Below are 57,671 nucleotides of genomic sequence, written 5' to 3' on the forward strand. Positions count from 1 at the left end.
CTCCGCGCGCGGGAAGGTGCTCACGCGCTACGTGCCCAAGGGGCTGAACCTGACCGGCGCGGACTATCCGGTGGTGGAGGCTCTGCCGTCGGTCCTGCTGCACCGGAAGATCAACCGCGGCTTCGAAGGGCTTGCCCTGTTGCCCTGCGGCGACCTGGTGATGGCGCTGCAGAGCCCGCTCTCCCTGCCGGACGGCGCCGCGGGAGACGCCTCGCGCACCACCCGGCTGGTGCGCTTCTCCCCCAAGAAGCGTGCCGTCACCGCCGAGTACGCCTACCGCTTCGACCCCGTGAACGTGGTCGACCCGAGCGAGGACGACACCTCGGAGCTCAAGATCTCCTCCGTGGTGGCCGTCGGAGGCGATCGGCTGCTCGTCGAGGAGCGCACCGACAAGGCCGCGCGTCTGCACCTGGTGAAGCTGTCGCGGCACGCGGACATTCTCGGCGGCCCGTGGGACGACGACACGACGTCGCCCTCCCTGGAGCAGCTCGACGACCCCGCCGCCGCCGGTGTCCCGGTGCTGGGCAAGCACCTGATCGTGGACCTGGGCACTGTCTCGGGGGTGCCCGGAAAGATCGAGGGCGTCGCGCGCGTGGATCACGACACCCTGGCCCTCATCAACGACAACGACTTCGGGATGACCGACGGGTCGGGCGCGTTCGACGCACAGGGACGCTTGATCGACAGCGGCGTCGAGACGACGGTGACGTACGTGCGGCTGCCGCACGGGATCTGACCTCCGCCGCCCGGTCACGTGCCACGCGCGCGTGGCACGTGACCGGCGGGCGCGCGGGACGTCGGCCGGCAGGCCACGAGATCGCGCGGAGACCGGCGGCCGCACGGTCGCGTGGACGGCGACGGAGCCGGTGGGTGCACGACTGGGTGCCGCTCAGTTCAGTGGCTTGGTGAGTTTGTGGGTGCCGTTGCCGACGTCCGCCGCCAGACTGCACGCCACTTTGTCGATGCCGATCCGGTAGCCGCTGGAATCCGGGTACTGCACGAGCGTGCCGCGTACGGTGCCCGCGGACTGCTTGGCCGCCTTGTGCTCCAGGGACACTCGGCAGAGGGCCGACGCCGCCTTCTTGAGGGCGGCGTCGGTGCTGTAGGTGCCTTCGAGCTCGGCCACCTTCACCACTTCGGCGTCGTGCGGCTTGCTGCACGAGCGCTTGGTGGCCTGTCCGGGCCGACTGCCGTCCGCGTCGAAACAGTCCCCCGCGGTCAGCATGTAGTACGGCAATTCGTTGCCCGCGGGCGTCGGGAAGAGCGAGCGGAGGTCGCTCGGCACGACGTCGCTGGGCAGGTCCGAGGGGAGGGTCGGCACGGCACTGGGCAGTTCTGAGGGAGCGGAGGGCAGTCCGGACGGGATGCTCAGCGAGGGACCGGGCGTCCGCCGCGTGCTTCCGCTGGCCTCCGGCGACTTGTCGTCCTTCCCGTCCCCACCGCCTCCGGTCGCCACCGCGATCACGGCCACCACGACACCCACGGTCACCATCGCGGCGAGCACCAGGAGGAGCGTGTTCCTGCGCCGTCCGCCCCGGTGGCCTCCGGGTCCGCCACCCGGCGGTCCGGGAGGCGGCGGTGGCTGCCATCCCCCGCCTCCCTGCGACGGCGGCCCGAAGCCGCCCGGAGGCGGACCGTAACCCCCTGGAGGGGAACCGTAACCACCGGATTGCGATCCCTGGCCACCTGTCGGCGGCCCATAGCCACCGGACGGTGGTCCGTAGCCACCGGACGAAGATCCATATCCGCCTGACTGCGATCCGTCGCCGGCTGTCGGTGATCCATGGCCACCGGACGGTGGGTCGTAGCCTCCCGGTGGTGGTCCGAAGCCACCGTCATCTGGGGGCGGCGTGTCTCCCGGCGGTCGAGGGGGTACGGGCGGCATGGCCATACCGTCAAGAGTCGTGCCGAACCGGTCATCACGCGAGCCCTGCGCGGAAGTTGATACGGACTCATGGCATGGATCGCACGATTCCGCATCATTCACGCAGGGAACGTTCCGAACCCACCGAACCCGCTGCCCCCTCTGAACTCACCCGTCCCACCACAGTCGGACACGAGGTGGGGTCGGAACGCGCCCGAGCACGAGGCCCGGCCACGAGATCCCGTCCCGCCGGGGCAGGCCCGCCCGAGGGCGGGCCCACGCCGCGTGGGACCGGTCAGCCCCGCGCACCCAGCAGGTGGTCCATCGCCAGCTGGTCCAGACGCTCGAAGGCCATGCCGCGCGCGGCCGCCGCGTCCACGTCGAAGTCCTCGAAGGCCGTCCGGTCACCGAGCAGCCCCTTCAGGCCGTCTGCCGCGGTGGGCTGCGCCAGCTCGTCCAGGCGCGAGGCACGCAGGGCCTCCTGGACCTCGGGGTCGGCACGGAAGGCCGCGGAGCGCTCCCGCAGGATCAGGTAGTTGCGCATGCAGCCTGCGGCCGACGCCCAGACGCCGTCGAAGTCCTCGGTGCGCGGCGGCTTGAAGTCGAAGTGCTTCGGCCCGGCGTAACCGGCGCTCTCCAGGAGGTCGACGAGCCAGAACGCGGCACGCAGGTCGCCCGCCCCGAAGCGCAGGTCCTGGTCGTACTTGATGCCCGACTGGCCGTTGAGGTCGATGTGGAAGAGCTTCCCCGCCCACAGGGCCTGCGCGATGCCGTGCGGGAAGTTCAGCCCGGCCATCTGCTCGTGGCCCACCTCGGGGTTCACGCCGTACAGCTCCGGGCGCTCCAGACGCTCGATGAAGGCGAGGGCGTGGCCCACCGTGGGCAGCAGGATGTCGCCGCGCGGCTCGTTCGGCTTCGGCTCGATGGCGAACTTCAGGTCGTAGCCCTGGGAGGTCACGTACTCGCCGAGGAGGTCGAAGGCCTCCTTCATGCGGTCGAGCGCGACACGGACGTCCTTGGCGGCACCGGACTCGGCGCCCTCCCGGCCGCCCCACGCGACGTACGTCTGGGCGCCGAGTTCGACCGCCAGGTCGATGTTCCGGATCGTCTTGCGCAGGGCGTAACGGCGCACGTCGCGGTCGTTCGCGGTGAACGCGCCGTCCTTGAAGACGGGGTGCGTGAACAGGTTGGTCGTGGCCATCGGCACCTTCAGCCCCGTGGCGTCCAGGGCCTGCCGGAACCGCTTGATGTGCGACTCGCGCTCACTGTCCGAGGACCCGAAGGGGATCAGGTCGTCGTCGTGGAACGTCACTCCGTAGGCACCGAGCTCGGCCAGACGCTGCACCGACTCGACCGGGTCCAGGGCCCCCCGGGTGGCTTCGCCGAACGGGTCCCTTCCCTGCCAGCCGACGGTCCACAGGCCGAAGGTGAACCTGTCCTCGGGGGTGGGCTGGTAGTTCATGTCACGGCTCCTTGTTTGCTCCGACTATTTCGTCATGGCGGTTAACAAATTAGTATGCGGACGCATCTCTGGGAAGAGACGAAGTGCGAAACTCCCGGGCCGAGCCGGTCCGGACAGCCCCACAACCAGGACAGATCCCGCGGAGCCGCGGAAGAGGGAGAGCCCGATGTCAGCAGCCGAGGGTCCGCTCGTCGTCGGAGTGGACACGTCCACCCAGTCCACCAAGGCCCTGGTCGTCGACGCATCCACCGGACAGGTGGTTGCCAGTGGGCAGGCACCGCACACCGTCTCCACGGGTGCGGGCCGCGAGAGCGACCCACGGCAGTGGTGGGACGCGCTCTGCGAAGCGCTGCACCAGTGCGGCGACGCCGCCCACGAGGCCGCCGCGGTCTCGATCGGCGGCCAGCAGCACGGCCTCGTCACCCTCGACGCCCAGGGCGAGCCCGTGCGGCCCGCCCTGCTGTGGAACGACGTGCGGTCCGCGCCGCAGGCCCGCCGGCTGGTCGAGGAACTGGGCGGCCCGAAGGCCTGGGCGGAACGCACCGGAAGCGTGCCCGGACCGTCCTTCACCGTCACGAAATGGGCCTGGCTCGCCGAGCACGAGCCGGACGCCGTCCGGGCGACGGCCGCCGTCCGGCTGCCCCACGACTACCTCACCGAACGGCTGACCGGGCAGGGCACCACCGACCGCGGGGACGCCTCGGGCACGGGCTGGTGGGCGTCCGGGACGGAGGCCTACGACGACGAGGTCCTCGCCCATGTCGGGCTCGACCCGGCGTTGCTCCCCCGCGTGGTCCGTCCCGGCGAGGTGGCCGGAACGGTGCACGCGCAGGGCGGCCTGCCGTTCTCCAGGGGCACCCTGGTCGCGGCGGGCACCGGCGACAACGCGGCCGCAGCGCTCGGCCTCGGCCTGCGCCCCGGCACCGCGGTACTGAGCCTCGGGACGTCCGGCACGGTGTACGCCGTGTCGACGCGGCGCCCCGCCGACCCGACGGGCACGGTGGCGGGCTTCGCCGACGCGCGCGGCGACTGGCTTCCGCTGGCCTGCACCCTGAACTGCACCCTGGCCGTCGACCGCATCGCCGCGCTCCTGGGCCTCGACCGGGAGGCCGTGGAACCCGGGTCCGGGGTGACGCTGCTGCCCTACCTGGACGGTGAGCGGACCCCGAACCTGCCGCACTCGGCCGGACTGCTGACCGGTGTGCGTCACGACACGACCGGCGGGCAGCTTCTCCAGGCGGCGTACGACGGCGCCGTGCACTCGCTGCTCGGCGCCCTCGATCTCGTCCTCGACGCGGACGCCGACCGCGCCGCGCCCCTGCTGCTGATCGGCGGTGGTGCCCGGGGTGCCGCCTGGCAGCAGACCGTGCGGCGGCTGTCGGGGCGGCCGGTACAGGTGCCCGAGGCCAAGGAGCTCGTGGCGCTCGGGGCGGCCGCCCAGGCCGCGGGCCTGCTCACCGGCGAGGACCCGGCCGCCGTCGCCCGGCGCTGGAACACCGCTCAGGGGCCGGTGCTCGACGCCGTGGAGCGGGACGACGAGACGCTCGCCAGGATCGCCGGGGTACTCTCCGACGCGGCTGCGCTGCTGGAGCGGCAGTAATCACGCCGGCCACTGCCGGCGGCGGCAGGAGCGTGGTCCCGCGAGGACGACAGGAACGAGGATTGACGGAGGCATGACCGCACCGCTGCACGAGACCCACCCGACCGGATCCGGCCCCCGGCTGCCCGACACTCAGCAGGGCATGCGCCGCCGCAACCTGTCCAGGGTCATGCACACCGTCAGTGCCGAGGGGCCGCTGTCGCGCGCCGCCGTCGCCTCGCGGATCGGCCTGACACGGGCGGCCGTGTCGACGCTCGTCGACGAACTGATCCGCTCGGGGCTCCTCGAAGAGCTGGGTCCCGAACGGCCCGGCCGGGTGGGGCGGCCGGGCTCGGCGCTGGCCGTCAGCGGGCGCGGTCCCGCCGGGATCGGTGCCGAGGTCGGCGTCGACCACCTCGCGGTGTGCGCCGTCGACCTGCGCGGCGACATACGGGCCCGTGCGGTGCGCCACGGCACGAACCGCGGCCGGTCGCCACAACCCGTCGTCGAGGAGCTGTCGGCCATGGTGCGGGAGGTCGTCGCCGAGGCGGAGCGCGAGGGGCTGTGGCCCGCGGGTCTCGCGGTGGCCGTGCCCGGTCTGGTGGCGCGCGACGCCCGGACCGTGGTCCGCGCCCCGAACCTCCACTGGCAGGACACGGACCTGAGCGCACTGCTTCCCGCGGATCTGCCGCTCACCGTGGACAATGAGGCCAATTTCGGCGGCCTCGCCGAACTGTGGCTCGGCGACGCGACCCCGCGCGACTTCCTGCACGTGTCCGCGGAGATCGGTATCGGTGCCGCGGTCCTCGTCGACGGGCGCCTGCTGCGCGGAACCCGTGGCTTCGCCGGCGAGTTGGGGCACGTGCCGGTGCATCCGGACGGGCCGGAGTGCCCGTGCGGTGGCCATGGCTGCCTCGAACAGTACGCGGGAGAGGAGGCCGTCCTGCGTGCCGCCGGTCTGGAGCCCGGCGGGGACCGGGTGGGGCTGTTGTCCGAGCGCGCCGCGCAGGGCGACCCGCACGTACGGCGTGCCCTGCGCGATGCGGGCACCGCACTCGGCATCGCGCTGACGGGGGCGGTCAATCTGCTGGACCCCGAGACGGTCGTGCTGGGAGGTGCGCTGTCCGGTCTCGCACCTTGGCTTCTGCCGTCGCTGGAGGAGGAGCTGGCCCGCCGCACCGCGGGTCCCGCCTGCGCCGTATCGGTTTCCCGGCTGGGCCCCGAGGGACCCTTGCTGGGCGCCGCGCATTCAGTGGTGCGAGGTGTGCTGGACGACCCGGCGGCGGTGGCGGAGCGGGCCTAGCCCGAGCACCCGACGGTGGCGGAGCGCGCCAAGCCCGAGCACCCGACGGTGGCGGAGCGCGCCAAGCCCGAGCACCCGACGGTGGCGGAGCGCGCCAAGCCCGATCCGACAGCGATCGGGAAGGCGGGCGAAGCAGGTGAACGGCCGTCAGAACACCTCCCTCACCCACACAGCGGTCAGCGCATCGGCGTCGGTGGGCGGGCGTCAGCCCACACGTAGGACTCCCCCTTCCGGGTGGCCGAGTTGTCCACAGTCACGGACTTGTCCACGGACTGACGCCTCGCTCTTCCGGCCCAACCGGCAAGCGCCGTACCGTAATTCACGCGAGGCGCAGCCGCCCAGGGGGTGGCTGCGCGCCGGGCGGCGGATCGGGGGGTTCACGTGTCGGGAGAGACGGTTCCAGGACTGCGGCGTGAGGCGATCGGGCTGCGCGAGGTCCTGTTCCAGAGCATCACGGCGATGGCGCCGGCGGCAGCGGTCGCCGCGTCCATTCCGTCGGGCGCGGCTTTCGCGGGCGGCAGTCTGCCCCTGTCCGTGCTCATCGCGCTCGTGGCGTGTCTGTTCACCGCCTCGTGCGTGGCCGAGCTGGCCAGGGAGCTGCCGTCGGCCGGTTCGGTGGCCACCTACGCGGCTCAGGGCCTGCACCCGGCTGTCGGCTTCCTCGTGGGCTGGGGCTACGTGTTCGTCGAAGCGCTCGTACCGCCACTGCTGCTCCTGCAGCTCGGATTCACCACGGCGGGCACGTTGCACCAGGAGTGGTCGTCGTATCCGGACGACCTGTGGTGGCCCTGGTCGCTCGCGGGAGCCGCGATCATCGCCGTCGCCGGCTACTTCGGAGTGCGCGCCTCGGCCCGCTTCGGCACCGTCCTCGGCGTCTTCGAGGTACTGGTCTTCCTGGTGTTCGCGGTATGGCTGATCGCCGAGGCCGGCGGCGACAACACCCTGTCGGTGTTCGGCACGTCCCACACGGCCGACGGATATGAAGGCATCAGCGGGGTGTTCGCGGGATCGGTGTACACCGTGCTCGCCTTCGCGGGTTTCGAGGCGGCCGCCCCGCTCGCCGAGGAGACCAAGGACCCGCGCCGCACGATGCACCGGGCCGTCCTCGGCGCGGCACTCGCGATCGGCCTCGTGTACGTCGTGACGACCTACGCCATGTCCGTCTACTTCGGCCCGGACCGCTTCACTGGTTTCGGCGCCTCGGGGGCCGCCTCGTGGGAGGGCGTGGCACGGGCCTCGTTCGGCCTGTTCTGGGTGCTCGTGTTCCTGGCCGTGGTCAATTCGACGATCGCCAATGCCAACGCCTGTTCCAACGTCTCCACGCGAACCGCTTTCGCCCTGGCCCGGATCCGGGTGTTCCCCGGGCTCTTCGCGAGCCTGCACCCCCGGCACCGCTCCCCCGTCGCCGGCGTCGTCGTGCAGGGTGCGGTGGCGCTCGCGGCGATGCTGGGACTCGGTTTCGCCTACGACCCCGTGACGGCGTTCCTCCTGCTCGCGACGGTGATCGTCACCGTGGTCATCGGCGTGTACATCGTGGTCAACCTGGCATGCGCGGGCTACTTCCTGCGGCGCAGGCGGGAGTTGCTCCGGCCGGTGCGGCATCTGCTGTTCCCCGTGCTCGGGATCGCCGCGTTCGTTCCGGCGCTGCTGACCGCGGCGGGGCTGCCGGTCTTCGACTTCGTCTCCGAGCTGACGGCTCCCGTGTCGTACGCCGGACCGGTGGTCGGCGTCTGGATGCTCGCCGGTGTCGCGGTACTGATCGTGCTGCTGCGCCGCCATCCGGGGCGCATAGCCGAGACCGCGCGTGTCCATCTCGACGAGACCCCCACCGCCGAACCCCGGCAGAGCGGAGCCGTGCAGTCATGAGCGACCCCCGGATCCTGACCGTGCGGCCCGCGCCGGGCGAGTACGCGTGGACGTTCGGCGGCGCGCCGCCCGTGGCGCGCATCGAGCCCGGCACGGTCCTGGACCTCTACACGGAAGACTGCTTCGCGGGTCGGGTGCGGTCCGAGAAGGACCTGGTGTCCGAGGTCTGCGAGTTCCCCTATCTCAATCCGCAGACCGGCCCCTTCCACGTGGTGGGTGCGGAGCCCGGTGACACCGTCGCGGTGCATTTCGTGTCCATCGAGCCGGCTCGTGACTGGGCGGCATCGACGACGGTTCCTCTCTTCGGGGCGCTCACGTCCACACACACCACGGCCACCTTGCAGCCGCCGCTGCCGGAGACCGTGTGGATCTGGCAGCTCGACCGGGAGCGCCGCACCGCCCTGTTCAGTGCGCGTGACAGCGACATCGAGGTCGAGCTCCCGATGGATCCGATGCACGGCACCGTCGGGGTGGCGCCGGCGAACCTGGAGGTGCGTTCGGCGCTGGTGCCCGATGCTCACGGCGGGAACATGGACACACCGGAGATGCGGGCGGGCGTGACCTGCTATCTCGGCGTGAATGTCGAGGGCGCCCTGCTGAGCCTCGGCGACGGGCACGCCCGGCAGGGCGAGGGCGAGACCTGCGGGGTGGCCGTCGAGTGCGCGATGAACACGATGGTGATCGTCGAACTCCTCAAGCAGGTGGCCACGCCGTGGCCGCGCATCGAGTCGGACACGCACATCGTCTCGACGGGTTCGGCGCGGCCTCTGGAGGACGCGTTCCGGATATCGCAGCTCGACCTGGTGCAGTGGCTGGTGCGTGACTACGGCTTCAGCGATCTGGACGCCTACCAGTTCGCGACGCAGGCCGTCGAATCGCCGCTCGCCAATGTCTGCGACACCAACTACACGTGCGTGGCCAAGCTCCGCAAGGAGTGGCTGCCGGCGCGAGAGACTCACCGCGGACTGCACCGGCAACTGCGCGAGAAGGCCGCCACGCTCCGGCGGTGAGACACGCGGGCGCCGGCCGGACGTCCAGCACGATCGAGACCATCCCCCACAGGTACCCCCCACATGTGAAAGGCGTACACACCATGGAGCGAGCGAGATCGTTCCCGAGCCGGCGGCGGCTGCTCAAGGGCGCGGCCCTGGCCGCCCTCCCCTACGCGTTAGTCCCGGGTACGCGCGCCACGGCACAGACGGCCGTCGACTATCCGAGCGCCGAGTGGACCGCGGCGAGCAGGTCCAACTACACGGCGTCCAACCGGCCGACGACCTATCGGCTGGACTATGTGATCATCCATGTCACCCAGGAGACGTACGGCGACACGCTGTCCATCTTCGCGAACCCGCAGAAGCAGGTGTCGGCCCACTACGTGGTGCGATCGGCCGACGGTCATGTCGCGCAGTGCGTCAGGGAGCGGGACGTCGCCTGGCACGCGGGCAACTGGGACTACAATACCCGCAGCATCGGTATCGAGCACGAGGGCTGGGTGGACCGACCCGCCTACTTCACCAACGCCCTCTACGAGGAGTCCGCCAAGCTCACCGCCTCGATCTGCACGAAGTACGGCATTCCGAAGGACCGCGCCCACATCATCGGGCACTACGAGGTGCCGGGCACCGACCACACCGACCCCGGACCGAACTGGGACTGGACGCGCTACATAAGACTGGTCAACTTCGCCTGACGCCACGGCTCCCGGGCTTCAGGGATGCCCAAGCCCCGCAGGGCGCCGCCGGTACCGCGGCCGAACAGACGGGCGGACGTGCGCGTGCGGCAGCCGCTCGCACGGTTGGATTCGGTGCAAGGACGGGCACACAGCTTGTCCGGGCGCGCACCGGGAGTGACGATGGTCCCAGCCGCATCGCCTTCCGGGAGGCCGAGTTGACCGATCCCTGGGTGGCCCTGGAGCCAGGAGCCGACCCCGTCCAGCGCATGCGGGTGCTGCGTCGTGCCCATCAGTCGTTCACCGAGGCGGGCACGGTGACACGGCCGGTGCGGTCCGTCGTGGCCGACTCGTGGCGGCGTTCGGCGCGGGCCGGGGTGGCTCCCGACGGTACGGCGAGCGTCGAGCTCACCGACGGGGACCTCGGCTCCTACCGGGCGGAGCATCCGCTGGCCAGGGTGATGCCGCTGTTCCGGGAACTGATGGGGACCTTCGCGGCGGACGGGGAGCATCTGCTGGCGGTGTGCGACGCGCAGGGCCGGCTGCTGTGGGTGGAGGGCCATCCGGTGACGCGGCGGCAGGCCGACCGGATGAACTTCGTACCGGGAGCGCGCTGGTCGGAGACCGCCGTGGGGACGAACGCGCCCGGCACGTCGGTCGCCGTCGACCGGCCGGTACAGGTGTTCGCGGCCGAGCACTTCAGCCGGCGCGTCCAGCCCTGGACGTGTGCGGCGGCGCCGGTGCACGACCCGCGCACCGGGCGGGTGCTCGGCGCGGTGGACATCACCGGCGGGGACGGGCTCGCGCATCCGCACAGTCTCGGTTTCGTGCAGGCCGTGGCGCGGGCGGCCGAGTCCCATCTGGCGTTGCTCGCACCGCCCGAGACCAGGACCGACGGCCTGGAGCTGACCGCGCTGGGCCGTGACGAGGCCCAGCTGCTGGCGGGGGGCCGCAAGATCAGGCTCAGTCGCCGGCACAGCGAGATCCTGGTGCTGCTGGCCCGGCATCCGGAGGGTCTGACGGGTGACGAGTTGCTGTGCGCGCTGTACGAGGACGAGTCGGTGACGCCGGTGACGCTGCGCGCCGAACTGGCCAGGCTGCGCCGACTGCTCGGACCGGGTCTGCTGGAGTCGCGCCCCTATCGGCTCACGGTGCCGGTCGAGTCCGATGTCGCGGTCATGGAGCGGCGGCTCGGGACCGGCTCGGTGACGGCGGCCATGGCGGCGTACACGGGTCCGCTGCTGCCGAGTTCGGGGGCGCCCGCGGTGGTCCGGCTGCGACGCAGGCTCGCGGACGGGCTGCGTACGGCGCTCGTCGCCCGCCGCGATCCCGATCTGCTGGCCGACTGGGCGCGCGCACCCTGGGGCGAGGACGACCTGGACGTGTGGCGAGCGCTGGCTTCGGTACGTCCGACGGCGGCTGTCCGGTCCCGGCTGGACGCGTTGGAGAGTGAGCTGTCGGCGGCATGGCCTCGGGGGCGGGCGCCGGGCGGTGCAACGTCCTCGCAACGTCCGCGCTCCTAGCCTCGCGGCGAGAGCTGCCCAACGGCGGGCAGCGCTTCTCCGGGAGGCAGACCAGCATGACCCGTTACGCGGCGCCCGGCACCGAGGGCGCGATCGTCTCCTACCAGGCGCGTTACGACCACTTCATCGGCGGGGAGTACGTGCCGCCGGCTCGCGGGCAGTACTTCGAGAACCCGAGTCCGGTGAACGGGCAGCCGTTCACCGAGGTGGCGCGGGGCACCGCCGAGGACGTGGAGCGCGCGCTGGACGCGGCGCACGCGGCGGCTCCCGCCTGGGGACGCACCTCCGTGACAGCGCGCGGCGACATCCTGCTCAAGATCGCGGACCGGATGGAGGCGAACCTGGAGAAGCTGGCGGTCGCCGAGAGCTGGGAGAACGGCAAGCCGGTGCGGGAGACCCTGGCGGCCGACATCCCGCTCGCGATCGACCACTTCCGCTATTTCGCCGGGGCGATCCGCGCTCAGGAGGGGTCGCTCGGTGAGGTGGACGACGACACCGTGGCGTACCACTTCCACGAGCCGCTCGGTGTGGTCGCGCAGATCATCCCGTGGAACTTCCCCATCCTGATGGCGGTCTGGAAGCTCGCCCCTGCGCTGGCGGCGGGCAACGCGGTCGTCATCAAGCCCGCGGAGCAGACCCCGGCGTCCATCCACTACTGGATGAGCCTGATCGCGGATCTGCTGCCCCCGGGCGTGGTGAACATCGTCAACGGCTTCGGGGTGGAGGCGGGCAAGCCGCTCGCGTCCAGCCCCCGGGTGGCGAAGGTCGCCTTCACCGGTGAGACCACGACGGGGCGGCTGATCATGCAGTACGCCTCGGAGAACATCAAGCCGGTCACGCTGGAGCTGGGCGGCAAGTCGCCGAACATCTTCTTCGACGACGTGTGGGCCGCCGACGACGACTTCCGGGACAAGGCGCTCGAAGGCTTCACCATGTTCGCGCTCAACCAGGGCGAGGTCTGCACCTGCCCGTCGCGGGCGCTCGTCCAGCGCGGCCAGTACGGCGACTTCATGGCGGCGGCCGTCGCCCGCACCGAGCTCATCAAGCCGGGCCACCCGTTGGACACCGACACGATGATCGGCGCCCAGGCCTCCAACGACCAGCTGGAGAAGATCCTCTCCTACCTGGACATCGGCCGGCAGGAGGGCGCCAAGATCCTCACCGGTGGCGAACGGATCGAGCACGACGGCGAGTTGAAGGGCGGGTACTACGTCCAGCCGACGATCTTCGAGGGCGACAACCGGATGCGGATCTTCCAGGAGGAGATCTTCGGGCCGGTCGTCTCGGTCACGTCGTTCGACGACTTCGACGACGCCATCAAGATCGCGAACGACACGCTGTACGGGCTGGGCGCCGGTGTCTGGACTCGGGACATCAACACCGCGTACCGCGCGGGCCGCTCGATCCAGGCGGGCCGCGTCTGGACCAACTGCTACCACGCCTACCCGGCGCACGCCGCGTTCGGCGGCTACAAGCAGTCCGGCATCGGCCGCGAGACGCACAAGATGATGCTGGAGCACTACCAGCAGACGAAGAACCTGCTGGTGTCCTACTCCCCGAAGAAGCTCGGCTTCTTCTAGAGTCCGAAGTCGGTTGCCTGGAGGCTTCGTTGACCTCCAGGCACTCCGACGCCGGAGCTACGCTCCACGATCAGCACAGCGCCCAACGCCACTGCACGGGCTCCAAGTGGATCCGTCCCGGGCCGGCCACGGGCCGAACGGCGTCCTCCGCGCACGGTCCCGCACGCCGCCTTCGACGAGGCACCGCAGGGCCTGCTGGGCGTCGAGGCCACAGCCCAAAGACAACGACATCGGTGGTGGCCGGCCCAGGGGAAGTCCCCGGCCACGGCGATGTCCTGGGAGAAGCGGCCGTCGCCCTGCGAGGAAATCACGGGCCGTTGCTGACCGCCGTGGTCGAGGAGGCGTCCTGGCCCGGGTTGACGAACACCCCACCGGGGTGGCTGACATCGCACAGACCATCACCGTCGACGTCGCCGAGCGTCACGTCGGCGAGCCGCGTGGTCGACTGGTTGAGGTAGCTCCAGCGCCCGCCGAGCGAACTGGACTGGTACCACCAGGTGATGCCGGTGGCGATGAAGGCGTCGTTGACGCCGTCGCCGTCGAAGTCGCAGTACTTGCGCTGGCCGCCGGTGTACGAGTCGAGGGTGTTGGCGGACTGGTGCAGGCCGGTCTCGGTCTGGTCCAGTGCGGCGTGGATGGGCAGGATCGAACCCACCCACAGGCTCGAATGCCGGAAAACGTTGTGCGACACGGTCATGCCGACACTGGGCGTCCCTCGCAGTTTGACACCCGTGCCGTTGGTGTACCAGACCGTGTTGTACTCCACGTCCATGTACTCGCCCGCGGAGCCGCACTCGTAGCTGCAGGACGAGTCGTTGCCGTGCATGTCGATCTCATGGGTGTGCCAGACATGGGAGTTGTCTCCGCCGCCGCCCCAGATCAGGTTGCGGTACGCCAGATAGCCGTCTCCGGCCGAACCGTCGCCGGTGATCGCGTGCCGGTTGTAGTCGAACACGTTCCGCTCGACCAGCGCATAGGCGCCGTGGCCCATCACCACGCCGTAGCCCGCGCCGTGACCGCAGCAGATGATGCCGGTGGGGTGCTGGTTGTGGTGGATGTAGTTGTCGTGCACCCAGACGGTCTGGGCGTTCCACAGGCCGATCCGGCTCTGGCCGTCCTGGATGTTCACCGCCGAGCCGCGCCAGTGATCGATCTCGCTGTGGTCGATCTCCACGTTCAAGCTCGAGTCCACCCGGATTCCGTCGGAGTCGCTGGTGTCGACCGCCGAATAGGGGTCGTCACTCTCCGCGCCCTGCAACCGGATCCCGCTGAACCGCACGGTGTCGCTGTGCGTACCGTCCCCGTCGTTCCCGACCCTGAAGAGGATGTGCGGGAACGACGTCGTGAACAGTCGCGGGCCCTGCGGGCGCTGCGTCCGGTCACCCAGGATCTGGACGCCCGGGGCGACCGGCAGAGACTCCCGTCCGGTCAGGTCCAGGTCCACGTTCCCGGCGATCCGCACCACCGCGTCCGGGGTGTCGATCGCCTGCACGAACAGGTCCTGCTGGCTGTTGGAGGTGATGGAGAAGACCGGCCCCGCGGCGGGGGCGGCGGACGCCGCCGGACCTCCACTGAGCAGCAACCCGAAGGCGAACGCCACGGCGCCGCTCAGGGCCGAGCGTCGATGCCCGAAATAGCCCACGACTGAGTCCCCTTCGAAAGAGTGGACGATTGAATGTGTCACTGCGAGGTGAGCGTTCCACTCCGTGCCCTCCCGTGCCCTCGCGTTCCCTCGCGTTCCCTCGTCGTCCGCCGCGGGTCCCGGACTCCGGGTCTCATGCGGTGTCCACCTGCCCTACGACTTGAGGCTGTTCCCCGCTGCGGCCTCTGCGATAGGCTCACTCGTCGTCCCCCGCCTGTGGCAAGGCCACCGATCACGACCCACACGGCGGTCCGGCCGGCTTCACCTGGCGTTGTCGAGTGCACCCAGGAGAGAAATCAGCCGTGAACAATGCCGATGCGCCCGTTCGGGACGCGTCCGGGTCGGACGCCCGGCGGCCCGGTGAACTTCAGACCCTGCTCGACGAGGGCACCCGAGCCGTCGTCGACGAAGGCGATCTGCGCACCGGCCGGGACCGCTTCGAACGCGCCTACCGGATCGCCGAGTCGGTGGGCGAGGAACGGTCGATGGCGGCGGCCGCCCTCGGCTTCGGTGGCCTGTGGGTGCACGAGCACCGCACGGTCGCCGGCTCGGTACTCCTGGAATCGCGGTTACGCCGGGCGCTGGAGTTGCTGGACCCCGAGTCCTCGCTGGCGCTGCGGCTGCGGATCCGGCTGGCCGGGGAGGGCGACTACCGCAACAGCGACAACGCCGCGATACTGGCGCTGCTCAACCAGGCGAGGGCACGACAGAATCCGATGGCGCGTGCGGAGGCTCTGAGCCTGGCCCATCACTGCCTGGTCGGCCCGGAGCACGGCGCACTGCGCCGGGAACTGGCCGCCGAGCTGGTCGCGGAGAGCTTCCGTACCTCCCGCCGCAGCGATCTGCTGATGGGCCTGCTGTGGCAGACGGTCGACATGTTCCTGGACGGCGACCCGCACGCGGAACGCTGCCTGGCGGAGCTGCGCGACCTGCTCGCCGAGCAGGACCATCTCGCGGTGGGCTTCGTCGTGAGCGCGATGGAGGTCATGCTCGCCGTCCGCGCGGGCCGCCTCGACGAGGCAGAGGCGCTGGCCAGGGCCTGTACTGAGCGCGGGATCGCCGCCGGTGACGTCAACGCCACGGTGTGGCAGGCCGCACAGCTGGTGACCATCCGCTGGTACCAGGGCCGGGTGGTCGAGCTCGTGCCGCTGCTCAGCGAAATGGTCAACTCCCCGACGCTGAGCGCTGTGGACGATCACGCCCTGGCCGCGCTGGCGGTGGCCACGGTGACGGCCGGGGACCGGCGGAAGGCCGTCAGCGCGCTGGCCACGCTGTGCGGCCGCGACCTCGGTGACCTGCCTCGGTCGAGCAGTTGGATGGTGACGATGCACGGTGTCGCGGAGGCCGCCTATCTCCTTGACGACACCGCCACGGCGGCCCGGGTCTACGAGCTGCTGAGTCCGTACGGTCACCTGCCGATAGTGGGCAGTCTTGCCGTCGCCTGCTTCGGCTCGGCCCACCACGCGCTGGGGGTCGCCGCATTGACCATGGGAGACGTCGACCGGGCCGTGACCCATCTGCGGGACGCGGTACAGCAAAACCTCGCCCTCGCGCACTGGCCCGCGGTCACGGCCTCCTGGGACCGGCTCGCGGTGGCGCTCGTACGGGCAGGCCGGCAGGCGGAGGCCGACGCCGTCCGGCGGGAGATGGCCGCGGCCGCCGAGGAGGCGGCGACGCCGCAGAAGGACGGACATGCCGGCGCGGATCCGCGTGGCGAGGACGGGCAGGGGCAGCCCGCCGCGTTCTGTACCCGGCTGGGCCGTAAGTGGCGGATCGGGTTCGGCGGGCGCAGCGTCCTGGTGGAGCACAGCGTGGGGATGCTGCATCTGGTGGTACTGATCGCCAACCCGCGCCAGGAGATCCGGTCCGTCGACCTCGTGGCGGGGCTGACCGCGCTCAACGAGGCCGCCGAGCACACGGCCCTGTCCGGGCAGCCGGTACTGGACCGGGTGGCGGCGCAGGAGTACCGCAATCGTCTGGCCCGGCTGCGCACCGAACTGGACGAGTTCCAGGCGGCCGACGACCATGAGCGCGCCGCCGTGGCCCAGGTCGAACACGACTGGCTGATGAGCCAGTTGGCGGGCGCCACCGGCCTGAGCGGACGCGCCCGCCGCTTCCCCGAGGGCGAGGAACGCTCCCGGGTCGCGGTGAGCAAGGCCATCCGCCGGGCGCTGGACCGGATCGCGGCAGCCGATCCGGTGATCGGTGAACACCTGCGGCACGCGGTGCACACCGGGGTGCGGTGCTCGTACTGGCCCGCCTGACGTGTGTCAGGCCGCGCTTCCGCCCGGATCGAAGGGCCGCCCGCCCGGCACCCCGCCGCCGCGCCGGCAGGGACCGCGAAGTCGAGCCGGGCTTCAGGTGCGGCGGACCGGGCTACGGTGCTCCTACTGACCCACGTGGCGTACCACCGGCACCGTCCCGTGCGCATGCGGACGGGCCCGCTCGGCCCGGTCGTGCGGGCCGCCGGCCGGCCCTGTCGCGGGTGACGAACCCGTTGGACCCGCCGGCGGTACCGCACCGCTCCCGGTCAGCCGCCCGCGCGGTGCCGCGTTCGCACGCCACGGCACCAGGGGGTCGGCATCGGCCGGTCGGCGGTCCCGTGGACGGTCCCCTCACAGGGCGGTCAGCATCTGCCAGGTCGTGGACGCGACGACTCCGTCGGCCGGCAGGCTGTGCGCGGACTGGAAGGACCGCACCGCGCTGCCGGTGGCCGAACCGAAGGAGCCGTCCACGCCCAGCGCGGTCCCGTGGGCGTTGAGCTGGCGCTGCAACGCCGTCACCGCGGGCCCGCTGCTGCCCTGCTGCACCACAACGGCGAGGGCCCGCCAGGTCGCGGGTCCGACGATCCCGTCGGCGGACAGACCGCGGCTGGACTGGAAGGACCGCACCGCGCTACTGGTGGACGGGCCGAACGAGCCGTCCACGCTCAGCGTGGCCCCCTGGACGTTGAGCAGGTACTGCGCGGTCCTGACCCGCTCACCGCTCGCCCCCTGCTGAACCACCGGCCAGTCGGCGCTCGGCAGCGGCGTACCGCGTCCGGCGGGCAGCGAGAAGGGAACGGGAAGGAGCAGCTGTGTGTTGCGGGCGTCGGCCGTTCCACGGCGCTTGCCGATGCCGGCCGCCACCGCCTGAAGGTCGTTGGCCGCCAGCTCACGTCCCAACGAGGCGAGTGCGACGGGGGTGCTGGTGTCCCCGTTGCACGACAGCGGTGCGTCGGAGTCGACCATGGTCGTGAAGATCGACAGGATGCCACCGCCTTCGGCGATCTCGAGGATCCGGCTCTGGATGGGCCAGTCGATGTGCGAGGCGGTGTTCACCTCCCAGAAGCCGTTGCCGATGACGGACGGCCAAGAAGTCTTGTGGGCCCAGATGTTGTTGGTGTGCGTGTGGCCGTCGACCATCAGGATCACGTTCGGGAAGCGCAGCAGCAGGTTGCGCAGTTCCGTACCGCCGTACGGGGACTCGCTGTCCGTGTTGTCCATCGAGTCGAGCGTGTGATGGCAGCAGATGACGATGAGTTTGTCGGTCACGCCGGGCTGGTTGACGACCGTGCGGGCCCGGGTGCCGTCGGAGTCGTCGAGTTCGTAGCGTGAGCTGTTGGCCTTGAGCTGGGCGTTCAGCCAGTTCCACTGGTCCTGGTCGATGGCACCGTCGGCACCGCCGCTGATGTTGGTCGTGTCCAGCACCAGGAACTGGAATATGTCGTTCGGTCCCGAGGGAATCGCATAGTAGGCCTGGTCGCCGCCGGACGTGAAGCCGTGCCCGCGAGGGGTTCCGGTGGTGTTGAAGTGCTCGCCGATGAATTCGCTGCGCGCGAGCAGCCGCCGGGACGGGTCCCCCGTCACGTGGGCGGTCTGGAGGGTGAAAGCACCCGTCAGTATGTCCTTCAGCAGCTCCACGTAGTACGACGCCGTGTTGTCGAAGACGTCCGGGACTCCCTCGACCTCCGTCAGCTTGGTGGAGCCGGTGGCGATGCTCTTGAGCGGGTCGAAGGGGAGGATGTCGATCGGGACGTTGCCCTGGACGAGCGCGTCGTGGTTGCCGTAGGCCGCGTACCAGGGCATGCCCAGCCCGGTCGCCGTGAACGGTCTTCGGGCGCCCTTCAGCAGCCCGCTCACGACCGGAAAGCCGTGGAGGGTGTTGTTGTCGGGTGGAGTCTGCCGTGCTTCCGGATGCCAGTAGTGGGTTTCCGTCCCGAACTGGCCGCTTGCCACGCTCTCGTCTTTGGTGAGGTCCCCGGAGTCCGGGCGCACCGTGTTGCCGTCGAGCAGGTCGATGTACCACCGCGACTCGTTGTACTGGCAGTTGTCGACCGCGTCGCCCGTGACGACGGTGAAGGCCAGCGGTGTGCTCGTCCGCGGGCTCCGGAGGACCTGCCGGACGGCTCGGCACATCGCGTCGGTCGTCTGAGTCGAAAGGAATTCGTGTGCGCGGTACGCCGATTCGGTGGGGTACGAGTTGTAGTGCGGAGGTCCGTAGTCCGCGAGCCGGTCGAGGCACTCGACGCGCAGCGGGGACTGGTCGTCGACGATGTGCAGGTCGGACATCTGGGCGAAGGCGATCAGCGATCGGGTGATCTGTGGCGAGGTGGCGAGGGTGAAGTCGTTGCGGGTGATGTGCGGTTCGCCGGGGCCGGCGGCCACACCGTGGTATCCCATGCCCAGGTCGGGGCCGATCTGCACCGTCTGGTCCAGAGTGGTGCGCCCGAATGCGGCACCGGTGCCGAGGGGCGGCGATGCGGCACTGGCGACGGCGCGCAGACTTCCGACATCGATGGCCGCGGCCACCACAGCCACTCCGGCAGCTGTCAGGATCCTGCGACGGGAGATTGCCATGTCGATTCCTTCGTTGTGGGGGCGTGACATGCTGCGAGGTCGTCGTTCGCCCGTCCTGCACCCCTGTTGACCGCGGTGGAGTCCCGAGGGGCTGGTGACGGGACGGATGCGGGGGTGCGGAAGCCCGCGCGGGTGCCGGCCCCGCCGCCGAGCGGCGGGGCCGGCACCCGCGTTCAGGCGGGAGAACGGGACGGATCAGGTGTCGCCGGGCCTGTCACAGACCGGCGGAGCTGTGCGTGGCGCGCAGGTGGAACTGGTAGGACTCCCAGGCCGACCAGGTGGTGGTGTCGGGGTCGGTCTGCGTGCAGTGGTACAGCGTGCCCGTGTCGTCGACGGCGAACAGTTCGATCTTGCCGGCCCCGTTCCGCTCGGCGGCGACGTGGCGCATCCGCAGCGTGGTGGAACCGAGCTGCGTCGACATCTGGACCCAGGACTGCCACGTGCCGCCGGCCGGGGCGGTCTCGAAGCGGCGGAAGAGCTGCCCGTCGGGATTGGTGCCGAAGATCGCCAGGCGTCCGTCGAGGTTGCGGGCCATGTCGATGGAGTCGAGGATGCCGTCGAGCGGCAGCACGCCGCCCCACTCGCTCTCCGTCTGCGCGTTGGCGACGTTCATCCTGCGCTGGATGAGGAGGCCGTCCTCCTTGATGGCGACCAACATGGCGCGCCCGTCGGAGCCGGTCTCGACGGCGAGTTGGATCGCGGTGCCGCCGAGCTGGGTCCAGGGGGTGAACCAGCCGTTCGAAGCGGTGTCGTCGTTCAGGAAGTCCTGCCAGCGGTGGCGGATGGTGTTGTCGCCGCGGGTCGCGTAGACCTGCATGCCGCCCCACTGGTCCTGGACCGCGGTCGCCGAGGTGAAGCCGGAGTCGAACTGCTGGGGCGCCGTGTAGGTGCTGCTACCCGCGCTGGTCTGCGCGCGACGGGTCACGTAGCCGTTCTGATCGATGGCGAACACCTCGACCCGGCCGTCCTGATGGCTGCTGGCGGTGACGGACTGCCACCCCGGCCCGCTCGCGAGCTTCGTCCAGGGCCGCAGGCTGCCGCCGGCGGTCTGCTGGCCGGTGTTCCACAGATTGCCCTGCGCGTCCGTGCCGAACAGCTCGAGGCACCCGTCCTTGTCGCGGGCCGCGGCGATCGGGGAGCCGAGCGGGTGCGGGGCGTGCAGCGGGAAGGGGGCCGGCAGGAGCAGTTGCGTGTTGCGGTCCTGACTGACGCCCATGCGTCTGGTGATGCCGCGGCTCACCTCCTGCGGGTCGTTGGTGGCCAGCTCCCTGGCCAGGGACGCCAGTTGTGCGGGCGTGCTGGTGTCGCCCCCGAAGGAGAGGGGTGCGGCGGGGTCGACCATGGTGGTGAAGATCGAGAGGGTGGCGGGTCCGGCGGCCGAGCCGAACTCCCCTGCGTTCTGCGCGTCGGGGCTGGCCATGATCTCGATGATGCGGCTCTGGATCGGCCAGTCGATGTGCGAGGCAGTGGAGATCTCCCAGAAGCCGCCCGAGATCGGGCTGGAGGCCGGCGTCGGATGGGGGACGATCTTGTTGGCGTGGGTGTGTCCGTTGACCATGGCGATGACGTTCGGGTAGCGCAGCAGCAGCGCCTTGAGTTCGTCGCCGGTGTGCCGGTCCCCGAAGATGCCGCCCAAGATGCCGTCGTCGAGGTTGTCCATGGTGTTCAGCGTGTGGTGACAGAAGAGGACGTACATCTTGTCCTGCACACCGCTCCGCGTGACGATGCGGTTGTGGGTGTCGATGTAGCGTGAGCTGTTGGCCCTGAGCTGCTGTTCCAGCCAGTCGAGCTGGTCGGTGTCGATCGAGCCGCCCGCGGCGCCGGAGCCGAAGCCGTCGGTGTTGGTGTTGGTGGAGTCCAGGGTGATGTAGCGGATCAGGTCGCCGGAGCCGGACGGGATCGCGTAGTAGGCCTTGTCGATGCCGACGCCCTGGAATCCGTGACCGACCGGCAGGCCTGCGGTGTTGAAGTGGTCCTGGATGAAGGCCTTGCGCGACAGCAGCCGCCGGTTGGGGTCCGCGACGACGCGGGTCCCCTCCAGCTCCCAGGCGACCATCAGCTTGCCGAAGGTGCCGAGGTCGCTGTAGTCGTCCGGCAGGTCCGCGGAGGTGCCGGAGGTCTTGGACGAGCCGACCGTCATACCCTGCACGTCGACGAGGTTGTTGTCGATGGGCTCATTGCCCTGCCACAGGCCGTCGTGGTTGCCGTACGCCGCGTACCAGGGCATGCCGAGGCCGTGGGAGACGAACGGCCGGCGGGCCGCTCCGACCACGCCGTTCGCGTCCAGCAGTCCCGGGACGTAGGGGAATCCGAGGCCGGAGGTGCCGGTGTACTGGTTGCCCGGCACCCGCTGCGGAGGTACGGACGGGTAGTAGTAGTGGTTGTCCCCGGTGCCGCCGTTGGTCAGGGCACCGCCGGCGAAACTCTGGTCCAGTCCGATGTGGCCGGAGTCCGGCACGATGGTCTGGCCGCCGTCGAGCAGGTCGATGTACCAGCGGTTCTCGTTGTGCTGGCAGTTGTCGACCGCGTCGCCGGTGACGATGGTGAACTGCAGCGGCTTCTTGCTCCGCGGGCCCTTGCCGATGCCGGCGACGGCCTGGCACATCGCGTCGACGACCTGCGTCGACAGGAACTCGTGGCCCCGGTAGGCCGAATCGGTGGGGTACGAGGCGTAGTGCGGGGCACCGGCGTCGGCGTAGCGGTCCATGAACTCGAGGCGGGCCGGCGACTGGTCGTCCACGATGTGCAGGTCGGTCATCTGCGCGAACGCCGCCAGCGTCATCGTCGGAGGGCCGAAGCGGGACCAGAGGTCGGTGCGGATGGTGTGCGGCTCCCCCGGCCCGGCGACAAGCCGCTGGTAGCCCGCGCCCTGGGCATAGCTCGCCCGCTGCACCGTCTGGTCCCACGTGGTGACCACCGGCACGTCCGATGTGGAGGCAGTCGCCGTGGCGGCCGTCCTGCCGGCGCCCGTCGGCGTCGCGGCTTCGGCGGCGGCGCGGAACCCGCCCGCGTCGATGGCTGCCGCCACCACACCCACTCCGGTCGTCGTCAGTAACCTTCTTCGCGAGATACCCACGCCATGTCTCCCAGGAAAGGTCGGACTCGTCTCCTCTTCCGGTGTTCCATTCCGTTCCGCCGCGTTCCACGGGCCCATCAGCGGCCGGGCAGCGGAACGTCGCGGCGGAGCACCACCCCGGCTTCGGCGGCACGGGTGACGATCGTGGCGACGGCGCGTTCGGCGAGAGCCGCGATGGTCAGTGAGGGGTTGACGGTGAGAGAGGTGGGGACGGCGGCGCCGTCGGTGACGAACAGTCCGCTGTGGCCGCGTAGCTCATGGCCGTCGGTGAGCGCGCTGGTGGCGGGATCGTCGCCCATCCGCGCCGAGCCGAGCGGATGGGCCGTGACGGTGCCGGCGACGTCCTCGCTCCACGGGCGGACCCGGGAGAGGCCGTCCTTCTCCAGGATCTCCCGCAGTGCGGCGTCGGCCCGGTCCCATGCCCGGCGGGTACGGGAGGTGGGGTGGTAGGTCATGGTGCCCTGTCCGAGCCCTGGCGCCAGCCGGGTGAAGCTGCCGGTGAGCGGGACGGTCCCGAAGGTGCCTTCGTTGTCGTCCTCGGTCATGGCCAGCAGAGTGAGCCAGGAGCGCCACCGGGCCCGCATGTTCCGCTTCTCGATGCCGAACCAGGCGGGTGAACCGGCGGCCTGGGCCAGCACGTTGGTCAGCGGGGGGAAGTAGATCTGCTGGAGGGTGAAGCGGCTGTACTCCGGGGCGGTCGGGTCCAGGTGGTCGTAGGTGGCGGCGGTGATGGGCCGGCCCACGGGCAGCCCCTGGTAGGCGGAACCGTCGGGACGTGAAAGACCCAGCAGTGAGCGCGCCTTGTCCTCGACGATGTCGGCGACACTGACGCGGTCGCCGTTGCCGGAGAAGTAGCGCCCCACAGCGGCCGGGATGTCCCCGAGGAGCGGAGCGGAGCGCTGGAGGATCACGGGCGTGCCCACGGCGCCGGCGGCGAGTACGACGACCTTGGCGTGGATGACGCCGGCCTGGGCGGTGCAGCTGTAGTCGTCGGGGTCCAGGACGGTGTAGCCGACGGCGTAGCGATAGCCGGACAGCGGCGACGGGGTGACGGTCTGCACCTCGTGCAGCGGGCGGATGTCCGCGCCGTGGGCCTCCGCCGCCGGCAGGTAGTTGAGCAGCAGGGAGCGTTTGGCGTCGAAGCGGCAGCCGGAGAGCATCCAGTTGCAGTTGGTGCAGGCGTCGGTGTCGACCGCCACCGGCACGGGATTGCAGGTGTGTCCGGCCCGTCGGCAGGCGGCGGCCAGGACCCCGCCCGCGTAGGACACGTCCGGCCAGTCGGTCCGGGTGACGGGCAGTGCCTCCTCGACCCGGTCGTACCAGGGGTCGAGGGCGGCCCGGGTCAGGGCGGCCGGCCACAGCCGGCGGCCGAGGCTGCCGTGGCGCTCGAAGACGAAGGACGGTGCGCGTAGCGAGGCGGCGAAGTAGACGACGCTCCCGCCGCCGACGCAGTTGCCGGCGACCACCGCGACTCCGTCACCGCGGACCACGTCCACGATCTTGTTGTATGTGCCCAGGCGCATCGAGTGGGTGAAGTCGGCGGCGGTCGCACGGGGGCCGCGCTCCAGAACAGTGACGCGGGCTCCGCCCGCCGCGAGGTAGTAGGCCGGGATCGCGCCGCCGAAGCCGCTGCCGATCACCAGGACGTCCGTGGTCTGCCCCGTCATGCCGGACTCCCCGAAGCGGTCGTGTTCGGATGAAGTGCCGCGAGCGGGCGGCCGTAGGAGAAATCGGGGAAGCGCCAGAGGCCGTCCGGGTCCGGCTCGGGGAAGCGCAGCCACGCCAGTCCTGGATGGCCCTGGCCGAGGGCCTCGACGGTGTCCTGCTGTCCGGCGGTGTCGAACGCCAGCCCCACCAGCAGGCTCATCACCTGCCAGATCGGCCGGTCCAGGTCGTCGGGGTCGAACAGGCCGCCGACCAGGGCGGTGCGGTCGGAGAAGGACAGGCCCACGAAGGGCGGGAGGGTCGGTGGCAGCCAGATCAGTCGGAGGGCGGCATAGGCGACGGCGCGGGCGTCCAGCAGCGCCGCGATCGCCGGCAACAGCGGCGCCACCGGCAGTTCGGGCGAGTGGAGGAGGCTGACGGCACCGGCCTGTACCGCACCGGGGCCGGTGACCGCACCGGCGACCACCACGTCGCCGGGAAAGCGGCGCTGGCCCGGGATCAGGGTGTCGGCGAACGCCTCGAGCGTCTGTGTCGTCCAGCTCTCGGAGGCGTCGGCCGCGTCGGCCGCAGGTGTGTCCAAACCGCCGACGGACAGTCCTGCGAGCGTGGCGACCAGTGCCTTGAGGATGGTTCTCCGGTCGGACCCGGTCATGGTGATCACCCGGCCAGCGCGCAGCGCAGGTCGTAGGGCAGCGACACGGTCAGGCCGGTCTCACCCGCGGCCTGACCGTAGTCGCTCAGCGCGCGGGCGACGTCGGGGAAGTCCGGTTCGAGGGCGGTGACCGCGTCTCCGATGCCCACGGTGTGTCCGTCGACGCGGAAATTGGTCAGGCGGGCTCCGGCCCGTCTCGCGGCCTTGTCCCACCAGTACTGACCGTCCCACGCCACCCACGGCGTCGCTCCGTGCGTGGACTGCACGCTCCAGTGGTCCTTCTGGTAGTAGTGGCAGGTCACCATGGCGACGGCGAACCGGGAGGGTTCGGCCACCAGGAACCGCAGGGCCCCTCCGTCGTCGATGGTGATGTCCCGCTTGCTGTACTCCACGCACAGCGGGTCGGCGAACGTCAGCCACCACGGCGGCTGCTCCCCCTCCCCGAACTCGTGCCAGGTGCAGCCGGCGGCGAACCCCGGTTCCGTGAACGGACCGACGGACGCGTCGGCGACCTCTGCGGAGCGCTGCCGGGCCGGGCTCTCGCGGACGATCGGCTTCGACGGTGCCGCGACGGCGGCGCTGCTCGCGAGCAGCGCCGCGGACGCTCCCAGAACCAGCGCGCAGCCGGCTGCCGAGACACGAAGACGCAGGGGAAACACAGGACCTCCCGTAAACGCAGCAGGGTGAATGTCACACAGGGCCGGCCGCCGCGGCGCGCTGGGCGATCGGCATACCGAGGATGGGGCACACCGACCGGCCAGTACAAGAGGTGGGTCAGTGACTGAGCCACTGATCCTGTGAAATGAATCGCCGTCAACTAGGCGGTGCGTCAAGGTTGTTGGTCTCTCGACCGCGCATCGCGTCCTGACGTGGGCACCCCGCCGACGCCTCGCCACCCGCGTTCCGGACAGGCCGGGAACGACCCTGGGCACCGGAGCCGTTCTCAGCGGCCGGTCGTCTGCGCGTTCATGTCGAGGAAACGCTGCGGCACCCGCACGGAGCGTGGGTGTCCCTGCCGGCTCTTCGAGGCCTTCGGCTCACGGCGGCCGTCGGGCCCCGGGCGGCCCGGGCCGGTCACCGGGACGCGGAAGACACCGGTGTACACGTCCGTCCGGCTCCGGCGAGCGCCGGAGCCGGCCTCGGTGAGCACCGGTCGCACCCCCTGGCCGTCGGTGACCAGGCCCTGGTAGTCGCCGAGGAAGTAGCCTCCGGCGTACGGCGCCTGCAGCCAGTCGAAGACCCTGGAGATCCGCCGCTCGGCCAGGTGCCGCGGATCGCCGTGCGGCAGGGTGGCCAGTTGGTAGGCGGTGGGCAGCGTGGTGGTGTCGCCCGGACGCAGCAAGCGCAGGTCGTAGTAGGTGAGCGCGACCGTGCCCCGCTTGTCGACGGCGATGGACGGGGAGAAGGCGGGGACGCCCTTCGGGCTGATGAGTGTCGGGGTCCTGCTCCAGGTGCGTCCACCGTCGCCGGAGCGCACCAGTTGGACGGAGTTGTGTGCGCCTCCGGAGAAGTCCGAGCCCTGGTAGGCCATGTAGAGCGTGCCGCTCCTCGGGTCGATGGCCGGGCTGGGCAGGGTGGCCGCGGCGCGGAGCAGCTTGGCGGGGTCGTTCGGGTCGACCTCGGGTACGGAGGTGTCCCGGGCCACGGTGGTCGCGGCGCTCCACGTCACACCGGCGTCGGTCGACGTCACCACGTCGAAGTGGGCGTCGACGACGGTGCTCAGGTCGTCGGAGTAAGTGATCCGGTCGAAGAAGTCGTAGAGGGTGCCGTTGCGCGGGTCGACGACGATCACATGTCCGATGGTCTGCGAGTTGGGCACGTCGTCGGTGGCGACGAACGGCCGGGCCTCGCTCCAGGTGCGTCCCCCGTCGCGGGTGAGCGAGATGTAGCCGGGGCCGTCGAGGGAGGACGGCCCGGGAGGGGCGTTGTCCAGACGGTCCCAGACCTGGTAGGCGGTGCCCTTGCGGATCGGGTCGGCGGTGAGCGAGGGCTTGTCGTTGAAGAACGGCTGCTCGTCGACGTGGGTGGTCGTGAGGTTCCGCCAGGTACGGCCGCCGTCCCGGGAGGTGGCGGCCAGCAGGGCGCTGCGGGTGCTCCTGGTGAAGTCGACGCCCTCCCCACTCGCGTAGACGATGCCGTCCGGTCCGGTGCTCACCCAGGGGTCGGAAGCCCGCTCGAAGTCCGCGCCGCCCGGCGCGCAGGCACTGAAGGGAAGCGTGCTCTCATGGAAGGTCCCGCCGTCCTTGGTCCAGCCGGCCACCAGACCCCGCGCGGCACCGTCCGACCAGCGGTCCTGCTGGAACACGGTGACGACGCGCTTCGGGTCACGGGGGTCGACGGAGAGGTAGGCCTCGACCTCCGTGCCCGGGTACACGACGCTGTCCGGGGACCGTGCGCCGATGGTGCAGTCGGCGTACGGGTCTCCGAAGGACACCTTGCGCAGCGGCCCGCCGTCGGAATTCCGGTCGGCTGCCGCGGGAGGGGCCCCGGCGGCCGTCGTGAGCAGGAACGCGGCGGCGGTGGCGGCGGTCAGGGGCAGGCGGACGCGCATCAAGGATCTCCTCTGCGCCGCGGCGCCCGGGGCACGGCACCCGCGGCATCGGGGCTGCGTGGGGCGCGGAGCCGTCCGGCCGGGGCCGGGCACGACTCCGCTCGATCCTTTTCGGCCTCATGGCCGGTCCTCTTGATGGGCCGGACGGCGGAGTCGCCGAGGTGGCCCCGTTCCGGCGTGGATCAGGGATTCATCTCGTAGGCCCCGGCCAGCGCCTCGACGCGTTCCCAGACACGTGCCGAGCGTGCCTCGTCGACCACGGGACGCCTGACCGCGCCCAGCGCCCAGCGCTGCTGCTCCTCGGTGGCGGAGTCCTTGCCGTGCAGTTCGACGGCGTGTCCGGAGAAGTCGCGGACGAGCACGGAGAACAGTTCGTCGAGCACGGACTCGTCCAGGTCCGTCAGGCGGGCCTGCTCCAGGATCAGCTGTCCGTGCACCACCAGGGCGAACAACTGGCCGACGGAGAGGAGGAAGTCGAGGTCGCGGCTCTGCTTCTCGTCGGGGGCGACGGTGGCCACGAACTCGCACAGGGCGTCGGCCTGCTCGCGGAAGCGGGCGACGTTCGGCAGTACGGCGTACGCGTCGTAGGCGGCGCGCCAGTCATGGAAGCGCACGGAACCCAGACCGCGGGCGGGTCCCTGCCGGAACAGGAAGGCGTCGTCGGCCGCGTCGAGGCGGGTCGGCACAGCGGGGTGCTCCACCGGCTCCAGCAGGTGGTTGCGCATGAACTTGAGGATCAGCGCGAGGTTGACGTGGACCGTGCCCTCCAGCTTGGGCAGTCCACGGATCTCGACGGCGGCCTGGGAGAAGTAGTTGTCCTTCTCGAAGCCCTTGGCGGCGATGACGTCCCACATGAGGTCGATGACCTTCTCGCCCTCGGTGGTCACCTTCATCTTCGTCATCGGGTTGAAGAGCAGGTAGCGGCGGTCCTCGGGACCGGCCGAACGGAAGTAGTCGACGGCGCGGTCGCTGAACAGCTTCATGCCGACCAGGCGGACGTACGCGTCGGCCAGTTCCCGGCGCACGTGCGGGAAGGCGGTGACGGGGCGGCCGTACAGGATGCGCCCGTGCGCGTGGGTGACGGCCTCGTACATCGCGTGCTCGCAGATGCCGATGGAGGCGGTACAGAGGTTGAACTTGCCGACGTTGACGGTGTTGAGGGCCGCGTCGAAGGCGGCGCGGCCGGTGTGCAGGACGTCCTCGGCGGTGACCGGGTAGTCCTCCAGGCGGAACTCGCTGACGTACTTGGAGGAGTCGACCACGTTCTTCACGAGGTGGTACGAGGGGTGGCGGCTGTCGGCCGCGAAGAAGACGTACCCGTCGGGCCCCTCGACGTCGGTGCGGCGGCCGAAGACCGAGACGAGTCCGGCGGCGTTGCCGTTGCCGATGTAGTACTTGGAGCCGGTGGCCCGGAAACCGCCGTCGCCGTCGGGCTCCAGCAGCATGTCCGTGGAGTAGATGTCGGCGCCGTGGGTCTTCTCGGACAGGCCGAAGGCGAAGACCTCTCCCCGCGAGAGGAGTTCCGCCGCGCGGCTGCGGGCGGCGGCGTTGTCGCTCTGCCAGACCGGGCCGAGGCCGAGGATGGTGACCTGCCAGGCGTACCAGTAGTCGAGCCCGTAGAACCCGAATATCTCGTTGAGGGCGGCGATCCGGGCGGTGTCCCAGCGCTGGTCCTCCTGTCCGGCGGCGGACGCCGGGGTGAGGAAAGTGGCGAACAGGCGCTCCTCGGCGGCGAACTCCAGGAAGTCCCCGAGCCAGGCGCGTGAGCGGTAGTCCTCGATCAGGCGCCGCTTGCCGCGCTCCTCGAACCAGTCGACGGTGGCGCGGAGCAGCCTGCGCGTCTCGGGGTCGAAGTGCGCCGGGTCGTAGGTGTGCGGGTGGAACAGCAGGGGGTCGGCCATGGCGTTCACCTTCTGGGCGGGGGGTGGGTTTCGAGAGGGAGTGCGGTGTTCTTCAGGCGGACGGCGGGGTCGCACCGAGGCGGTGGAGCGTGGCGAGGACGTCGTCGAGCCAGGCGATGGTCATGCGCTCGTACGCGATGCCGCCGCGCAGCACGACGTGCTGAAGTTCCTGGCCGGCGTCGAGCGGTGCGGGGGCTTCGGGTCCCGTGAAGTCGCGCAGTTCTCCGGCGAGGTAGTGCGCGAGCCGGTCGCTGTGCACCTGGTGGTGGCGTTCGACCTCGCGGACGAGTGCGGCCGGGTCGTCGAAGGCCGCGCCGCGGATCTTCACGGCGAGGTCGTGGCGCATGCTCTCCGGTTCGATCGGCTCGTGGAGCCACAGGGAGAGGGCGGCGCGGCCGGGGGCGGCGACGGAGTACTCCTTCTTGTCCGGCCGGCCGTGCTGCGGCACGTCGCGCACGGCGAGCAGGCCCTCGCTCTCCATGCGTTTGAGCACGCGGTAGATCTGCTGGTGCGTGGCGGTCCAGAAGTAGCCGATGGACCGCTCGAACCGGCGGGCCAGCTCATAGCCGGAGCCCGGTTTCTCCAGCAGGGAGACGAGGATCGCGTGGTCGAGCGCCATGCCGCGATCTTGCTATGCAACTCGTTGCATAGACAAGCGCCGCCGCCCGGGTGAGACACGGCTCACCCGGGCGGCGGGGATGTGCGGGCCTTTGCCCACTACGGCGGTCTGGGGCGCAGCACGTTGAGCACCGCCCAGACGACCGAGACGAAGGGGACGGCCACGACGGCTCCGATCACACCCGCGACGATGCTGCCCGCGATGACGGAGACGGCGACGACGAGCGGATGGAGCCGGACCGCCCAGCTCATCACGAGCGGGTGCAGCACGTGACCTTCGAGCTGGCCGATGACGACGATGAGGACCACGACGGCCGCCGCCGTCAGCGGCCCACGGCCGGCCAGGGCGACCACGGTGGCCACCCCGAGCGCCACCGGTGAGCCCACCAGCGGCACGAACGCGGCGAAGAACTCCAGCAGGGTCAGCGGCAGCGCGAGCGGCACCCTCAGTACGTACAGGGCGATGCCGACGAGTACGGCGTTGGTGGCGGCCACGATGATGATGCCGCGCGTGTAGCCCGCGAACGTCCGCCATGCCGCGTGTCCCGCCCGGTCCCACGCCGGCCGGGCCCCCTTGGGCAGCAGGTCGTCGCGCGCCCAGGCCCACAGGCGTTCCCCGGAGTGGATGAAGAAGACGGAGGCGAAGAGCGCGAGCGCGGCCCCCGTGACGATTTCCACGAACCGGCCGAAGCCGCTGAGGGCGCTGCTGAGCAGGCTGGCGCGGTGCGCGGTGAAGTAGCCGACGATCTGTTCCTGAAGCCGGGACAGCGCGCCCGGGCCGAGCCGGAACGGAGGTTGCTGGAGCCAGAGTTCGATCCGGTGGACGCCGCCACGGAACTCGCCGGCCAGCTTCCCCGACTCTCCCGCCACGGCACTGCCGACGAGGGCCAGCAGACCGAGTACCGCGAACACGCTGCCGATGACGGAGACGGTGACCGCCACCGACCTCGGCAGCCACCGGCCGAGGAGATCGGCGAGCGGACGCAGGACCGTGGTGATGACCAGGGCGAGGAAGAGCGCCACGGCGATGAGCTGGAAGCGGCCCAGGATGGTGAAGACGCCGTAGACGACGACGCCGACCAGGATGAGGCGCCAGGCGTAGGCGGCGGCGACACGGAGCCAGGGCACCACCCGCTCGTGGGCCGGGACGGGGTACCGGCCCAGGGAGCGTCGTGGGGGCCGCACGGTCGGCGCCGACCGGCTGCCGGACGTGGCGCCGGACGTCCGTGGACCTCGGCCGCGGCCCGCCGCCGATGCGCCCCCGTCCGCCACTGTGCCTCCCGCTGCCGACTGCCCGTCACGTCGAGAACATTAGGCGCAATCCGGGCAACCGGCCTGGTGTGTTCCGCGTCAGGAGGTCGCGGGCGGTCTGATCCAGCCGAGCGAACGTTCGACGGCGCGCTGCCAGTTGTCGTACTCCGACTCGCGGCGCTCGGGGTCCATGTCCGGCATCCACTGGCCGGCCCGGTGCCAGTGACGGCGCAGGACTTCCAGGTCCGACCAGTAGCCGGCGGCGAGTCCGGCGGCGTAGGCGGCGCCGAGGGAGACCGTCTCGGCGACCATGGGCCGTACCACCGGCACGTCCAGCACGTCGGCGACGAACTGCATGAGCAGGTTGTCCGCCGTCATGCCGCCGTCCACCTTGAGCTGCTTCAGGGGGACCGGGAAGTCGGCGTTCATGGCGTCGACGACCTCCCGTGTCTGCCATCCGGTGGCTTCCAGGACGGCGCGGGCCAGGTGTCCCTTGGTGATGTACGAGGTGAGGCCGACGATGACGCCGCGTGCGTCGCTGCGCCAGCGGGGCGCGAAGAGACCGGAGAACGCGGGGACGATGTAGCAGCCGCCGTTGTCCTCCACGGTCCGCGCCAGTGTCTCGATCTCCGGAGCGTTGTTGATCAGGCCCAGCCGGTCGCGGAACCATTGGACCAGGGAGCCTGTGACGGCGATCGACCCTTCCAGGGCGTAGACGGGGGGCTGCTCCCCGATCTTGTAGGCCACGGTCGCGAGGAGTCCGTGCCGGGACCGCACGACCTCGTTGCCGGTGTTGAGGAGGAGGAAGCTGCCCGTCCCGTACGTGCACTTCGCCTCGCCCGGGGAGAAGCAGGTCTGGCCGAACAGGGCGGCCTGCTGGTCCCCGAGGGCGGCCGTGATGCGGACGCCCGGCAGGAGGCCGCCGGCCTCGCCGTAGTCCTCGGCGGAGGAGCGGATCTCGGGAAGCATCACGCGGGGCACTCCGAAGAACGACAGCAGCTCGTCGTCCCAGGCCAGCGTGTGGATGTTCATCATCATGGTGCGGCTGGCGTTGGTGGCGTCGGTGATGTGCAGGCCGCCGTCCACTCCCCCGGTCATGTTCCAGATCAGCCAGGTCTCGATCGTGCCGAACAGCACTTCGCCGTCGATGGCACGCTGCTCCAGCCCGCTGATGTGGTCGAACAGCCAGCGGATGCGCAGCGCGGAGAAGTAGGTCGACGGCGGCAGGGCGCACCGGTCGAGAAAGAAGGTGTCGCCGGGCTGCTGGCTGAGCTCGTCCACGAGCGGTGCGGTGCGGGTGTCCTGCCAGACGATCGCCCTGCCGAGGGGCTCACCGGTGCGGCGGTCCCAGAGCACCGTCGTCTCCCGCTGGTTCGCGAGCCCGATCGCGGCGATGTCCTCGGCTCCGACCCCCACGTCGGACAGGGCCTCGGGCACGATCCGCTGAAGATTCCGCCAGATCTCGACGGCATCGTGCTCGACCCACCCCGGCTTGGGAAAGTGCTGCTCGTGCTCCCGCTGCACGACCGAGACCAGCCGCCCATGGTTGTCGAACAGAATGCATCGGGTGGAGTTGGTGCCCTGATCGATGGACATTACGTACCGTTCAGCCATGATCGGGTCTGCCTTCCGATGTCATGATCGGGTCTGCCTTCCGGTGTGCCGAGGCGGGTTCACCAGCGGCTCGCGCCGAGGTCTCTGGAGATCGCCCGTGCGGCCTCGCGGAGCAGGGTGATCAGGCTCGGCCGGGGGCGGCCCTGGCTGTCGCAGATCCTCTCGACGGGTCCGGAGAGCCCGATGGCACCCACCACGAGGCCGCCGTGGCCCCGGATCGGCGCGGCCACGCCGGCTTCGCCCATGCTCATCTCCTGGACCTCCGCGGCCCAGCCGAGCTCCCGGACCTCGCCGAGCGCGCGGGTGAGCTGCTCCGCGGTGACCAGGGTGTGCCGGGTGTACGCCTCCAGTCCGGACTCCAGCACCGGCTCCAGGGCGGCGGTCCCGTAGGCCAGCAGCACCTTGCCGAGCGAGGAGGCGTGCAGGGGCAGCAGCGAACCCACGTCGAGGGTCTGAAGGGTGTCGTCAGGGCGGAACACATGGTGGATGACAAGAACCCTGCCCTCCAGAGGCGTGCCGAGGCGGACCGCTTCACCACTGCGGGCGGCCAGGGCGTCGGCCCAGTTGATCGAACGGGACCGCAGATCGTTGACATCGAGATAGCTGGTGCCGAGATGCAGCAGAGCGGCCCCGAGCTGGTACTTTCCGGTCGCCTCGTCCTGCTCGACGAAATCCACGTGCTGGAGGGTGCGCAGGATGCCGTGGGCGGTGCCCTTCGCCAACCCGAGTGAGGAAGCAACTTCCCCCAGACCGAGTCGGCGGGGCCCGCCGGCGAGCAGACGCAGGATCGCCGCCGCCCGTTCGATCGACTGGACTGGGCCGGCCATGAATCGAGCGTAGTCCCGCTGTGGGCTGTCCGCTTTTCGTGCAGGTCGCCGGTCCGGTATGCGCGGGACATCCCCGTTCGGTAATGCCGACCCGCGTTCATTGACCTGCTTTGTCCGGCTCCTTACCTTGCTTTCAGGCCCGGCAACGCGCGCCGGGATCTGGCGTCCGGCCGGCTGCGCCCGCGGGAGGAGAGCAGATGGCACTACAGCTCAACACGATGCTTCCGGAAGCTCTGGAACACGTATGTCCGCTGCCGCCCGTCCCCGGGGCCGTTCCCGCCCTGCGCCGACAGGTGGCCCGGGTGCTCGCCGAGTGGAACATCAACACGGCGATCGTCGACGACTGCCTCCTCGTGGTGTCGGAACTGCTCACCAATGCGATCATGCACGCGCTGCCGCCTGCGGAGCTGCGGCTGTCCTGGAGCCGGGGCTGCGGTCTCGGCACCCTGCACATCGAGGTCAGCGACGCGGGACCGGCGCGCCCGCCGGGACAACGCCGGGCGGGAACCGACCCGGACGAGCACGGACGCGGCGAGGAGATCGTGCACGCGCTGGCGACCCGGCACGGCCTTCGCGTCCATCAGGGCCGGATCACCCGCTGGGCCGAGCTCGTCGCCGTGTGACGAGGCACCGCCCCACCTGACGGCCACCCCTCCCACGTCTGGTACCGGGCCATCACGCATTCACCTCCGTGACCACCGTTCGGGACAGCCCCGATCCGGGGCGGCCCGACACCGACTCCCCCGGCCCGGAGATCTCCGGGCCGTCGGCCATCGGCTCGGACAGGGCCGGCTTGCGGAGCAGCAGCAGCGCCGCGTCGTCGTGCAGCCTGCCGCCCACGTGGTCCAGCAGTTCGTCGTGGAGCGCGGTCAGCGTGCGCGCCGGCTCGTCGGACAGATGGCGCGCCAGCCCCTCGGCGAGCGGATAGAACTCCCGGCGCTGATTGCGCGCCTCGGTGACGCCGTCGGTGTAGAGCAGCAACTGGTCTCCGTCGGCGAAGGGCATCACCTGGAGGCTGGGGTCCTCTCCGGAGAACGCGCGCAGCCCGAGGGGCGGCGCGGGGTTCGTGGGCTCCACCGCCACGACCTCACCGGATTCGCGTGCCAGCAGCGGGGGCGCGTGTCCGCAGTTGACCAGTTCCAGATGACCGGACCGCGGGTATCCGGCGACCACGGCGGTGACGAAGTCGTCGTGGCCGAGGTTGCGCGCCAGGCTCCGCTCGATCCTGCCGACGACGGCGAGGAGGTCGGGCTCGTCGTAGGCGGCCTCACGGAAGACACCGAGCACCAGGGCGGCCGTCGACACGGCCGGCAGACCCTTTCCGCGCACGTCGCCGACGATCAGCCGGATCCCGTACGGGGTCGGCACCAGGGCGTAGAGGTCCCCGCCGATACGGGCCTCCGCGGCGGCCGCGCTGTAGCGGACCGCCACCCGGAAGGGGCCGACGGTCTCCGGCACGGGCTTGAGCAGCGCGTGCTGCGCGGCCTCAGCGACCGAGCGGACGGCGGCGAGCACCCGTTCCCGGCGCCCGCGCAGGGCGCTCGTGAGGGCGTTCGCCACGGTGACGGCACCGACCGCGGACAGGACGACCGCCAGCTCACGTCCCGGAACGCCGCCCCGGACGCCGAGCGTCGCGCCCACCAGCGCGGCGACCAGACCGACGCACAGGACCCCGCGGGGTCCGTTCGTCGTCGCCGCCAGCGCGGGCCCCGCCGCGAGCAGCGGCAGCCAGATCACACCTGCTCCGCCGAGCAGGTCGACGAGCGCCACGACGCAGACGAGCATCAGGGGCAGCACCGGCGTACCGGCGGCCACCTGCAGGGCGGGGCTCCTGCGGGACGTGGCGCGCAGCCAGGGCCCCGGGCCGCCGTTCGGCCGCACCGGCCCGTGGCCGCCTCCGTGGTCTCGGGAATGTCTCATGTTCCGTCCGCAGTCCTCTTCCGTAGGCCGGCACACTCCCGACATGTCCGTTTTATCTAGGTAATACGTTCGAGTCGGGGTGCCACAAGGACCCGGATTTCAGATAGTGAGCGACAGGCTCCTGGTCACGCGGTCGGCCGTCGAGATCAGCCGCTCCCGGGCCTCGGTGAGCCGGGAGAGCCGGTCCGCCGGCAGCGACACACCGAGCGAGCCGAGTATCTCGCCGCAGTGGACGGGCACCGCGACACAGACCGTGCCGAGGGCGTACTCCTCCAGGTCCGTGACCGCGGGGGCCACCGGCGAGGAGTCGATCTGCCGGAGCAGTTCCGGGGTGCTGGTGATGGTCCGCGGTGTGAGGTCGGCGAGGTGGTGCCGGGAGAGGTAGTCGTAGCGGGACTCCTCGTCCAGTTCGCGCAGGACGGACTTGCCCAGCGCGGTGGCGTGTCCCGCGTCCTCGAACCCCACCCACAGGTCGACACGTGGCGCGCGGGGGCCGTCGACGATCTCGGCGACCCGGATCTCGCCCTCCTCGTAGAAGGTGAGGTAGGTGGCTGCCGCGAGCCCGTCCCGGAGCGCGGCGAGCGTGGGGCGGACACGGCTGAGGAGCGCCTGTTCGCGACCTCGGGTGTTCAGCGCCTGCACCTTGTCCCCGAGGACGAACCCTCCGTCGGCGAGTTTGCACACGTATCCGTCGTGGGTCAGCGTGCGGAGCAGGTGATAGGCGGTGGCCAGGGGCAGACCGGTCTCGCGCGCCAGCTGCTTCGCGGGCGCGCCGTTCTCGTGCGCCCCCACCGCTTCCAGCAGGCGGAAGGCCCGCTGCACCGAGGTGATGAGCGTGGGGCCGTCCTGAGCACCCATGAGACCAGCGTGCGCCGGGTCCCCGGCGCAGGCAAGCGTGTGCACGGTCCGCGCCGAGCCGAGCGGCCCCGCGGCACCGCGTGGCGACGGCCCCGATGAGGGCCGCCCCGATGAGGGCCTGCTGCCCCTTCCGCTTCTCCCACCGCCGACGGGAGTCGGTCTCCTCAGGGGTAGGATTTTCAGGGGTGAGGGACATGTGCGCGCCGCATGAGCCGCGGCGGCGCGGTACGGTCCTGCGGGTCGTGTGAGGGGACGGGATGGCGGAGCGCAGGGCGACGGCGGATCGGGACGCGGTCGCGATGGTCATCGAGGACTGGGCACGCGAGCGCCCCGAGCTGGACACCGCCCCCCTGGAGGTCCTGGCCAGGCTGCACCGCTCGTTCCTGCGCTACAGCACCCGCCTGACCACGTCCATCGAACGGCACGGACTGTCCGTGGCCGGTTTCGACGTACTGACCGCGCTGCGCCGGTCGGGAGCTCCGTACCGGCTGACCGCGGGCCAGCTCGCCGACTCCGGGCTGGTGTCGTCCGCGGGGGTCACGCTGCGGATCGACCGGCTGGAGAAGGACGGGCTGATCGTGCGCGAGCGGGACGCCGAGGACCGGCGCGTCGTGTACTCGCGGCTCACCGACGAGGGGCTCGCCAAGGTGGACGAGGTGTTCGCCGAACACCTCGACAACGAACGCCGCATGCTCGGCGAGATGTCCCCGGCCGAGTGCCGCCAGCTCGCCCGGCTGCTGCGCAAGCTGGAGCACTCGATCATCGCCTCGGACGGGGAACTCCCCGGCTGAGGCGGGCCGTCGGGCTCAGCCGGCCGAGGCGGCGGCCGCGGCCTGCTGCTCCGCCTGCGCCCGGTAGAGGCGCCTGAGCCGGACCACGCCCAGGTCGTGCTGATAGAGGTTCTCGCGCTGGTCGGCGTCCGCGGGCATGGCCTCCAGCATGACGCGGTCCTGCTCCAGGACCTCCCAGTGACGCTCCTCGATGAGCGTCTTGTAGAGGAAGCGCCAGGTGTCGCGCTGCCAGTCCTGGACACGGCGGTAGCGCCAGAAGAAGACCCCGGTGCGTTCGGCGTCCACCGGGCACGCCATGCCGACGATGCCGAAGGCGCCGCCAGGTCCGGCGGAGGGCGGGTACGGGATGGAGAGGTCCACCCAGTCGATCCCGGTGCGGCACAGCTCGACCCAGTCGAAGTTGACGCCCCGCTGGTCGGTCTTCTCGAAGAAGTAGCCCCGGCCGGTCTCGCGGATGCGGAACTTGGCGGTGGTGTCCCCGTCGTACATGGTGTGGGACTCGTGGTGCAGAAACGCCCCGTGCATGGGGTCGAGGAGGTTCTCCATGGCGTACCGCCACGGGACGTCCCACTCGGCGTAGCACAGGATCGGCTCGACGTCCGGGTCGTCGAGCGGCTCGGGCAGGGTCAGTTCGACCGGCTCCGGGTGCTGTTCGTCGCCGAAGTAGGCGAGGATCGCGCCGGCGACCTCGCGGACCGGCAGCGAGGTGACGAGCTTCTTTCCTTCGAGGTTGCAGCCGGGCAGTCCGGGGACGGACGAGACGGTGCCGTCGCTCTCGACCTCGACGCCGTGGTACCAGCAGGCGACGCGGTCGCCGAGGTGTCTGCCCAGCGACAGCGGGGCGCCCCGGTGGGGACAGCGGTCCGCGAGCATCGACAGGACGCCGTCGGAGCGGCGGAACAGCAGCCACTGTTCGCCGAGCGCGGTCACCCTGCGCATCGCGCCGGGCGCGACGAAGTGCGAGGGGACTACGGGGTGCCACTGGTTGCGCAGGCCCGTGGCGTAGATGTGGTCGGCGGTGGCGGTGGTGGACAGCGTCATGGTCAGGCTCCCAGGCGGTGCATCTCGGCGCGGAAGGACTCCTCGGTCCACGGGGCACCGTCGGGTGCGTGCACCTGACGGGCGTTCAGTCCGGCGATCAGGTCGACGAGTTCGTGGCCGTCCTTGGTGAAGACCTCTTCGAGGGTGGCGGCCAGCTTGTACTCGTAGGGCGTGGGCTCATGCGTACGGGACTGGTGGGCGTCCAGGTACGGCCAGGGGGCGGTGGTCATCGGGGCCTCCAGCGGTCGGGGCACGGGGCGTCGGGTCACAGGTCGGTCGTCGGTCACAGATCGAGGACGAGGCGGCCGGAGGCACAGCGGGAGACGCAGATCATCATGGTCGCGTTCGCGGTGTGCTCGGCCTCGCTGAGCAGGAAGTCACGGTGGTCGGGCGTGCCGTCGAGCACCCGCGTCTCGCAGGAGCCGCAGATGCCGTCCCGGCAGGAGCTGTCGACGCCGATGCCGGCGTCCTCCACCGCCTGGAGGATCGAGGTGTCCGCGCCGACGGTGAGCGTGCGGCCGGAGGCGCGGCACTCGACCTCGAACGCCTCGTCGTCGCCGGACCGTTCCACCGTGGGCGCGGCGAACCGCTCCACGCGCAGCCGTTCGGCGGGGCACTTCTGCTCGACGGCCGTCAGCAGGGGTTCCGGACCGCAGCAGTAGACGAGCGTTCCGGCGGGCAGTCCGGCGAGCGCCGTGTCCAGGTCGATGTGGCCGTGCTCGTCCTGCGGGACGACGGTCACATCGCCGCCGAGCGCGGCTAGTTCGTCGGTGAAGGCCATCGAGGCGCGGCTGCGGCCTCCGTACACCATGCGCCAGTCGGCGCCGCGCCGCCCCGCCTCGCGGGCCATGGCCAGCAGCGGGGTGATGCCGATACCGCCCGCCACGAAGACGTATCCCGGGGCGTCCTCCAGGGCGAAGTGGTTGCGTGGTTCGGAGACCGTGACGGTCCGGCCGGGACGCAGCCGGGTGTGCACATGGCGCGAGCCCCCGCGTGATGCGGGCGCGTCGAGGACGCCGATCCGGTACACCGTCGCCGTCCGGGGGTCGCCGCAGAGGCTGTACTGGCGGATCAGGCCGCCCACCTCGACGTCGATGTGGGCGCCGGGGGCCCAGGCCGGGAGGGGTTTGCCGTCGGGGTGGACCAGTTCCACGGAGAGGACCCCCTCGGCCTCCCAGGTCATGCGGTGCACGGTCAGGTGCAGGGACGTCTCGCTCATCGGGGCCGGCTCCTCACAGGTGTCTCGGTCGGCATCTCACTGGCCCGGAATCCGTACGGGCGGGGTGAACGGGTTCTTCATCGGGCCCAGCGCCGTCAGGTCGACCTCGACGAGGACGGGCCCGTCCGACGCGACGGCCTCCTCCAGCACCGGACCGGCGTGCTCCTCGGCGGCGATCCGCAGATACGGCAGCCCGCAGGCGCCGGCCAGCTTCTCGAAGTCGGGGGTGGTGAGGTCGACGCCGGAGCGGCGCTCGGCGTAGCTGTCCTGCATGTTGCGCAGGACGCCGTAACCGCCGTCGTTGAAGACGAGCAGGGTGAGCCGGGGCCTTTCCTGGGCGAGGGTGAGCAGTTCGCCCAGGTGGACGGCGAGGCCGCCGTCTCCGGCGATCACGACCGTGGGGGTGTCGGGCCGGGCGAGTGCCGCTCCGATGCCCATGCCGAGGCCCTGCCCGATGCCGCCGCCGCGTGGGAAGACGTTGTCGCGCGGGTCGTGGATGTCCAGCAGCCGGTTGCCCCAGCTGCTGGACGGGATGGTGACGTCGCGGGCCACGACGGCCGCACGGGGCAGCGCGGCGCGGATCGCGTCGCAGATCGCCGCCTGCGGGCCGATGTTGTCGCGCAGCGTGGACCGCACCTGTCCGCGGACCGCGGTGACCCGCTCCGTCCAGGACGCCTCGGCCGTACGGGCGTGCGGCAGCAGCGCGGTGAGGACGTCGGCCGCGTCTCCGTGCAGCGGGTGCCGAGCCGGGTAGACGCGGCCCAGCGCGGCGGCGTCGACGTCGATCTGGATGTGTGCGGAAGGGAGTTCGAGCCCGTAGTCGCCGGTCTCGTTCGAGCGGAAGTGGGTGCCGATCGTCAGCAGGACGTCGGCGTCGGCGAGCAGCGCGCGGGCGGCCGGTGTGGTGGCGAAGTTGCCGATGACCTGGGGGTGGTCCTCGGGGACGGTGCCGCGCCCGGAGTTCGAGGTGAGCAGGCCGGCGCCGGTGGCGGCGAGCAGCTCGGCGAGTTCGGTACGGGCGCGGGTCGCGCCGCCGCCCGCCCACACGAGGGGCCGCCGCGCCGAGGCCAGCAGCGCCGCGGCGGCGGCCAGTTCGCCCGGTTCGGCGGCGGGCGTGGCGGGGTCGGCGGGTTCCGGTGCGGTGTCCGTCTGGACGGCGTACTGGAGGTCGATGGGCCATTCGACGCTCGCGGGTCCGCCGGGTGCGGTGCGGGCGGCACGGGCCGCCTCGCGCAGGACGCGGCCCGCGTCGTGGGCGGAGGTCACGGTGGCGGCGTACTTGGACACCGCCGTCAGCATGCCCAGCTGGTCCTTGGTCTCATGGATGAAGCCGCGGCCGCTGCCCAGGAACCGGCTCTCCACCTGCCCGGTGACGTGCAGGACGGAGGTGCCCGCGCTGAGCGCCTCGATCAGTGATCCGGCGGCGTTGCCCGCGCCGGTGCCGGTGGAGGTGAGGGCGCAGCCGATCCCTCCGCGGGCCCGCCCGTAGGCGTCGGCGGCGTTCACGGCGGACGCCTCGTGGCGTACGGGGACGAACCGCAGTTCCCGGTCGACGGCTTCGACCAGCGGCAGGTTGTGCACGCTGACGATGCCGAAGACGGTGTCGATGCCGAGTCGGCGCAGGACGGCGACGAGGAGATCGCCTCCGGTGTCGTGACGCATGTGAGGTCTCCTCAGAGGATGGAACGGCCGACGCCGCCGCAGACGTCGATGCTGGTGCCGGTGATGTACGAGGCGCGCGGTGACAGGAGCGCGACGATCGCGTAGGCGACCTCCTCGGCGCGGCCGAGCCGGCCGAGCGCGATGCCGCGGTCGGCGGCGAGGTGTGCCTGCCAGTCCTCGTAGGTCTCGCGGGTGTCCGCGGCGGCGTGGCGGCGGGTCCACTGGCCGGTGTCGATCAGGCCCAGGCACACGGAGTTGACGCGGATGCCGTCGGCGGCGAGCTCGGCGGACAGGGACTTGGAGAGGTTGAGGATGCCCGCGCGGGCGGCGCTCGTCGTGATCAGGCGGGTCTCGGGCTGTTTGGCGAGGACGGCGTTGACGTTGACGACGCTCGGCGCGTGCGAGGCCTTCAGGTGTGGGCGGGCGGCGTGCAGCGGGTTGAGGACGCCGCTGAACTTGAGCTCCAGCTCGTCGCGCCAGTCATCGGCGGTGGACTCGTCGAGGCCCTTCATCCGGGACTGGCCTGCGTTGTTGACGAGCCCGTCGATGCCGCCGAACCGGTCGGCGACGCGATCGGTGAACTCGCGTACGGCGTCGGCGTCCCGTACGTCGCAGACGCCCGTCAGCAGCCGCACGCCGTCGAGTCCGGCCGCCGCCCGGGCGAGCCGTCCGGCGTCGCGGCCGCAGGTGGCGACGTTCGCGCCTTCGTCGAGGAGGGCGCGGACCGTGGCCAGGCCGACGCCCGAGCTGCCGCCGGTGACCACGATGGTGCGGTCGGCGAGGCCCAGATCCATGGCAGTTGTCTCCTGTTGCTCAGTGCATGGTGAAGCCGCCGTTGACGGCGATCACCTGTCCGGTCAGATAGCGGGACTCCTCGCCGAGCAGGAAGGCGACCGTGCCGGTGAGGTCGTCGGGCTGCTGGGGGCGGGAGACGGCCCGGTTCACGCGGTACAGGTCGTGGCGTTCGGCGGGCACGGTCTCGGTCGCCTCGCACTCGGTCAGGCCGGGGGCGACCGCATTGACGGTGATGCCCTTGTCGCCGAGTTCGCGGGCCATGGCCCGGGTCAGGGCGATCACGGCGCCCTTGGAGGCGACGTAGTGGGCGAGCCGCGGTGAGCCGTACAGGGCCGCGTCCGAGGCGAGGTTGACGATGCGGCCGGGGCCGCCGTGGGCGAGGAGCTGCGGCAGCAGGGCCCTGGACATCAGCCATGGGCTGCGGGCGTTGACCGTCATCAGCCGGTCCCACGCCTCGACGTCGATGTCCTGGAACTCCTTGCCGCCCACGCCGTTGGCGAGCGCCGCGTTGTTGACCAGCCCGTACAGCGGGCCGAGCGGGGCGGTGAGCTCGGCGAGCCGTCCGACCGAGGCCGGGTCGGCGACGTCGCAGTGCGCGAAGCGGGCGTCGAGGCCCTCCGTGCGCAGCAGCGCCTCGGCGGCCCGGCCGCGCTCCTCGTCCACCTCGGCGAGGACGACCCGGAAGCCGTCCTGTCCGGCCCGGCGGGCCATGGCCAGTCCCAGGCCACGGCCCGCCCCGGTGACGACGACGGTCCGAACGTCGGTCGACCGCTGCTCAGTCACGGGTGACGCCGTGCATCGGCGAGTGCTCGGGGTAGGTCGGCACCTGCGGCTTCTGCGTGCCGATGACGACGCAGAACAGCGCGTCGGTGTCCCCCTCGTTCTTCAGGGAGCGGGCCACACCCGCCGGGACGACGATCATGTCGCGGTAGCCGAGGGTCCGGTACTCCACCTCGTCCTCGCCGCGGTGGATGCCGACGCGGACCTGGCCCTCCAGGACGAAGAAGGCCTCCTCGACGTCGTGGTGGGTGTGCTCGGGGCCCTCGGCGCCCGGCGGGAGCAGCATGTTGGAGAACGTGAAGCCGCCGGACGGGATGATCCGGTTGTCTCCCTCGTGGTTGCCGGTGGCGCCGGAGCCGACGTAGCGGATCTGGGCGCGGCGGTACTGGTCACCGGCCTTCGCCTGGAAGGCGAGGGTGTTCCAGTCGGGCTCGCGGGAGTCCTTGGTCGCGATCAGCGAGTCGGTGTACGAGGCGAGGTCGCCGCCGTTGTCGTACGTGGTGGTGGTGAGAGGCACGGTGAGCTCCTAAGCGGGGATACGGGCGGTGATGCGGAGGTGGGAGAGCACCCAGGCGTTGAAGTGCTCGGGCTGCTCCTGGTTCGCCAGGTGACCGGCGTCCTTGACGATCACGTAGGCGGTCCTGTGGACGGCGCCGGCGATGGCCTGTGAGGCGTCGACGCCGGTGACCCGGTCCTGGTCGCCGCACAGGACGAGGGTGGGCGCGGCGATGCGGGAGAGTTCGGCGCGCAAGTCGGTGGCGGCCATCGACTCGGCGGCGTGGCCGTAGCCCGGGAGGCGGATCGCGTCCGCCATGGTGTCGGTCACGCGCCGGACGAGCTCGGCGGGCGCGTGCTCGGACACCAGGCGGGGTGCGCGACGCTCGGCGAAGGCCCTGGGTCCGGTCTCCGCGAGTTCGGCGGCCCGTGCCCGCATGGCGGCCGCCTTCTTCGGGTCGGTCCCGGACCCGGGGCTGGAGTCGGCGACGACGAGGGACGCGACGAGCCCGGGGTGGCGGACGGCGAGGCGCAGCGCGATCACTCCGCCCCAGGACACGCCCAGCACGTGGGCGCTCCCACCACGCGAGCGGATCAGCTCGGCCGCCGTGTCGGCGAAGTCGTCGAGGGTCAACGGGCCTTCGGGGTCGGCGGACCTGGCGTATCCGGGAGCGTCCCAGGCGACGACACGCGCGTACCGCCCGAGTTCGGCGAGCTGGGGGGCGAACGCTGCCGACGAGGAGCCGATGCCGTGCAGGCAGAGCAGCAACGGCCCCTGGTCTCCCGCCTCTTCGGTGTGCACCGTGTCCGCGATGCGCGCGGCCGCCGTCACAGGATCTGTCCCGTCCGCCCGGCCAGGGCGGCCAGGCTGCGCAGCACGGCGTACGGGACGACCTGGCTGGTCGCGGGGTTGCCGGGGTCGGGCAGGTGGGCCACGTCGAAGCGGTACGTCCCGTGAGCGCCGGACGCCTCGACGACGTGCCGGGTGTGGTGCGCCCCGGGATCGGCGACGACCCGGACCCGCACAGTGTCCAGGTCGCCGACGGCCAGTGCGACCGACGCGGCGACGTTCGTCGACTTGGGGAACTTCACCGGGACGTCCCGGGCGGTGCCCGACATGACCTCGACGGGACCGGTCGCCGTCCGTAGACGTGTCAGCAACTCCTCATCCATCCACGGCTGTTCGAGCGTGGTGGGCAGCTTGGTGGTGGTGAGGCGTACGTCGTGCAGCGGGCCGAGGGAGCGTACGGCCTGGAGGAGGTCGAGGCCGCCGACGGCGCCGCCGGTGAAGTACACCCGGCCGGGCCCCGCCGCGAGGAGCCGCTTGGCCAGTTCCTCGTCGGTCAGCGCCCCGGTGGAGGCGATCAGCAGGTCGGTGCCCGATTCCAGGACGCGTTCGCCCCACGCGCGGACGACCGCCTGGCCCGCGGCCTCGACGACGAGGTCGCAGCGCTGGAGCGCCTCCTCGAAGGCGACCTGCGGGGCGGGTGCGCTGTCCCCGAGGGGACGGTTGTCGACGACGCACTCCAACTCGGCTCCGGGGATGGCCTGTTCGGCGAGGGCCGAGCCGACGACGCGGCCGATGGCGCCCCAGCCGACCACGCCGACCCTGCGGACCTTCGGGATGCTCGTGGTCATGCGGAGGCCTCCTCGGCGAGGGCGGGTGCGGCGAGCGGGCCGGGGTCGGGGGTGCCCGCCATGTGGCAGCGGATCTCCTGGGAGGGGGCGCCCGCGGTGCCCCACCGGTCGGAAAGTTCGGGGGTGCGCCGCCACACCTTGGCGATCCAGCGGTCCTCGACGACCTGCGCGACCTCGGAGGTGTACTCGCAGACCAGGCCGGTCGGGTCGGTGAAGTAGGAGAAGGTGTTGTCGCCGGGGCCGTGCCGCCCCGGTCCCCATTGGGGGGTGATGCCGTGGTGACGCAGCCGGCCGAGCCCTCGCATGAAGTGGTCGACGGAACCCATCTCGTAGGCCACGTGGTTGAGCGAGGCCCATTCGGCCTGGTTGAAGGCGATGCAGTGGTGGTCCGCGTTGCAGCGCAGGAAGGCCATCTGGTGCTCGGACCAGTCGGAGACGCGCAGCCCGAGGACGTCGCAGTAGAAGGCGACCGACGCGTCGATGTCGGCGGTGTTGAGCACGGCGTGGGTGACGCCGACCGGGACGGCCTCGTCCCGGCCGCGGGACCCGACCGCCCAGGTCTCGGCGGTCAGCTCGATCAGGCGTCCCTCGTGGTCGGTGAAGCGCAGGCCGTAGCCGCCGCCCACCTGGTCGAGACGGCCGGGTCCGGCCACCGGCGTGATGCCGCGGGCGAGCAGGCGGCGGGCCGCCTCGTCCACCTCGGCGGGGGTGGCGACCGCGAACGAGATCCTCCCGAGGCCGACGCGGTGGGAGCGCGTCAGCTGGAGGGCGTGGTGCTCCTCGCCGGTGCCGCGCAGCCAGACGGCGTCGCGCTCGGACTCGACGACCGCGAGTCCCCACGCCTCGGCGTAGAAGTCCGCGGCTTCGCCGAACGTGGGCGTGAGCAGCTCGACCGAGCGCAGCGCGCGCAGTCGGGCAACGGGGGGTTGGGGCATGACCGTCTCCGGGGACAGGGGTGCGAGGGGATGGGACTGGTTCGGGGCGAGCGGGGCGGGCGCCGTCCGGCCCACGGCAGGGGCGGGCGTCATCCGGCCCACGGCAGGGGCGTGCCGGAGGTGCCCCAGTACAGGGACTTCTGCCGCTGGTAGGCACGGATCGCGTCACGGCCCTTCTCGGTGCCGAGGCCGCTGTCCTTCATCCCGCTGAAGGGAGTGGAGATGCTGAACTGCTTGTACGTGTTGATCCAGACCGTTCCCGCGTCGACACGGCGTGCCAGGCGCCAGGCCGCCCGGTGGTCCCGGGTCCAGATGCCGCAGGCCAGTCCGTACACGGAGTCGTTCGCCTGGCGGACCAGGTCGTCCTCGTCGTCGTAGGGCAGGGCGATCAGCACCGGGCCGAAGATCTCCTCCTGGCAGACCCGGGCGTCGTTGGGGAGGCCGTCGATGACCGTCGGCAGGTAGTACGCGCCGTCCCGGTACTCCTCACCCTCGGGTGCGGCACCGCCGCACAGGACCCGGCCGCCCTCCTCGCGCGCGAGGTCCACGTACGCGGCGACGGCGTCCCGGTGACGGTGGTGGACCAGCGGGCCGACCTGGGTGCCGGGTGCGGTGCCGGGCCCCACGCGCAGCTTGCGCACCCGCTCGACGAGTTCACCGACGAACTCGTCGTAGATCTCGCGGGCGACGAACAGCCGCGACCCGGCGATGCAGGACTGGCCGCTGGACGAGAAGATCCCGAACATCACGCCGGCCAACGCCTGTTGGACGTCGGCGTCCGCCCGGACGATGGTCGGTGACTTGCCGCCCAGTTCGAGCGAGGCGGGAACCAGCTTGGCGGCGGCGACCGCGGCGATGCCGCGGCCGGTGTCCGTGCCGCCCGTGAAGCCGATGCGGCCGACCAGGGGGTGGGTGACGATCGCGTCGCCGACCGTCCGGCCGCTGCCCGGCAGCACCGACAACAACGCCGTCGGCAGGCCGAATTCGTCCAGCGCGCGGGTGACGATCCGTCCGAGCACGAGGGAGACCAGCGGCGTCCAGGCCGCGGGCTTGAGCAGGACGGCGTTGCCGGCGGCGAGCGCGGGGGCGATCTTCTGCGCATCGCTGGCGACCGGCGAGTTCCACGGGTTGATGGCCGCGACGACGCCGATCGGCTCGTGCACGCTCATCGTGACGTAGTCGCCGCGCGACGGGGTGAGGGCGTCCTCGGCGGTCTCCAGGGCGGCCGCGGTGTACCGGAAGGTCGCGGCCGCGCTCAGCGCGAGGGCCTTCGTCTCGGCGAGGGTCTTGCCGGTGTCGGCGGTCTGCACGGCGGACAGCTCGTCCGCGGCCGCCTCGATCAGCTCGGCGACGCGGTGCAGCAACAGGGCGCGCCGGTGGGGCATCAGGTCGCGCCAGGCCGGGTCGGCGGCGGCTCGCGCGCCGGCCCGGGCCGCCTCGTCCACCTCGTCCACCGAGGCCGTGCGGACGGTGGCGAGAACCCGGCCGGTGGCCGGGTCCACGGTCTCGACCGCGGCGCCCGCGCCCGGGCGCCACTGCCCTCCGATGAGGATGTCGGTGGAGAAACGAGGCACGGCGGACCTCCCGGACCGGTGAGCAGGTGGGGTTGACTCTGAGCGCTTGAAATCTAAGGGCTTAAGTATTTGGCTGGCAAGACCTGCGGCTCCGAAAAGTATCTTTGCTCTTAACCATTGACCACTTAGGTAACTGCTCCTACTGTCTCCGCAACTTCTCTGTTCGCGGAAGGAACCTTCATGACGACTGTGGCCGGCCGGCCCGCCGTGGGAACAGCGGGATCAATAGCCGCACGGCTCGAACGACTGCCGCACTCCCGCTGGCACGTCAAGGTCCGCTTCCTGATCGGCGCCGTCACCTTCTTCGAGGCGTTCGACCAGCTGCTCGCCGCCTCCGCCCTCCCCGTTCTGATGCGGGACTGGCACCTGACGACAGGACAGGCCACCTTCGCCGTGACCGCCGGCTCGGTCGGCATGCTGCTCGGCGCCCTGGGCGCCGGATCGCTGGGCGACCGGATCGGCCGGGTGCGGACCGTCGCGCTGGGGGTCGCGGTCACCGCACTCGCCAGCCTCGCCGTCGCCTTCTCGAACGGCATCGAACTGTTCGCGCTCTTCCGGTTCGTCCAGGGCCTCGGCATCGGCGGCGTCGTCCCCGTCGCCGCCACCTACATCAACGAGATAGCGCGCTCGGACCGCCGCGGCCGTTTCGTCCTGCTCTACGAGATGATCTTCCCCGCCGGTCTGGCCGCCGCGACCCTGGTCGCCGTGTGGGTGGTGCCCCATCTCGGCTGGCGGGCGATGTTCGTGCTCGGTGCGCTGCCCGTCCTGATCGCCGCCGCCCTCCCCAAGCACGTCGCCGAGTCGCCGCGCTGGCTGCTGGCCCGCGGCCGCACGCAGGAGGCCGAGGAGGTCCTCGCACGGATCGAGGCGGAGGTGTCGGACTCCACGGGCGAGCCGTTGCCGGAGCCGACCGTCGGCGCGGCCACGGAGGAGGAGACCTCCCGGGGACGGCTGTCGGAGCTCTTCACGGGGCGCTATCTGCGCCGCACGGCCGTCGTCTCGGGCCTGTGGTTCGTCGCGTACTACGTCAACCACGGCATCTCCACCTGGCTGCCGTCCCTCTACACCAAGAACTTCGGCCTGGACCTGACCACCGCGCTCGTCTACACCCTGCTCAGCAACGTCACCGGCCTGCTCGGCACCCTCGTGGTCGCGCTCGCCATCGACCGCGTCGGCCGGCGCCCGGCCCTGGTGGCCGCGCTCGGCGGCACCGCACTGTCACTGGGCACCCTCGCCGTGACCGGAGCCGTCTCCGGCGGTCAGGTCGCGGTGTTCGCGTCCTGCACGACGTTCTTCGTGTACGCGATCAACGCGGGGCTCTACCTGTACTCCCCCGAGCTGTACCCGACCCGCAACCGCGCCAAGGGCGCCGCCTTCGGCGGACTGTGGAACCGCGCGGGCGTCATCCTCGGACCGATCACCGTCGGCGCGATCCTCGGGGCGGGCGGCAGCCTGGCGCTGGTCTTCACCCAGCTCGCCTGTGTCGCGGCGGCGGGCGCGGTCATCGCCCTGTTCGCCGTCGAGACGAAGGGCAGGACGCTGGAGGAGCTCAACTCCTGAGCGGCGCGTCCCCATCGGCGCCGCACCCCGAGGCTCCCCGCTCCGTACCGCACGGAGCGGGGAGCCTCGGGCGTCGGGGACCCGAAGTCCGGGGGACCCTTCCGGCGTCAGGGGCCCTCTCCACGACCCTGGGGACCCTCCCGACGTCAGGAGCCCTCTCCACGACCCTGGGGACCCTCCCGACGTCAGGAGCCCTCTCCACGACCCTGGGGACCTTTCCGGCGTCAGGGGCCGGCCTTCGCCACGGGCCGGGAGAGGCTTCCGCGCCGGGGGCCCTGTCATGAGAAACGGTGCGCCCGCCGTCGCGGGCCCACCCGGCTCCACGCGCCCCGCGGCTCCGGCCCCTCCGGGTCCTACGCACCCTCCGGCTGCGCCGCGTCCGTCGTCCTCGTCCGTTGCTCGGCACGCTCCGGCCCCGCCTCGTCCAGCGAGCGGCCCAGCAGGGCGAGCAGGTCCCTCAGCCGGCCCTGTTCGGCGGCGCCGAGCCCTGCCAGCATCTCCCGTTCGCCCGCGGCACGGGCGTCGGCCACCCGTGCGGCGAGGTCCAGCCCGGCGGGAGTGAGCCGCAGACGGACGATCCGCCGGTCCCGGCCGTCCCGCTCCCGCTCGATCAGCCCGGACTCGGCCAGGCGGTCCGCCTGCATCGTCAGTCCGCCCTGGCTCAGGGAGACGACACCCGCGACCTCCCCCATCGTCCGCCGGTACGGCGCCCCCGCCCGCCGCAGCGCGTCGAGCACCTCGGAAGCGGCCACGCCGATGCCGAAGTCCTTCACGACGGCACCCGTCAGCGCCCGGTAGCGCTGGAGACAAGCCTGGAGCGGTCCGAAGAGCTCCTCGGGAGCCGGGGCCTCGACCGTCGGCCCGGTGTCCGCACGCACGGGACCGGTGTCCGCACGCACGGGACCGGCGTCCGCACGCACGGGACCGGCATCGGCGCGTGCCGATCCGGCGGATCCGGCCTCTGGTGTGGCCTCCCGAGCCCCGACAGCGGTCGCGAGCACGTCCGCGAGGGCGGGTTCGAGCTGCTCCGTCGGCACCGAACGGGCCGGCTCATGGGCGAACATGTACCGCTCCATGATCACGCCGAAGAGAATGCTGCGGACCATCGCGAGCCGGACGTCGGCCCGGACGGACTCCCCGATCAGCCGGACTAGCGGTTCGCTCACCTGCTGGTCCAGGATGCCGCGGAACAGTTCGGCGCTGGGCGGATGGGAGAGCGCCGAGCGGATGAGCGCGGGCCAGGGATCCTGGTCGGGAAGGCGGTCCCACCGCTCCAGGTAGGCGTGGGCGAGGGCCCGCGGCAGCTGGTCCGGGTCGTTCGCGGCGGCATCGAGTACCGCGCCGGTGACGCCCGTGCCGGCCCCCACCGCCTCCAGGAACAGCCCGTCCTTGGTGCCGAAGTACGCCATGACCAGGCCCGGGGTCACGCCTGCCTCGGCCGCGATGGCCCGGATCCCGGCACCCGCGTAGCCGTGCGCGGAGAACAGCCGACGGGCGGCGTCCAGGACGGCTCTGCGATTGCCCTCGGGGTCGTGCGCACGGCCGCGGCGTGATCGCACCTGTTCGGAATCCACATCGCTCAGATTAAACGAGCGTTCATGAAAACAGTCGTTCAAAAGTGGCTACACACGGTGCACCGGCCCCTCGCATTCCGTGAGCGGGAGCCCGCTGCCGCCGCGGCGGAGCGCGACGATCTCCGCGACGACGGACAGGGCCGTCTCCTCCGGCCCGTACCCGCCCAGGTCCAGGCCGATCGGGGAGCGCAGCCGGGCCAGCTCCGCCTCTCTCAGACCCGCCTCGCGCAGCCGCTCCAGCCTGTCCTCGTGCGTACGTCTGCTCCCCATGGCACCGATGTAGGCGGCCGGTCCGCGCAGCGCCAGTTCGAGCAGCGGCACGTCGAACCTGGCGTCGTGGGTGAGCACACAGATCGCAGTGGTCGGGCCGACCCGGTCCGCACGCGCGGCGAGCCACCGGTCCGGCCGGTCCACGACGACCTCGTGGGCGCCGGGGAAGCGCTGCGGGTCGGCGAAAGCGGGCCGGGCGTCGCACAGGGTCACCCGGTGGCCGAGCAGAGCCCCGAACCGGGCGAGCGGGCGCGCGAACTCGGCCGCACCGAAGATCAGCAGACGTGGCGGTTGCGCGTACGACTGCACCATGAGCTCGCATTCCGGCACGCATCCGGGGCCGAGGCCCTCCGCGCCGACCACGGCCGCACCGGCACCCCCTTCGCCCAGGCCCACCAGTCCGCTCTCCCCTCGAGCCAGCATCGACCGCACGGCATCGGCCGCCGCCCGGTCGAGCACGGCGTCGCCGAGTCCCCCCGCGGTCCAGTCGCTCGCGACGACGATGCCCGTCCCGGCCGTGACGCCCGCGGCCACCACCGTCGCCAGCGCGACCGGCTCGCCCGTGGCGACGCTCTCGGCCAGGCGCGCCATGGGGATCTCGGGGCCCACCTCCCGGACGAAGACGTCGATCGTGCCGCCGCAGGTCAGCCCGACGGCGAAGGCATCACCGTCGTCGACGCCGTAACGCTCGCCGACCGGGGGGCCGCCGGCCAGCACCTCCTCGGCCGCCGCGCAGACGGCGGCCTCGACACAGCCGCCGGACACGCTCCCGACCACCCGGCCGTCCTCGGAGACCAGCATCGAGGCGCCCACTCCGTGCGGGGACGAGCCCTGGGCGCGGATCACGGTGGCCATCGCGAAGCGGGTCCCGATCCGCTGCCACTCGGCCGCCTGGTCCAGCAGATGTCTCATGCCGTTCACCTCGAAGCATCTCGAATCGGCGTCACCCTCTTGCCAAGAAGAAACTTTAGTGTAAATCATTTCAGGCATTAGATAGATGCGGATCCCGGTCGACGGATCCGCGCACCCCCGTGTCCGTGCGGTTCGTCCGCGCGGTCCGCACGGAGGGACCGCCCATGCGGTTCGTCCGCGCGGACCGCGACCCCTGTCCGTGCCGGCCTCCCCTGCCCGCGCCGGCCTCCGCTCGCCGGAGGTCGACGAACGAGAGTGATGGGAACCAGTTGAAACCCGCACCCTTTGACTACATCGCTCCGCGCCGCGTCGCCGACGTGCTCGCGCTCCTCGCCGACGAGGAGCGCGAGGCGAAGATCGTGGCGGGCGGTCAGTCCCTGATCCCGATGCTCAGCATGCGGCTCGCCCGGCCCGAGGTCCTCGTCGACATCATGCGCGTCCCGGAACTCGACCGGCTCGGCGTGGATGCGGCGGGTGCGCTGCACATCGGCGCCGCCGTCCGCCAGAGCACGGTCGCCGACAACCCCGCCGTGCGCGACGGCTGGCCCCTGCTGGCGGCCGCGATCGGGCACATCGGGCATCCGCAGATACGCCACCGCGGCACCGTCTGCGGCAGTCTCGCCCACCACGACCCGGCCGCCGAACTCCCCACGGCCGCGCTGGCACTGGACGCCCGCTTCGTCGTGGACGGACCGCGCGGCCCCCGCACTGTCGCGGCCGAGGACTTCTTCGTCGCCACCTTCCAGACCGCCGTGGAACCGGACGAGCTCCTCACCGAGGTCGTGCTCGGCCCGCAGACGGCCCGCGGCTGGGCATTCGAGGAACTGACGCGCCGGCACGGGGACTTCGCCACCGTCGGCGTGGCCGTTCTCCTGGAGCGCGCGGACGCCTCGGGGACCGTCCGAGACGCCCGGGTCGTGTTCTGCGGCGCCGGCCCCGTGCCCGTCCGGCTGCCCGCCGCGGAGCAGGCGCTGATCGGCACCGACGTCGACGAGCGGGCGGTCACCGCGGCCGCCGCCGCTGCCCTCGATCACCTCGCACCCGCCGACGACATCCACGCCACGGCCCGCTACCGGCGCGAAGGCGCCGCCCACCTCCTTGCCCGCGCCTGCACCACCGCCTGGGAGCGCTGCTCATGACCCTCTCCTCCCCCACGCCCGCCGGGGTGCCCGCCCCCGTGCCCGGCACGGACGCCCGCCCGCCGGGAACGCCCCCGCTGTCCGAGCCGTCCGGCTGGCACGAGGTGCGACTGACGGTGAACGGCGCCCCCGTGATCGCCGAGGTCGAGTCCCGGCTGCTGCTGAGCGACTTCCTGCGTGACCGGCTCGGCCTGACCGGTACGCACGTCGGCTGCGAACACGGTGTCTGCGGGGCCTGCACCGTACTCATGGACGGCTCCCCGGTGCGCTCCTGCCTCACGCTGGCCGTGCAGTGCGAGGGCCGCGCGCTGCGCACGGTCGAGGGTCTCGCGCCGGACGACGCCCCGCTGACCCCGGTGCAGCGAGCGTTTCACGAATGCCACGGCATGCAGTGCGGGTTCTGCACCCCCGGGTTCGTGATGACGACGACCGCGCTGACCGAGAGCGCCGAACGCCCCGCCGAGCCGGAGGTGGCCGACGCCCTGAGCGGACACCTGTGCCGCTGCACCGGCTACCGCAACATCCGCCGCGCCGTCTGCCAGGCACTCGACGAACGATTCGGGAAGTGAGCCGTATGCCCCGCACCACCGAGCGCAAGCACGAGGACGCGCATGCCCCCGCCACGGGCGGCTGGATCGGCCGTCCCGTGCCCCGGGTCGAGGACGAGCGGCTGCTGCGCGGCCACGGCCGCTACGTCGACGACGTCGCTCTTCCGGGCGCCCTCCAGGCCGCCTTCCTGCGCAGCCCGCACGCCCACGCCCGCATCGAGTCGGTGGACGTCCGGGCCGCGCTCGCCGCTCCGGGCGTGGTCGCCGCCTGGACCGGCGCCGACATGGCGGCGCTGCCGCCCATGCTCAACAAGGAGGAGCTGCGCACGCCGCCCGGTCTCGCCGCACTCCTCGACCCGCTGGTCCGGATGACGCCGATGCCGCTGCTCGCCACGGACAAGGTCCTGTACGTGGGCCAGCCCGTCGCCGTGGTGCTCGCCGAGAACCGCTACCTCGCCGAGGACGCGCTCGAACTGGTCGACGTCCGCTACACGGCGCTGCCCGCCGTGGTGGACCCGGAGGAGGCGCTCTCCCCCGACGCCCCGCGGCTCCACGAGGAGCTGGACGACAACACGGCGGTCGCCGTCGCCACCGAGGTCGGTGATCCGGACGAGGCCTTCGCCGTCGCCCACACGGTGGTCAGGGAGGAGTTCCTCGCGCACCGCTATGTCGCATCACCCATCGAGACCCGCGCCGTCGCAGCCCAAGTCGATCCTTTCAGCGGGCGGTTGACGGTGTGGTCGGGCACGCAGACCCCGCACCGGCTGCGCGAGGCGATCGCCCACACGCTGGGCCAGGAGTCCGAGACCGTCCGCGTCGTCGCGGCCGACGTCGGCGGCGGCTTCGGCCAGAAGGGCATCCTGTACGTCGAGGAACTGCTGGTGCCCTACGCCGCGCGGGCACTGGGGCGCGCCGTGCAGTGGCGCGAGGACCGCAACGAGAACCTCACCGCGTCCTCGCACGCCCGGGAGCAGATCCATCGCATCGAGCTCGCCGCCGACGCGGACGGTCGGCTCCTCGCCGTACGCGACCGGATCACCGTCAACTTCGGCGCGTACAACATGACCGGGCTGGTCGTTCCGTACAACTCGCTGTGCCATCTGCTCGGCCCCTACCGGGTGCCCCACGCGGACATCGGCGTCGTGGGTGTGCTGACCAACACCACGTTCTCCACTCCCTACCGGGGAGCCGGGCGCCCTGAGGCGGTGTTCGCGATGGAACGGGCGATGGACCGGCTCGCCATCGAACTGGGCCTGGAACCAGCGGAGTTGCGAGCCCGTAATCTCGTGCAGCCGCACGAGATGCCGTATGCGACGGGTCTGGTGGACCGCTCCGGCAAGCCGCAGTCCTACGACTCGGGGGACTTCCCGGAACTGCTGCGCCGGGCCGTCGCGAAAGCCGATCTGCCGGCGGTACGGGCCCGGCAGCGGTACGGCCCGCAGGGCGGCAGACGCGTCGGCGTCGGCTTCGCGATGTACATCGAGGCGACCGGTCTCGGCCCGTTCGAGACCGCCCGTATCGACATCGCGCCCAACGGGCGCGTGAAGCTCGCCATCGGCGCGCCCTCACAGGGCCAGGGACACCGCACCTCCATGGCTCAGATCGCCGCCGACGCCCTCGGCGTCCCGCTCGACGTCATCGACGTGACCGGCGGCGACACCGAGGCGACACCCTTCGGAGTCGGCACCATCGCGAGCCGGGCGCTGGTCAACGCCGGGAACGCCACCCACCGCGCCGGGCGCCTCGTCCGGGAGAAGGCCCTGGAAGCCGCCGCCCGGCGACTCGGCGTCCCCACGGACGACCTCGACCTGCGTGACGGTGTCATCGTCCCCAGGACGGGTGACGGGCCGTCCCTCACACTCGCCCGACTGGCCGGGCAGGCGCCGCTGCCGGGCACGCCCGAACCCACCGACGGCAGGCACGGCACCGAGCTGAGCGAGACGGTGCATTTCCGCCCGCCGGGCTTCGCGGTGGCGAGCGGCGCCCACGCCGCCGTCGTCGAGGTCGACGAACGCACCGGGGAGATCGAGATCCTGAGGTACGCGGTCGTCCATGACGCGGGTGTCATCGTCAACCCGCTGATCGCCGAGGGACAGGTGACCGGCGGTGTCGCACAAGGCATCGCGGGCGCCCTCTACGAGGAGATGGTCTACGGCCCGGACGGTCAGCCCCGCACCACCACGTACATGGACTACCTCGTGCCGACGTCCTCGGAGATCCCGGACCTCGATCTGGACGAGCTGTTCACTCCCAGCCCCATGAACGACCTCGGCGTCAAGGGCCTCGGTGAGGGCGGCGCCATCGCACCGCAGGCCGTGCTCGCCAATGCCGTGGAGGACGCGCTGCGCCCCCTCGGCGTGGTCGTCCGTCGCGGCCCGCTCTCCCCGAGCCGGGTCCGCGACCTGATCCGCAGCGCTCCGGCACCCGACGGCCAGGACTGAGGACTTCGCCGGCACCCACCCACGGACCGCCCTGCCGGCACCCACCCGCCCACGGCCCTCCCGCCGGCCGCACTCGCCGGCGGACACACCCGCCCACACGCACCCACCGCCGATTGGACCCGTCATGCGACTCGATCACTCCTTCACCGTTCCGGCCACGCCCGACGAGGCCTGGAAGCTCTTCCAGGACCTGCGCCGCGTCGCTCCGTGCATGCCGGGCGCGACACTCGACGCCCTCGACGGCGACGCGTTCACCGGCCGGGTGAAGGTCAAGGTCGGTGCGGTGCAGATGAGTTACCGGGGCGAGGGCACCGTCACGCGCGACGAGGCGGACCGTTCCATGATTCTCGACCTCACCGGCAGCGAGACGCGCGGCGCCGGCACGGCGGCGGCCCGCGTCGTCGCCGGACTCGCCGCCGATCCGGCCGGAACCTTGGTCCGGGTCCGCACGGAGCTCGACATCACCGGCAGGCCCGCGCAGTTCGGCCGGGGCATCATGGCGGAGGTCGGCGACCGGATCGTCCAGCAGTTCGCCGCCCGGCTGGAGGAGCTGCTGCGCGCCCCGGACCGTTCGACCACGACCGGCGACATCTCCGCGACGCCGCTCCCGGCGGCTGCCGAGGGCGACGCGGTGGACCTGGGCGCGGCCGTCCTGCCGGTGCTGCTGCGGAAGGCCGCCGTCCCCGCGGCGGCCGTGGTCGTCGCCGTGGTCCTCGTCGGCGTCCTGAGGCGCCGGTCACGGTGACGGCCCCGGCGGACGCGCGCCGACAGCTGGGCGCCGGGCCCGGGTACGACCACGAGCGGATTAGATGTATCGTACATCAATGCACATGTGCCGCGCCGCCGTCCGCCCCTCCGCCGAGCCGGCCCGGTGACGGCCCCGACGACGCTCTCCCGCAGAGCACCGCTCGCCGTCACCCTCGCCGAGACGCTCTGGTTCCCGGCGGCGCTCTTCCTCGGCTTCCTCTTCTGCTTCGCCCCGGCGCTGCACGCGCCGCAGCCGCACCACGCGAAGGTCGTGGTGGCGGGCGCGGCCACGGAGAACCGGGTCGACGCCGCGCTGCGGCGGCAGCGGCCCGGCGGGTTCGACGTCACCGCCGTGACCGACGCCCGAAAGGCCCGCGAGGCCGTACTGGACCGGAAGGCCGTGGCGGGGTACGCGGAGGGCGACCGGCCGGTCCTCTACGTGGCCAAGGCCAACGGCATGTCCCTCGAACAGGCGCTGACCAAAGCCTTCACCCCCGTCGCGGCGAAGCACGGGCACGGGCACGGGGAGAAGCTGACGGTCGTGGACGTGGCTCCGACCACGCACAAGGACCTGATGGGCACGACCCTGGTCTACTTCGGCATCGCCTGGAGCATCCCCGGCTACATCCTCTCGACGACCCTGCTGCGTGCGGTGGCCTTGGACCGGCGCAGGAAGCTGCTGACGATCGCGGGCACCGCGGCGCTGTTCAGCGTGATCGGCTACGCGGTCGGGGTGGGACTCGGGTACCTCCCGCACGCTCCCTCGACCATGGCCATCGCGTTCCTGCTCACGGCGGCCGTCGCCACGTTCGCCTCCGGACTGGCGCCGTTCGCCAGGCAGTACTTCCCCGCCGTCGGCATGGGCCTGTTCATCGTGCTGAGCATCCCGACCAGCGGCGGCGTGGCTCCGGCACCGCTGCTGCCGACGTTCTTCCAGTACGTGCACGCCGTCATGCCCCTCGCCAACGCGGTGGACGCCCTGCGCGGAGCGCTCTACTTCGACGGGGCCGGCGTGCTCGAGCCCGTGCTGGTGCTGTGCGCGTGGACCGCGGCGGGCGTCGCGCTGCTGGGCCTCGACGCCGGGCGGCTCCGCCGAGCGGCGCGACGAGGGGCGAACGGCGAGCCCGCGGACGTCGAGGAACCGCCGCGGGAGGACGCGTCGCTGGAGGTGCCGCTGCCCACCGCGCTTCCCGTGCACGCCCACCACTTCGGCGATCCGGAGCCCGTCCTGGTGGGCACCGTCCTGGACTCCCTGCAGCGGCCCGTGCACCGTGCCGTGGTGACCGTCATG

Annotated in this window: 46 protein-coding genes (2 of these 46 only partly in view); 17 read left to right on the forward strand and 29 right to left on the reverse strand. The window is 71.6% G+C overall.

Annotation, left to right across the window (positions count from 1 at the left end; all coding sequences use genetic code 11):
• Positions 1–736, forward strand: the 3' portion of a protein-coding gene (locus ACZ4IF_RS22975) for an esterase-like activity of phytase family protein (RefSeq protein ID WP_467565500.1). 608 nt of this gene lie to the left of the window's left edge; the window shows 736 of its 1,344 coding nt (coding positions 609–1,344); its start codon lies off the left edge, out of view; the stop codon is at positions 734–736.
• Positions 737–889: 153 nt separating this feature from the next.
• Here the strand turns inward: ACZ4IF_RS22975 and ACZ4IF_RS22980 are convergent, their stop codons facing one another.
• Together ACZ4IF_RS22980 and xylA are read right to left on the reverse strand one after the other, a co-directional pair.
• Positions 890–1,504: a hypothetical protein gene (locus ACZ4IF_RS22980; protein ID WP_467565502.1), complete on the reverse strand. Its 615-nt coding sequence runs from the start codon at positions 1,502–1,504 to the stop codon at positions 890–892.
• Between the two features lie 655 nt (positions 1,505–2,159).
• Complete coding sequence (gene xylA / locus ACZ4IF_RS22985; RefSeq protein ID WP_467565504.1) at positions 2,160–3,326, reverse strand: xylose isomerase; 1,167 nt, start codon at positions 3,324–3,326, stop codon at positions 2,160–2,162.
• Between the two features lie 166 nt (positions 3,327–3,492).
• Here xylA and xylB point away from each other — a divergent pair, with 166 nt between their 5' ends.
• The 7 genes from xylB to exaC all read left to right on the forward strand — a co-directional run bounded on the left by xylB (position 3,493) and on the right by exaC (position 12,846).
• Entirely contained in the window at positions 3,493–4,926 is a 1,434-nt protein-coding gene (xylB, locus tag ACZ4IF_RS22990) for a xylulokinase (protein WP_467565506.1), read from the forward strand.
• A gap of 73 nt (positions 4,927–4,999) precedes the next feature.
• On the forward strand, positions 5,000–6,208 hold the full coding sequence (locus ACZ4IF_RS22995; RefSeq protein ID WP_467565508.1) for an ROK family protein: 1,209 nt from the start codon (positions 5,000–5,002) through the stop codon (positions 6,206–6,208).
• 381 nt (positions 6,209–6,589) lie between these two features.
• The gene (locus ACZ4IF_RS23000; RefSeq protein WP_345658006.1) at positions 6,590–8,074 is read left to right on the forward strand and encodes an APC family permease; all 1,485 of its coding nucleotides are present in this window, start codon (positions 6,590–6,592) and stop codon (positions 8,072–8,074) included.
• On the forward strand, positions 8,071–9,084 hold the full coding sequence (locus ACZ4IF_RS23005; RefSeq protein WP_467565511.1) for an acetamidase/formamidase family protein: 1,014 nt from the start codon (positions 8,071–8,073) through the stop codon (positions 9,082–9,084). The genes ACZ4IF_RS23000 and ACZ4IF_RS23005 overlap by 4 nt, the downstream gene beginning before the upstream one ends.
• 83 nt (positions 9,085–9,167) lie before the next feature.
• Positions 9,168–9,764 (forward strand): N-acetylmuramoyl-L-alanine amidase, encoded by a 597-nt coding sequence (locus tag ACZ4IF_RS23010; protein ID WP_467565513.1) that lies wholly within the window; start codon positions 9,168–9,170, stop codon positions 9,762–9,764.
• A gap of 197 nt (positions 9,765–9,961) precedes the next feature.
• Positions 9,962–11,266: a GAF domain-containing protein gene (locus tag ACZ4IF_RS23015; protein WP_467565515.1), complete on the forward strand. Its 1,305-nt coding sequence runs from the start codon at positions 9,962–9,964 to the stop codon at positions 11,264–11,266.
• A 56-nt stretch (positions 11,267–11,322) separates the two neighbouring features.
• On the forward strand, positions 11,323–12,846 hold the full coding sequence (exaC, locus tag ACZ4IF_RS23020) for an acetaldehyde dehydrogenase ExaC (protein WP_467565517.1): 1,524 nt from the start codon (positions 11,323–11,325) through the stop codon (positions 12,844–12,846).
• A 307-nt stretch (positions 12,847–13,153) separates the two neighbouring features.
• Here exaC and ACZ4IF_RS23025 read toward each other — a convergent pair whose 3' ends face one another.
• A complete protein-coding gene (locus ACZ4IF_RS23025; RefSeq protein ID WP_467565519.1) occupies positions 13,154–14,488 on the reverse strand; it encodes a hypothetical protein in 1,335 nt (444 codons plus the stop codon).
• A gap of 302 nt (positions 14,489–14,790) precedes the next feature.
• Here ACZ4IF_RS23025 and ACZ4IF_RS23030 point away from each other — a divergent pair, with 302 nt between their 5' ends.
• Positions 14,791–16,752 (forward strand): hypothetical protein, encoded by a 1,962-nt coding sequence (locus tag ACZ4IF_RS23030; RefSeq protein ID WP_467565521.1) that lies wholly within the window; start codon positions 14,791–14,793, stop codon positions 16,750–16,752.
• 351 nt (positions 16,753–17,103) lie between these two features.
• Here ACZ4IF_RS23030 and ACZ4IF_RS23035 read toward each other — a convergent pair whose 3' ends face one another.
• The 11 genes from ACZ4IF_RS23035 to ACZ4IF_RS23085 form a co-directional block, all read right to left on the reverse strand.
• Positions 17,104–19,326: a TIGR03767 family metallophosphoesterase gene (locus ACZ4IF_RS23035; protein WP_467565523.1), complete on the reverse strand. Its 2,223-nt coding sequence runs from the start codon at positions 19,324–19,326 to the stop codon at positions 17,104–17,106.
• A 214-nt stretch (positions 19,327–19,540) separates the two neighbouring features.
• Positions 19,541–22,354 carry a TIGR03767 family metallophosphoesterase gene (locus ACZ4IF_RS23040; protein ID WP_467565525.1) on the reverse strand — a complete coding sequence of 938 codons (2,814 nt, stop codon included), beginning with the start codon at positions 22,352–22,354 and terminating at the stop codon, positions 19,541–19,543.
• 125 nt (positions 22,355–22,479) lie between these two features.
• Positions 22,480–24,069, reverse strand: coding sequence for a GMC family oxidoreductase N-terminal domain-containing protein (locus tag ACZ4IF_RS23045; RefSeq protein WP_467565527.1), 1,590 nt, complete (start codon positions 24,067–24,069; stop codon positions 22,480–22,482).
• Complete coding sequence (locus tag ACZ4IF_RS23050; protein WP_467565529.1) at positions 24,066–24,719, reverse strand: DUF5987 family protein; 654 nt, start codon at positions 24,717–24,719, stop codon at positions 24,066–24,068. Before ACZ4IF_RS23050 ends, ACZ4IF_RS23045 begins: the two co-directional genes overlap by 4 nt.
• A gap of 5 nt (positions 24,720–24,724) precedes the next feature.
• The gene (locus tag ACZ4IF_RS23055) at positions 24,725–25,378 is read right to left on the reverse strand and encodes a hypothetical protein (protein ID WP_467565531.1); all 654 of its coding nucleotides are present in this window, start codon (positions 25,376–25,378) and stop codon (positions 24,725–24,727) included.
• A 284-nt stretch (positions 25,379–25,662) separates the two neighbouring features.
• Positions 25,663–27,270 (reverse strand): sialidase family protein, encoded by a 1,608-nt coding sequence (locus tag ACZ4IF_RS23060; protein WP_467565533.1) that lies wholly within the window; start codon positions 27,268–27,270, stop codon positions 25,663–25,665.
• Positions 27,271–27,452: 182 nt separating this feature from the next.
• Complete coding sequence (locus ACZ4IF_RS23065) at positions 27,453–29,171, reverse strand: acyl-CoA dehydrogenase family protein (RefSeq protein WP_467565535.1); 1,719 nt, start codon at positions 29,169–29,171, stop codon at positions 27,453–27,455.
• Between the two features lie 52 nt (positions 29,172–29,223).
• The gene (locus ACZ4IF_RS23070) at positions 29,224–29,790 is read right to left on the reverse strand and encodes a PadR family transcriptional regulator (protein WP_467565537.1); all 567 of its coding nucleotides are present in this window, start codon (positions 29,788–29,790) and stop codon (positions 29,224–29,226) included.
• A 98-nt stretch (positions 29,791–29,888) separates the two neighbouring features.
• Complete coding sequence (locus ACZ4IF_RS23075; protein WP_467565539.1) at positions 29,889–31,061, reverse strand: AI-2E family transporter; 1,173 nt, start codon at positions 31,059–31,061, stop codon at positions 29,889–29,891.
• A gap of 78 nt (positions 31,062–31,139) precedes the next feature.
• Positions 31,140–32,654 (reverse strand): glycerol kinase GlpK, encoded by a 1,515-nt coding sequence (gene glpK / locus ACZ4IF_RS23080; protein WP_467565541.1) that lies wholly within the window; start codon positions 32,652–32,654, stop codon positions 31,140–31,142.
• Positions 32,655–32,713: 59 nt separating this feature from the next.
• The gene (locus ACZ4IF_RS23085) at positions 32,714–33,481 is read right to left on the reverse strand and encodes an IclR family transcriptional regulator (RefSeq protein ID WP_467565543.1); all 768 of its coding nucleotides are present in this window, start codon (positions 33,479–33,481) and stop codon (positions 32,714–32,716) included.
• Between the two features lie 197 nt (positions 33,482–33,678).
• Here ACZ4IF_RS23085 and ACZ4IF_RS23090 point away from each other — a divergent pair, with 197 nt between their 5' ends.
• A complete protein-coding gene (locus ACZ4IF_RS23090) occupies positions 33,679–34,104 on the forward strand; it encodes an ATP-binding protein (RefSeq protein ID WP_467565545.1) in 426 nt (141 codons plus the stop codon).
• Positions 34,105–34,156: 52 nt separating this feature from the next.
• Here ACZ4IF_RS23090 and ACZ4IF_RS23095 read toward each other — a convergent pair whose 3' ends face one another.
• Both ACZ4IF_RS23095 and ACZ4IF_RS23100 read right to left on the reverse strand, forming a co-directional pair.
• Entirely contained in the window at positions 34,157–35,401 is a 1,245-nt protein-coding gene (locus ACZ4IF_RS23095) for a PP2C family protein-serine/threonine phosphatase (RefSeq protein ID WP_467565547.1), read from the reverse strand.
• 99 nt (positions 35,402–35,500) lie between these two features.
• On the reverse strand, positions 35,501–36,259 hold the full coding sequence (locus ACZ4IF_RS23100) for an IclR family transcriptional regulator (protein ID WP_467565549.1): 759 nt from the start codon (positions 36,257–36,259) through the stop codon (positions 35,501–35,503).
• A 257-nt stretch (positions 36,260–36,516) separates the two neighbouring features.
• On the opposite strand from ACZ4IF_RS23100, the gene ACZ4IF_RS23105 reads away from it, so the two are divergent.
• Positions 36,517–37,050, forward strand: coding sequence for a MarR family winged helix-turn-helix transcriptional regulator (locus tag ACZ4IF_RS23105; protein WP_467565551.1), 534 nt, complete (start codon positions 36,517–36,519; stop codon positions 37,048–37,050).
• A gap of 15 nt (positions 37,051–37,065) precedes the next feature.
• On the opposite strand, the gene ACZ4IF_RS23110 is transcribed toward ACZ4IF_RS23105, so the two are convergent.
• From ACZ4IF_RS23110 to ACZ4IF_RS23160, 11 genes are all read right to left on the reverse strand, one after another.
• A complete protein-coding gene (locus ACZ4IF_RS23110; RefSeq protein ID WP_467565553.1) occupies positions 37,066–38,091 on the reverse strand; it encodes a Rieske 2Fe-2S domain-containing protein in 1,026 nt (341 codons plus the stop codon).
• A gap of 2 nt (positions 38,092–38,093) precedes the next feature.
• Positions 38,094–38,321 (reverse strand): recombinase-like helix-turn-helix domain-containing protein, encoded by a 228-nt coding sequence (locus ACZ4IF_RS23115; protein WP_467565555.1) that lies wholly within the window; start codon positions 38,319–38,321, stop codon positions 38,094–38,096.
• A 53-nt stretch (positions 38,322–38,374) separates the two neighbouring features.
• Positions 38,375–39,310, reverse strand: a complete 936-nt coding sequence (locus ACZ4IF_RS23120) for a PDR/VanB family oxidoreductase (RefSeq protein WP_467565557.1) — start codon at positions 39,308–39,310, stop codon at positions 38,375–38,377.
• 36 nt (positions 39,311–39,346) lie between these two features.
• On the reverse strand, positions 39,347–40,972 hold the full coding sequence (locus ACZ4IF_RS23125; RefSeq protein WP_467565559.1) for a thiamine pyrophosphate-binding protein: 1,626 nt from the start codon (positions 40,970–40,972) through the stop codon (positions 39,347–39,349).
• 11 nt (positions 40,973–40,983) lie between these two features.
• Positions 40,984–41,766, reverse strand: coding sequence for an SDR family oxidoreductase (locus ACZ4IF_RS23130; protein WP_359489980.1), 783 nt, complete (start codon positions 41,764–41,766; stop codon positions 40,984–40,986).
• A gap of 19 nt (positions 41,767–41,785) precedes the next feature.
• Positions 41,786–42,550, reverse strand: coding sequence for an SDR family oxidoreductase (locus tag ACZ4IF_RS23135; protein ID WP_467565562.1), 765 nt, complete (start codon positions 42,548–42,550; stop codon positions 41,786–41,788).
• Positions 42,543–43,064, reverse strand: a complete 522-nt coding sequence (locus ACZ4IF_RS23140) for a cupin domain-containing protein (protein WP_467565564.1) — start codon at positions 43,062–43,064, stop codon at positions 42,543–42,545. The genes ACZ4IF_RS23135 and ACZ4IF_RS23140 overlap by 8 nt, the downstream gene beginning before the upstream one ends.
• Before the next feature lie 9 nt (positions 43,065–43,073).
• Positions 43,074–43,874 carry an alpha/beta fold hydrolase gene (locus tag ACZ4IF_RS23145; protein ID WP_467565566.1) on the reverse strand — a complete coding sequence of 267 codons (801 nt, stop codon included), beginning with the start codon at positions 43,872–43,874 and terminating at the stop codon, positions 43,074–43,076.
• Positions 43,871–44,680 carry an aspartate dehydrogenase domain-containing protein gene (locus ACZ4IF_RS23150; protein ID WP_359489972.1) on the reverse strand — a complete coding sequence of 270 codons (810 nt, stop codon included), beginning with the start codon at positions 44,678–44,680 and terminating at the stop codon, positions 43,871–43,873. Before ACZ4IF_RS23150 ends, ACZ4IF_RS23145 begins: the two co-directional genes overlap by 4 nt.
• On the reverse strand, positions 44,677–45,615 hold the full coding sequence (locus tag ACZ4IF_RS23155) for a VOC family protein (protein WP_467565568.1): 939 nt from the start codon (positions 45,613–45,615) through the stop codon (positions 44,677–44,679). Before ACZ4IF_RS23155 ends, ACZ4IF_RS23150 begins: the two co-directional genes overlap by 4 nt.
• An 89-nt stretch (positions 45,616–45,704) precedes the next feature.
• On the reverse strand, positions 45,705–47,189 hold the full coding sequence (locus tag ACZ4IF_RS23160; RefSeq protein WP_467565570.1) for an aldehyde dehydrogenase: 1,485 nt from the start codon (positions 47,187–47,189) through the stop codon (positions 45,705–45,707).
• Between the two features lie 180 nt (positions 47,190–47,369).
• On the opposite strand from ACZ4IF_RS23160, the gene ACZ4IF_RS23165 reads away from it, so the two are divergent.
• The gene (locus ACZ4IF_RS23165; RefSeq protein ID WP_467565572.1) at positions 47,370–48,749 is read left to right on the forward strand and encodes an MFS transporter; all 1,380 of its coding nucleotides are present in this window, start codon (positions 47,370–47,372) and stop codon (positions 48,747–48,749) included.
• A gap of 353 nt (positions 48,750–49,102) precedes the next feature.
• On the opposite strand, the gene ACZ4IF_RS23170 is transcribed toward ACZ4IF_RS23165, so the two are convergent.
• Together ACZ4IF_RS23170 and ACZ4IF_RS23175 are read right to left on the reverse strand one after the other, a co-directional pair.
• Complete coding sequence (locus ACZ4IF_RS23170; RefSeq protein ID WP_467565574.1) at positions 49,103–50,323, reverse strand: TetR/AcrR family transcriptional regulator; 1,221 nt, start codon at positions 50,321–50,323, stop codon at positions 49,103–49,105.
• Positions 50,324–50,371: 48 nt separating this feature from the next.
• The gene (locus ACZ4IF_RS23175) at positions 50,372–51,505 is read right to left on the reverse strand and encodes an XdhC family protein (RefSeq protein ID WP_467565576.1); all 1,134 of its coding nucleotides are present in this window, start codon (positions 51,503–51,505) and stop codon (positions 50,372–50,374) included.
• 269 nt (positions 51,506–51,774) lie between these two features.
• Between ACZ4IF_RS23175 and ACZ4IF_RS23180 the strand changes: the two genes are divergently transcribed.
• From ACZ4IF_RS23180 to ACZ4IF_RS23200, 5 genes are all read left to right on the forward strand, one after another.
• Positions 51,775–52,644 (forward strand): FAD binding domain-containing protein, encoded by an 870-nt coding sequence (locus tag ACZ4IF_RS23180; protein WP_467565578.1) that lies wholly within the window; start codon positions 51,775–51,777, stop codon positions 52,642–52,644.
• Positions 52,641–53,213 (forward strand): (2Fe-2S)-binding protein, encoded by a 573-nt coding sequence (locus ACZ4IF_RS23185; protein ID WP_467565580.1) that lies wholly within the window; start codon positions 52,641–52,643, stop codon positions 53,211–53,213. The genes ACZ4IF_RS23180 and ACZ4IF_RS23185 overlap by 4 nt, the downstream gene beginning before the upstream one ends.
• 5 nt (positions 53,214–53,218) lie before the next feature.
• Complete coding sequence (locus ACZ4IF_RS23190; protein WP_467566028.1) at positions 53,219–55,633, forward strand: xanthine dehydrogenase family protein molybdopterin-binding subunit; 2,415 nt, start codon at positions 53,219–53,221, stop codon at positions 55,631–55,633.
• Positions 55,634–55,757: 124 nt separating this feature from the next.
• Complete coding sequence (locus ACZ4IF_RS23195) at positions 55,758–56,378, forward strand: SRPBCC family protein (RefSeq protein WP_467565582.1); 621 nt, start codon at positions 55,758–55,760, stop codon at positions 56,376–56,378.
• 126 nt (positions 56,379–56,504) lie between these two features.
• Positions 56,505–57,671, forward strand: partial view of a carboxypeptidase regulatory-like domain-containing protein gene (locus tag ACZ4IF_RS23200; protein ID WP_467565584.1) — the 5' portion only. The gene runs 219 nt beyond the window's last position; the window shows 1,167 of its 1,386 coding nt (coding positions 1–1,167); the start codon lies at positions 56,505–56,507; its stop codon lies beyond the right edge, outside the window.

The sequence above is a fragment of the Streptomyces sp. NPDC025784 genome (assembly GCF_055558435.1).

Coding starts and splice junctions, on each gene's coding strand:
- xylA (WP_467565504.1), bottom strand. CDS start 3,326: ATGAACTACCAGCCCACCCCCGAGGACAGGTTCACCTTCGGCCTGTGG.
- xylB (WP_467565506.1), top strand. CDS start 3,493: ATGTCAGCAGCCGAGGGTCCGCTCGTCGTCGGAGTGGACACGTCCACC.
- ACZ4IF_RS22995 (WP_467565508.1), top strand. CDS start 5,000: ATGACCGCACCGCTGCACGAGACCCACCCGACCGGATCCGGCCCCCGG.
- ACZ4IF_RS23005 (WP_467565511.1), top strand. CDS start 8,071: ATGAGCGACCCCCGGATCCTGACCGTGCGGCCCGCGCCGGGCGAGTAC.
- ACZ4IF_RS23010 (WP_467565513.1), top strand. CDS start 9,168: ATGGAGCGAGCGAGATCGTTCCCGAGCCGGCGGCGGCTGCTCAAGGGC.
- exaC (WP_467565517.1), top strand. CDS start 11,323: ATGACCCGTTACGCGGCGCCCGGCACCGAGGGCGCGATCGTCTCCTAC.
- ACZ4IF_RS23035 (WP_467565523.1), bottom strand. CDS start 19,326: ATGGCAATCTCCCGTCGCAGGATCCTGACAGCTGCCGGAGTGGCTGTG.
- ACZ4IF_RS23045 (WP_467565527.1), bottom strand. CDS start 24,069: ATGACGGGGCAGACCACGGACGTCCTGGTGATCGGCAGCGGCTTCGGC.
- ACZ4IF_RS23050 (WP_467565529.1), bottom strand. CDS start 24,719: ATGACCGGGTCCGACCGGAGAACCATCCTCAAGGCACTGGTCGCCACG.
- ACZ4IF_RS23060 (WP_467565533.1), bottom strand. CDS start 27,270: ATGCGCGTCCGCCTGCCCCTGACCGCCGCCACCGCCGCCGCGTTCCTG.
- ACZ4IF_RS23065 (WP_467565535.1), bottom strand. CDS start 29,171: ATGGCCGACCCCCTGCTGTTCCACCCGCACACCTACGACCCGGCGCAC.
- ACZ4IF_RS23070 (WP_467565537.1), bottom strand. CDS start 29,790: ATGGCGCTCGACCACGCGATCCTCGTCTCCCTGCTGGAGAAACCGGGC.
- glpK (WP_467565541.1), bottom strand. CDS start 32,654: ATGGCTGAACGGTACGTAATGTCCATCGATCAGGGCACCAACTCCACC.
- ACZ4IF_RS23085 (WP_467565543.1), bottom strand. CDS start 33,481: ATGGCCGGCCCAGTCCAGTCGATCGAACGGGCGGCGGCGATCCTGCGT.
- ACZ4IF_RS23090 (WP_467565545.1), top strand. CDS start 33,679: ATGGCACTACAGCTCAACACGATGCTTCCGGAAGCTCTGGAACACGTA.
- ACZ4IF_RS23095 (WP_467565547.1), bottom strand. CDS start 35,401: ATGAGACATTCCCGAGACCACGGAGGCGGCCACGGGCCGGTGCGGCCG.
- ACZ4IF_RS23100 (WP_467565549.1), bottom strand. CDS start 36,259: ATGGGTGCTCAGGACGGCCCCACGCTCATCACCTCGGTGCAGCGGGCC.
- ACZ4IF_RS23105 (WP_467565551.1), top strand. CDS start 36,517: ATGGCGGAGCGCAGGGCGACGGCGGATCGGGACGCGGTCGCGATGGTC.
- ACZ4IF_RS23110 (WP_467565553.1), bottom strand. CDS start 38,091: ATGACGCTGTCCACCACCGCCACCGCCGACCACATCTACGCCACGGGC.
- ACZ4IF_RS23115 (WP_467565555.1), bottom strand. CDS start 38,321: ATGACCACCGCCCCCTGGCCGTACCTGGACGCCCACCAGTCCCGTACG.
- ACZ4IF_RS23120 (WP_467565557.1), bottom strand. CDS start 39,310: ATGAGCGAGACGTCCCTGCACCTGACCGTGCACCGCATGACCTGGGAG.
- ACZ4IF_RS23125 (WP_467565559.1), bottom strand. CDS start 40,972: ATGCGTCACGACACCGGAGGCGATCTCCTCGTCGCCGTCCTGCGCCGA.
- ACZ4IF_RS23130 (WP_359489980.1), bottom strand. CDS start 41,766: ATGGATCTGGGCCTCGCCGACCGCACCATCGTGGTCACCGGCGGCAGC.
- ACZ4IF_RS23150 (WP_359489972.1), bottom strand. CDS start 44,680: ATGACCACGAGCATCCCGAAGGTCCGCAGGGTCGGCGTGGTCGGCTGG.
- ACZ4IF_RS23155 (WP_467565568.1), bottom strand. CDS start 45,615: ATGCCCCAACCCCCCGTTGCCCGACTGCGCGCGCTGCGCTCGGTCGAG.
- ACZ4IF_RS23165 (WP_467565572.1), top strand. CDS start 47,370: ATGACGACTGTGGCCGGCCGGCCCGCCGTGGGAACAGCGGGATCAATA.
- ACZ4IF_RS23175 (WP_467565576.1), bottom strand. CDS start 51,505: ATGAGACATCTGCTGGACCAGGCGGCCGAGTGGCAGCGGATCGGGACC.
- ACZ4IF_RS23185 (WP_467565580.1), top strand. CDS start 52,641: ATGACCCTCTCCTCCCCCACGCCCGCCGGGGTGCCCGCCCCCGTGCCC.
- ACZ4IF_RS23190 (WP_467566028.1), top strand. CDS start 53,219: ATGCCCCGCACCACCGAGCGCAAGCACGAGGACGCGCATGCCCCCGCC.
- ACZ4IF_RS23195 (WP_467565582.1), top strand. CDS start 55,758: ATGCGACTCGATCACTCCTTCACCGTTCCGGCCACGCCCGACGAGGCC.